Source organism: Acidobacteriota bacterium (genome assembly GCA_020349885.1).
Taxonomy (GTDB): Bacteria; Acidobacteriota.
In genome coordinates this window covers 1,720,189-1,776,042 of sequence record CP070701.1, presented here as the reverse complement: position 1 = coordinate 1,776,042, position 55,854 = coordinate 1,720,189, and the positions used below count along the sequence as shown (strand labels likewise).

At 62.9% G+C, this 55,854-nt stretch carries 55 protein-coding genes and 2 tRNA genes (2 of these 57 cut by a window edge); 37 read left to right on the top strand and 20 right to left on the bottom strand.

What is annotated here, in order from left to right; translation table 11 throughout:
* The 4 genes from JSV08_07660 to JSV08_07645 form a co-directional block, all read left to right on the top strand.
* Window positions 1-233: the 3' portion of a hypothetical protein gene (locus tag JSV08_07660; protein UCF80377.1), read on the top strand. 70 nt of this gene lie to the left of the window's left edge; only the last 233 of its 303 coding nucleotides appear in the window; its start codon lies off the left edge, out of view; it ends in the stop codon at window positions 231-233.
* A 52-nt stretch (window positions 234-285) separates the two neighbouring features.
* Entirely contained in the window at window positions 286-1,338 is a 1,053-nt protein-coding gene (locus JSV08_07655; protein ID UCF80376.1) for an ankyrin repeat domain-containing protein, read from the top strand.
* 144 nt (window positions 1,339-1,482) lie between these two features.
* A complete protein-coding gene (locus tag JSV08_07650) occupies window positions 1,483-2,469 on the top strand; it encodes a hypothetical protein (GenBank protein UCF80375.1) in 987 nt (328 codons plus the stop codon).
* Window positions 2,470-2,697: 228 nt separating this feature from the next.
* Entirely contained in the window at window positions 2,698-3,144 is a 447-nt protein-coding gene (locus JSV08_07645) for a hypothetical protein (GenBank protein ID UCF80374.1), read from the top strand.
* On the opposite strand, the gene JSV08_07640 is transcribed toward JSV08_07645, so the two are convergent.
* The 6 genes from JSV08_07640 to JSV08_07615 all read right to left on the bottom strand — a co-directional run bounded on the left by JSV08_07640 (window position 3,090) and on the right by JSV08_07615 (window position 6,866).
* Window positions 3,090-3,512: a GIY-YIG nuclease family protein gene (locus tag JSV08_07640; GenBank protein UCF80373.1), complete on the bottom strand. Its 423-nt coding sequence runs from the start codon at window positions 3,510-3,512 to the stop codon at window positions 3,090-3,092. The genes JSV08_07645 and JSV08_07640 overlap by 55 nt on opposite strands.
* A gap of 39 nt (window positions 3,513-3,551) precedes the next feature.
* Window positions 3,552-4,163: an ankyrin repeat domain-containing protein gene (locus JSV08_07635; GenBank protein ID UCF80372.1), complete on the bottom strand. Its 612-nt coding sequence runs from the start codon at window positions 4,161-4,163 to the stop codon at window positions 3,552-3,554.
* Complete coding sequence (locus tag JSV08_07630; GenBank protein ID UCF81862.1) at window positions 4,160-4,912, bottom strand: ankyrin repeat domain-containing protein; 753 nt, start codon at window positions 4,910-4,912, stop codon at window positions 4,160-4,162. The genes JSV08_07635 and JSV08_07630 overlap by 4 nt, the downstream gene beginning before the upstream one ends.
* 105 nt (window positions 4,913-5,017) lie before the next feature.
* Window positions 5,018-5,359: an ankyrin repeat domain-containing protein gene (locus JSV08_07625; GenBank protein UCF80371.1), complete on the bottom strand. Its 342-nt coding sequence runs from the start codon at window positions 5,357-5,359 to the stop codon at window positions 5,018-5,020.
* A gap of 183 nt (window positions 5,360-5,542) precedes the next feature.
* Entirely contained in the window at window positions 5,543-5,851 is a 309-nt protein-coding gene (locus JSV08_07620; protein ID UCF80370.1) for an RNA-binding protein, read from the bottom strand.
* A gap of 427 nt (window positions 5,852-6,278) precedes the next feature.
* A complete protein-coding gene (locus JSV08_07615) occupies window positions 6,279-6,866 on the bottom strand; it encodes an NAD(P)H-dependent oxidoreductase (protein ID UCF80369.1) in 588 nt (195 codons plus the stop codon).
* 337 nt (window positions 6,867-7,203) lie between these two features.
* Between JSV08_07615 and JSV08_07610 the strand changes: the two genes are divergently transcribed.
* From JSV08_07610 to JSV08_07590, 5 genes are read left to right on the top strand one after another with little or no spacing between them, the layout of a single operon-like run.
* Window positions 7,204-7,554 carry a winged helix-turn-helix transcriptional regulator gene (locus tag JSV08_07610; protein UCF80368.1) on the top strand — a complete coding sequence of 117 codons (351 nt, stop codon included), beginning with the start codon at window positions 7,204-7,206 and terminating at the stop codon, window positions 7,552-7,554.
* Window positions 7,551-8,891: a TolC family protein gene (locus tag JSV08_07605; protein ID UCF80367.1), complete on the top strand. Its 1,341-nt coding sequence runs from the start codon at window positions 7,551-7,553 to the stop codon at window positions 8,889-8,891. Before JSV08_07610 ends, JSV08_07605 begins: the two co-directional genes overlap by 4 nt.
* Window positions 8,888-9,916 carry an efflux RND transporter periplasmic adaptor subunit gene (locus tag JSV08_07600; protein ID UCF80366.1) on the top strand — a complete coding sequence of 343 codons (1,029 nt, stop codon included), beginning with the start codon at window positions 8,888-8,890 and terminating at the stop codon, window positions 9,914-9,916. Before JSV08_07605 ends, JSV08_07600 begins: the two co-directional genes overlap by 4 nt.
* 5 nt (window positions 9,917-9,921) lie before the next feature.
* Entirely contained in the window at window positions 9,922-13,113 is a 3,192-nt protein-coding gene (locus JSV08_07595) for an efflux RND transporter permease subunit (GenBank protein ID UCF80365.1), read from the top strand.
* Between the two features lie 47 nt (window positions 13,114-13,160).
* Window positions 13,161-13,364 carry a DUF2892 domain-containing protein gene (locus JSV08_07590; GenBank protein UCF80364.1) on the top strand — a complete coding sequence of 68 codons (204 nt, stop codon included), beginning with the start codon at window positions 13,161-13,163 and terminating at the stop codon, window positions 13,362-13,364.
* Window positions 13,365-13,517: 153 nt separating this feature from the next.
* Here JSV08_07590 and JSV08_07585 read toward each other — a convergent pair.
* Window positions 13,518-13,595: transfer RNA gene (locus JSV08_07585), tRNA-Glu, on the bottom strand.
* 168 nt (window positions 13,596-13,763) lie between these two features.
* Between JSV08_07585 and JSV08_07580 the strand changes: the two genes are divergently transcribed.
* From JSV08_07580 to JSV08_07535, 10 genes are all read left to right on the top strand, one after another.
* Window positions 13,764-14,039 carry a hypothetical protein gene (locus JSV08_07580; GenBank protein ID UCF80363.1) on the top strand — a complete coding sequence of 92 codons (276 nt, stop codon included), beginning with the start codon at window positions 13,764-13,766 and terminating at the stop codon, window positions 14,037-14,039.
* Between the two features lie 37 nt (window positions 14,040-14,076).
* The gene (locus JSV08_07575; GenBank protein ID UCF80362.1) at window positions 14,077-14,637 is read left to right on the top strand and encodes a thiamine phosphate synthase; all 561 of its coding nucleotides are present in this window, start codon (window positions 14,077-14,079) and stop codon (window positions 14,635-14,637) included.
* 14 nt (window positions 14,638-14,651) lie between these two features.
* The gene (thiD, locus tag JSV08_07570) at window positions 14,652-15,440 is read left to right on the top strand and encodes a bifunctional hydroxymethylpyrimidine kinase/phosphomethylpyrimidine kinase (GenBank protein ID UCF80361.1); all 789 of its coding nucleotides are present in this window, start codon (window positions 14,652-14,654) and stop codon (window positions 15,438-15,440) included.
* 29 nt (window positions 15,441-15,469) lie between these two features.
* On the top strand, window positions 15,470-15,718 hold the full coding sequence (locus tag JSV08_07565; protein UCF80360.1) for a hypothetical protein: 249 nt from the start codon (window positions 15,470-15,472) through the stop codon (window positions 15,716-15,718).
* A gap of 205 nt (window positions 15,719-15,923) precedes the next feature.
* Entirely contained in the window at window positions 15,924-16,580 is a 657-nt protein-coding gene (locus tag JSV08_07560) for a peptidylprolyl isomerase (GenBank protein UCF81861.1), read from the top strand.
* Window positions 16,581-16,611: 31 nt separating this feature from the next.
* A complete protein-coding gene (locus JSV08_07555; GenBank protein ID UCF80359.1) occupies window positions 16,612-18,006 on the top strand; it encodes a cysteine--tRNA ligase in 1,395 nt (464 codons plus the stop codon).
* A gap of 81 nt (window positions 18,007-18,087) precedes the next feature.
* Window positions 18,088-19,233 carry an FAD-dependent oxidoreductase gene (locus JSV08_07550; GenBank protein UCF80358.1) on the top strand — a complete coding sequence of 382 codons (1,146 nt, stop codon included), beginning with the start codon at window positions 18,088-18,090 and terminating at the stop codon, window positions 19,231-19,233.
* A complete protein-coding gene (gene ybeY, locus JSV08_07545) occupies window positions 19,230-19,718 on the top strand; it encodes an rRNA maturation RNase YbeY (protein UCF80357.1) in 489 nt (162 codons plus the stop codon). The genes JSV08_07550 and ybeY overlap by 4 nt, the downstream gene beginning before the upstream one ends.
* A 130-nt stretch (window positions 19,719-19,848) precedes the next feature.
* Window positions 19,849-20,790, top strand: a complete 942-nt coding sequence (gene era / locus JSV08_07540; GenBank protein UCF80356.1) for a GTPase Era — start codon at window positions 19,849-19,851, stop codon at window positions 20,788-20,790.
* Between the two features lie 17 nt (window positions 20,791-20,807).
* The gene (locus tag JSV08_07535) at window positions 20,808-21,956 is read left to right on the top strand and encodes an FAD-binding oxidoreductase (protein ID UCF80355.1); all 1,149 of its coding nucleotides are present in this window, start codon (window positions 20,808-20,810) and stop codon (window positions 21,954-21,956) included.
* Here JSV08_07535 and JSV08_07530 read toward each other — a convergent pair.
* The 6 genes from JSV08_07530 to JSV08_07505 all read right to left on the bottom strand — a co-directional run bounded on the left by JSV08_07530 (window position 21,953) and on the right by JSV08_07505 (window position 30,887).
* Window positions 21,953-22,426: a PTS sugar transporter subunit IIA gene (locus JSV08_07530; protein UCF80354.1), complete on the bottom strand. Its 474-nt coding sequence runs from the start codon at window positions 22,424-22,426 to the stop codon at window positions 21,953-21,955. The two genes, JSV08_07535 and JSV08_07530, sit on opposite strands and share 4 nt — an antisense overlap.
* A gap of 29 nt (window positions 22,427-22,455) precedes the next feature.
* Window positions 22,456-24,306, bottom strand: a complete 1,851-nt coding sequence (locus JSV08_07525) for a TIGR04442 family protein (protein ID UCF80353.1) — start codon at window positions 24,304-24,306, stop codon at window positions 22,456-22,458.
* A 151-nt stretch (window positions 24,307-24,457) separates the two neighbouring features.
* Complete coding sequence (locus JSV08_07520; protein ID UCF80352.1) at window positions 24,458-25,045, bottom strand: hypothetical protein; 588 nt, start codon at window positions 25,043-25,045, stop codon at window positions 24,458-24,460.
* A 74-nt stretch (window positions 25,046-25,119) separates the two neighbouring features.
* Window positions 25,120-27,657 carry a hypothetical protein gene (locus tag JSV08_07515; protein ID UCF80351.1) on the bottom strand — a complete coding sequence of 846 codons (2,538 nt, stop codon included), beginning with the start codon at window positions 27,655-27,657 and terminating at the stop codon, window positions 25,120-25,122.
* Window positions 27,658-27,732: 75 nt separating this feature from the next.
* Window positions 27,733-29,424, bottom strand: a complete 1,692-nt coding sequence (locus JSV08_07510) for an alkaline phosphatase family protein (protein UCF80350.1) — start codon at window positions 29,422-29,424, stop codon at window positions 27,733-27,735.
* Between the two features lie 14 nt (window positions 29,425-29,438).
* Entirely contained in the window at window positions 29,439-30,887 is a 1,449-nt protein-coding gene (locus tag JSV08_07505) for an adenylosuccinate lyase (GenBank protein ID UCF80349.1), read from the bottom strand.
* A 152-nt stretch (window positions 30,888-31,039) separates the two neighbouring features.
* On the opposite strand from JSV08_07505, the gene JSV08_07500 reads away from it, so the two are divergent.
* The 6 genes from JSV08_07500 (at window position 31,040) to JSV08_07475 (ending at window position 36,598) form a co-directional block, all read left to right on the top strand.
* Complete coding sequence (locus tag JSV08_07500; protein UCF80348.1) at window positions 31,040-32,035, top strand: tetratricopeptide repeat protein; 996 nt, start codon at window positions 31,040-31,042, stop codon at window positions 32,033-32,035.
* A 3-nt stretch (window positions 32,036-32,038) separates the two neighbouring features.
* A complete protein-coding gene (locus tag JSV08_07495) occupies window positions 32,039-32,404 on the top strand; it encodes a hypothetical protein (GenBank protein UCF80347.1) in 366 nt (121 codons plus the stop codon).
* An 8-nt stretch (window positions 32,405-32,412) separates the two neighbouring features.
* Window positions 32,413-33,222, top strand: coding sequence for a hypothetical protein (locus JSV08_07490; GenBank protein ID UCF80346.1), 810 nt, complete (start codon window positions 32,413-32,415; stop codon window positions 33,220-33,222).
* 17 nt (window positions 33,223-33,239) lie between these two features.
* Window positions 33,240-34,355, top strand: a complete 1,116-nt coding sequence (locus JSV08_07485; protein ID UCF80345.1) for an aminopeptidase P family protein — start codon at window positions 33,240-33,242, stop codon at window positions 34,353-34,355.
* Between the two features lie 68 nt (window positions 34,356-34,423).
* Entirely contained in the window at window positions 34,424-36,367 is a 1,944-nt protein-coding gene (locus JSV08_07480; GenBank protein UCF80344.1) for a tetratricopeptide repeat protein, read from the top strand.
* 153 nt (window positions 36,368-36,520) lie between these two features.
* A tRNA-Arg gene (locus JSV08_07475) sits at window positions 36,521-36,598 on the top strand.
* A 74-nt stretch (window positions 36,599-36,672) separates the two neighbouring features.
* On the opposite strand, the gene glmM is transcribed toward JSV08_07475, so the two are convergent.
* Genes glmM through folP form a run of 4 tightly spaced genes read right to left on the bottom strand, consistent with a single transcriptional unit; the run spans window position 36,673 to window position 41,018 of the window.
* Window positions 36,673-38,052, bottom strand: a complete 1,380-nt coding sequence (glmM, locus tag JSV08_07470; protein ID UCF80343.1) for a phosphoglucosamine mutase — start codon at window positions 38,050-38,052, stop codon at window positions 36,673-36,675.
* On the bottom strand, window positions 38,049-39,002 hold the full coding sequence (locus tag JSV08_07465; protein UCF80342.1) for a hypothetical protein: 954 nt from the start codon (window positions 39,000-39,002) through the stop codon (window positions 38,049-38,051). The genes glmM and JSV08_07465 overlap by 4 nt, the downstream gene beginning before the upstream one ends.
* A complete protein-coding gene (gene cdaA / locus JSV08_07460; GenBank protein ID UCF80341.1) occupies window positions 38,999-39,763 on the bottom strand; it encodes a diadenylate cyclase CdaA in 765 nt (254 codons plus the stop codon). The genes JSV08_07465 and cdaA overlap by 4 nt, the downstream gene beginning before the upstream one ends.
* On the bottom strand, window positions 39,753-41,018 hold the full coding sequence (gene folP, locus JSV08_07455; GenBank protein UCF80340.1) for a dihydropteroate synthase: 1,266 nt from the start codon (window positions 41,016-41,018) through the stop codon (window positions 39,753-39,755). The genes cdaA and folP overlap by 11 nt, the downstream gene beginning before the upstream one ends.
* 100 nt (window positions 41,019-41,118) lie before the next feature.
* Here folP and mgtE point away from each other — a divergent pair, with 100 nt between their 5' ends.
* The 7 genes from mgtE to JSV08_07420 all read left to right on the top strand — a co-directional run bounded on the left by mgtE (window position 41,119) and on the right by JSV08_07420 (window position 49,260).
* Complete coding sequence (gene mgtE / locus JSV08_07450; GenBank protein UCF80339.1) at window positions 41,119-42,501, top strand: magnesium transporter; 1,383 nt, start codon at window positions 41,119-41,121, stop codon at window positions 42,499-42,501.
* A gap of 65 nt (window positions 42,502-42,566) precedes the next feature.
* Window positions 42,567-43,601, top strand: a complete 1,035-nt coding sequence (locus JSV08_07445) for a hypothetical protein (protein UCF80338.1) — start codon at window positions 42,567-42,569, stop codon at window positions 43,599-43,601.
* Window positions 43,602-43,720: 119 nt separating this feature from the next.
* Window positions 43,721-45,301, top strand: a complete 1,581-nt coding sequence (locus JSV08_07440; protein UCF80337.1) for a hypothetical protein — start codon at window positions 43,721-43,723, stop codon at window positions 45,299-45,301.
* A complete protein-coding gene (locus tag JSV08_07435; GenBank protein ID UCF80336.1) occupies window positions 45,298-46,497 on the top strand; it encodes a glycosyltransferase family 9 protein in 1,200 nt (399 codons plus the stop codon). The genes JSV08_07440 and JSV08_07435 overlap by 4 nt, the downstream gene beginning before the upstream one ends.
* Window positions 46,498-46,604: 107 nt before the next feature.
* Window positions 46,605-47,390 (top strand): class I SAM-dependent methyltransferase, encoded by a 786-nt coding sequence (locus tag JSV08_07430; GenBank protein ID UCF80335.1) that lies wholly within the window; start codon window positions 46,605-46,607, stop codon window positions 47,388-47,390.
* Window positions 47,391-47,455: 65 nt separating this feature from the next.
* Window positions 47,456-48,529, top strand: a complete 1,074-nt coding sequence (locus tag JSV08_07425; protein ID UCF80334.1) for a PilT/PilU family type 4a pilus ATPase — start codon at window positions 47,456-47,458, stop codon at window positions 48,527-48,529.
* A 77-nt stretch (window positions 48,530-48,606) separates the two neighbouring features.
* A complete protein-coding gene (locus JSV08_07420; protein UCF80333.1) occupies window positions 48,607-49,260 on the top strand; it encodes an endonuclease III in 654 nt (217 codons plus the stop codon).
* Here JSV08_07420 and JSV08_07415 read toward each other — a convergent pair.
* Window positions 49,257-50,633 carry a serpin family protein gene (locus JSV08_07415; GenBank protein UCF80332.1) on the bottom strand — a complete coding sequence of 459 codons (1,377 nt, stop codon included), beginning with the start codon at window positions 50,631-50,633 and terminating at the stop codon, window positions 49,257-49,259. The genes JSV08_07420 and JSV08_07415 overlap by 4 nt on opposite strands.
* Window positions 50,634-50,810: 177 nt before the next feature.
* Here JSV08_07415 and JSV08_07410 point away from each other — a divergent pair, with 177 nt between their 5' ends.
* The 5 genes from JSV08_07410 to JSV08_07390 all read left to right on the top strand — a co-directional run bounded on the left by JSV08_07410 (window position 50,811) and on the right by JSV08_07390 (window position 54,601).
* Window positions 50,811-51,458, top strand: a complete 648-nt coding sequence (locus tag JSV08_07410) for a TonB C-terminal domain-containing protein (protein UCF80331.1) — start codon at window positions 50,811-50,813, stop codon at window positions 51,456-51,458.
* A gap of 233 nt (window positions 51,459-51,691) precedes the next feature.
* Entirely contained in the window at window positions 51,692-52,264 is a 573-nt protein-coding gene (locus tag JSV08_07405) for a DUF177 domain-containing protein (GenBank protein ID UCF80330.1), read from the top strand.
* A 70-nt stretch (window positions 52,265-52,334) separates the two neighbouring features.
* Entirely contained in the window at window positions 52,335-52,517 is a 183-nt protein-coding gene (rpmF, locus tag JSV08_07400) for a 50S ribosomal protein L32 (GenBank protein ID UCF80329.1), read from the top strand.
* Window positions 52,518-52,556: 39 nt separating this feature from the next.
* Window positions 52,557-53,603: a phosphate acyltransferase PlsX gene (gene plsX, locus JSV08_07395; protein ID UCF80328.1), complete on the top strand. Its 1,047-nt coding sequence runs from the start codon at window positions 52,557-52,559 to the stop codon at window positions 53,601-53,603.
* Window positions 53,600-54,601, top strand: a complete 1,002-nt coding sequence (locus tag JSV08_07390; protein ID UCF80327.1) for a ketoacyl-ACP synthase III — start codon at window positions 53,600-53,602, stop codon at window positions 54,599-54,601. Before plsX ends, JSV08_07390 begins: the two co-directional genes overlap by 4 nt.
* 203 nt (window positions 54,602-54,804) lie before the next feature.
* On the opposite strand, the gene JSV08_07385 is transcribed toward JSV08_07390, so the two are convergent.
* Complete coding sequence (locus JSV08_07385) at window positions 54,805-55,659, bottom strand: pantoate--beta-alanine ligase (GenBank protein ID UCF80326.1); 855 nt, start codon at window positions 55,657-55,659, stop codon at window positions 54,805-54,807.
* 12 nt (window positions 55,660-55,671) lie between these two features.
* Window positions 55,672-55,854: the 3' portion of a 3-methyl-2-oxobutanoate hydroxymethyltransferase gene (gene panB, locus JSV08_07380; protein UCF80325.1), read on the bottom strand. It continues 708 nt past the right edge of the window; only the last 183 of its 891 coding nucleotides appear in the window; its start codon lies off the right edge, out of view — the gene reads right to left on this strand; its stop codon occupies window positions 55,672-55,674.

Here is a 55,854-nt window from a genome sequence, read left to right as displayed (position 1 = left end):
CAACGACCTACGCGGACGACTGGCCGGTGTACCTGAAAGACCTCGCCGTCATTACGGGCTGGCTCGTCGCTCTGCACCGGGGCATGCCCGCGCGGGACGCGGCCGGAATCATCGTGGACCCGCAGACGGACAAGACTCTTTCGGACTACTACCGGCAGGGCGAGTGGGGCGAGAGGCACAACCGCGCCTTCGCGGCCCTGCAAACCCAGGTGAGGGAGCATTTCGGACTCTGAAGAACGTAGAACGTCTGGAAAAAACCGCGAAGCTTGATAAGGAGAAAATCGCATGAAACACACGAGCCTTTGTCTTCTTGCCTCCGCCATGATTTTGGCCTGGAACTGCCCGGGCGACTCCGACGGCGCGCTGCTTAGAGCCGTCCGCCGGGACGACGCGGAGCGGGTCAAGCGTCTTCTCGACGGCGGAGCCGACGCGAACGCCGCCGACGGGAAAGGCCGGACGGTGCTCGCAAGAGCGGTGCAGCGGGGAAACAAGGAGATCGTAGAAATCCTTCTCGCCCACGGCGCCCGCGTGGAGCGCAAGTCCGGGAAACCGTCGGAAGCGGAAGTGGCGGTCATGCAGGGGCACCGGGAGATCCTGGAGCGTTTCCTCGACGAAGGCGTGGACGTTCACGAGAAGAATCCTCACGGCCAAACGCTCCTCCACCTTGCCGCGGTGGATGGACGGGTGGAGATCATCAGGATGCTGCTGGCGCGGGGCGCTGATCCCAACGTCCGGGACGACAGCGGCGCCACGCCGCTGTTCCACGCCGCAGGAATGGGCTGGGCGGACGCCGCTCAGGTCCTGCTGGAAGCCGGGGCGGACGCCGACGCCCAGGAAGCCCATGGAAATACGCCCCTGAAGGTCGCGGCGGCGGAAGAGCATATAAACGTGGTGTTGCTGCTCCGCAAACACCTCGGGATCGAAACTCTCCCCACAGTACAAGACTCTTGGTATCGCGAGCCCGAGGAAATCTCTTACATCGAATTCTACGAGCATCCCCTTTCCCGCGAGGCGTTCACCGCCGTCGCGGAGTCCGAGCAGGAGCGCGCCCAAGCGCGCTTGAAGGAATCGGCGTTCACGGAGATTGCGGAGGCCGAGGCGCGTGAATGGGCCGGCGCGGTGCTGCCCATCCAAGCGGAAAAAAGATTTTTCCTGGTGCGCGGGCTTTTCTACAATAAAGATACGGGCGAGTTTGCCCTGTACCGGCGCGCGGGGAAATTGCTGGTGCATCATACGAGCCTGGGGCACGGCATTTTCCCCATGAAGCGCAAGGCCCTCGTCGTGCAGCTGGACCGGCCGCCGCGCGAAGTGTACGTGTCGTGCGACATCAACGAGTAAGAGCGGTGCAGCGGAGCTACAGGCAGGAGACCGGAGCAAGTCCGCCCACTGTCGACCCCCGACCGCTTGTGTGCTACACTCTCCCCTGAGTGAAAGCGCCGCGCCTAAAGCCAATCCATTAACCGGTTCGAAACGGAGGTTTGCATGTATATCTCGACCATGTTCACGAGGAGCCGGCGGAGCGTCGTCCTCGGCGGGATTTCCGCCTTCGCGGTGGCTTGCTGTTTTTCCATCGGCGCCGAGAAAGATTCCTCGAAGAAGTACACGTTCCGCTTCAACCCGCCGGATGGAATCGAATTTTCCCAGACGCTGACCATAACCAAAGTGCAGGAAATGGGGGAGCTGCGCAAGCAGACGGACGTGAACGTCTCGAAGGCGCAAATCGCGATCCGAAAAAAGCCGGCCGGCTACACGGCCACGGCGAAACTTCTCTCCACCGTCATGACGCGTGACGGACAGGCGTTCCGCCACCCCGCCATGTCCGTGATGGAGGGCCTGGAAATAACCCACGAGCTGGACAGGGAAGGCCGCCTCGCCGCCGTCGGGGGGTTCGACGCGCTGAAGAAACGGATCCAAGACAAGTTCGACCCGCAAATGGCCCAGATGCTTTCCGCGCTCCTTACGGAAGAGGCCATAGCCAACATGGCCAACAAGGAAGAAGCGGAATGGAACGGCCGGATCGGAAACTTCATCGGGCGCACCGTCGAACTGGGTGACGTATGGACGGATACCGAAGAGTTTCCGCTTCCGACGGGAAAAACGGTCGTCTTCCATACGGCGACCAAGTTCACGGAAGAGAAAGAGTGCGGCGGCTCGAACTGCCTCCGGGTCGAGTTTTTCTACCATTCCAAACCCGCCGCCCTGGAGAAGCTCGTCGGAAAAACTCTCGGCGATCTTTCCAAGGCCGCCGGGGCCGAAATGGAGGCCGAGGTGTCCGGCATGGAAGTTGCCGGAAGCGGCGAGCGCCTCATCGACCCGGCCACGATGTTGATATACGCGGAGAGAATCGAGCGGACCGTAAAAGCACAGATGGACGTTCCGGAGCACGGATTAGTAACCGCCGTGACGAAAGAGACGCGGGAATACGAATTCGATTACGGAAAGAAGCCGAAGGCGGAAAAAGGCGAGTAGAAAATTACGCAAGCACCCGGCCGTCCATTGCGGCGGATGCCTGTTTTATAATCGCCCTCGCGGGATCACGGAACGCGCGCCGCACCGGAAGCGATGAAGCAAGCGCATCGCGCCTTTAGCCTTTCATTCCTCATGAAAAGTTTACTCTGCTTATTGGCGGTATTCTGCATGTCGTGCTCCCGGGAGAGCGCTGAACCGAATCATGCACCATCCCCAAAAACCATGACGATGAATGCCCATATTCTTTATGAAACAGATCTTCACGAGCTCGACGGAAAATACGGTGGCGCGGGAGTATTCAAGGTCATCGGCGAACTGGAGAAAAACGCGCTCCAGGGGGACGCGAAATCGCTGCACAGGCTCATCGATCTCTTTTCCGTGAGCGACGGTTACGTCTCCGAAGGCTTGTCGGTCGCCCTGGCCGCGATTTTTGAAGCCGACCCCGCCTTCGTGCTGGAAAACGCGTACGGGCTGGACGGGGAAAAGCGGGACCTCTTGTTCAAGGCGATACTCTACGAGAATTATTACGGGGAGCTATTTGAAAACACGTACCCTCCCGATTTCAGCGAGATAAAAGACCTGGGAAAATACTCGGAAAGATTCGTCGGGATGTACGAGTATTATTTAGAGAACCCCGCCCATCTGGAGGACTGGTCGGTCACTCCCCCTGAGTAGAAGACATCGGCAGCCTGTGACTTCAGGCGGAACAGATGCGAAGCGCACCCGCAGTCCGAGCTGCCGAACCCCTCCACCGCCTCCTCCGTCCTCGCCAGCGCGGCCGCCGTTTTGCACTCCTCGTCTTTTCCCGCTTTCAGGTAGAAAATTCTTTCCACCTTGGCGTTCCGGCTCGCTAGCAGGTAATCGACGTGCCAGTGGAGCGTCTTCCGCGCGGACAGGTGCCTCTGTAGTCTCTTCTCGAGGCCGTTCTGGGCCGAGCCGACGTAGATGTATCTTCCGGCGGGGAAACGGAGAATGCCGAGCGCGCCCGTTTTCACCCTCGTGCTTTTCCGGACGCAAATCTGCAGGCAGTAAACGCCCTTCATACATTTGTCACCGAAAGGCCGCTCCGCCGCGGCGCCCCGTCACTCCTTCGCCCCGGCCTGTTTGAGAATCTCCACAATCTCGGTGTGGCCTTTCTCTGCCGCAAGCATAAGAGCAGATTTGCCATTCTTGTCCTTCGCGTTCACGTCCGCGCCCTTACCAATCATAGCCTTCACCGTCTCGGTGCGGCCCAATTCCGCCGCAACCATCAAGGCGGTTCTGCCGATTTTGTTTTCTTTCACGTTCACGTCCGCGCCTTTGTCGAGCAGGGCTTTCGCCATCTCAGTGTGGCCCTCCCATGCTGCCTCCATCAGGACGGTCCAGCCGTCTTCGTCCTTAGCGTTCACGTCGGCACCTGCATTAATCAAGACATTCACCGTCTCAGTGTGATCCCCTCGACGTTTCAGCTCACACGAATCGGCGTGGCCCGCATCCGCCGCCCACATCAGGGCAGCCCTGCCGTCCACTTTTCCCGCGTTCACGTCCGCGCCCTGCTCAAGCAATTTTTCCACTTCGGCGGTATCACCGGCCTCCGCCGCTGCGAGAAGTTTCGAATTGATGTCCCCGCCGCGCCCGACTGGGTAGGCCGCCTGCGCGAAAAGCAGCGGGAGCAGAAATAGAATTGCCTTAAAGGGAAGCCTCGTTATTGTCATTCTTTCGCACCGGCCTGTTTGAGAATCTCCACAATCTCGGTGTGGCCTTTGGATTCCGCAGCCCCCAGGGCAGTCATACCGTCTTCTTGCTTCGCGTTTACGTCCGCGCCCGCGTCAATCAGGGTTTTCACCGTCTCGGTGTGGCCCTTCCATACTGCAAACATCAGGGCGGTTGCGCCAACTTCTCTTTCCACCGCATCTATGTCCGCACCTGCCTCTATCAAGGTCTTCACCATGTCGATGCGGCCCGACTTCGCTGCATACATCAGGGCGGTCTTGCCGCGTTTGTCCTTCGCGTTCGCGTCCGCGCCGGCGTCAATCAGGGTCTTTACCGTCTCGGCGTGGCCTTTCCGTGCTGCAACCGTCAGCGCGGTCCAGCTGTATTGGTTCTTCGCATTCACGTCCGCGCCGGCGTCAATCAGGGTCTTTACTGTCTCGATGTGGCCTTCCCGTGCTGCAACCGTCAGCGCGGTCCGGCCGTATTTGTCTATCGCGTTCACATCCGCGCCTGCATCAATAAGGGCTTTTGCCGTCTCGGCGTGGCCCTCCCATGCTGCTTTCATCAGGGCGGCCTCGCCGTCTTTGTCCTTCGCATTCACGTCCGCGCCGGTGTCAAGCAGGGCTTTTACCGTCTCGGCGTGGCCCTCCCATGCTGCTTTCATTAGGGCGGTCCAGCTGTCCTCGTCCTCCGTGTTCGGGTTCATACCTGATGCCGTGAATGGTAAGAGAAGGGCTATCCAGAGAAACATTTTTACTTGCTTCATAGTTTTCTCCTTATTTTTTGGATTGCGCACTGGGCGGCGCGTTGCCCGGGCGAAGGGCTAGGCTGCCATGAGCAGGGTGCGGGGTCAAGTTTACGGTGCGGGATTTTTTTCGAGCGTCATTTCTTTTGAAAGGAGAAGGAGAGAGATGATTTCCACGTTGCCTTTTGCAAGCCCTAAGGCTGTCCCGCTAAATTTGTTCCTCGCATTCACGTCCGCGCCCTTTCCAAGTAATTGCTCCACTGTTGCAGTGTCGCCGGCCTTTGCCGCTTTGAGGAGTTTTTTGTTGATGCCTCCGTAGGCCGCCTGCGCGAAAAGCAGCGGGAGCAGGAGCAGGAAAGCGAGAGTTCGCAAACAAGGGAACATCACGTCGTGGAAGCCGTTCCCTCCCGGGGAATGGGCTTCAGGGAAATCCTTGGTGACTTTGAAGGCCATGGGAGGACTCTAAGATGGAGCGCAGGGGCGTTGCAAGCGGCTCGATGCTCGCGGAGTTTTCATTTTTAGGGGCCGAAGTGCTCCTCGGCTCCGGCCCCCCTTCTTCTCGCGGCCGCGTCGCCGCCATGAAAAGCGGCCCCGCCTTGACGGGGCCGCCTTTGTCGAGAAAATACGGCTTCGCAGCTACCAGCGGTTGCCTCTGTTTCCGCCGCGATCACCGCCACGACCGCCGCCGCCACGGGCTCCTTCCTCTCGCGGCCGGGCCTCGTTCACCTTAATCTTGCGCCCCAAGACTTCCTTTTCGTTCAGGGCCTTGATGGCAGCCTTGGCCTGCTCGTCGTCGTTCATTTCCACGAACCCGAAGCCCCGCGGCCGGCTCGTGAATTTGTCCGTGATGATGGCCACCGAGGCCACTTCTCCGTGGGGTTCGAATTCCTTTCGAAGCGCGTCCTCCGTTATGTCGAAGGACATGTTTCCTACGTAGAGTTTCATGTTCGTTTTCGTTCCTTTTCGTCTCTTATGGTCCTTTACACGATGGAAAGGTCGTCCCTTCCATCAACTCCCACACAATCGGCGATTGTCCGCTCGCGGCTTCCGCGTGCGGCGTACCTTGAGCCCGCTATTTTCTCACGGGACTCCAACCGCCTCCCAGCGTTTCGAAAGGAAATGGAAAAACGAAAATGAACGTCCGTCCTTAATCCACCCGAATCTACCAGTTGCGTGCAGAATTTGGTTAACCTCCCACCAGAGTGGAAGAATACAGTATACACCGCCCGGAAGCGTTTGTCAAGTGGGTGTATAGGTTCACTACATGGTAAACACCTTGGGAGGGTGTTTGGGGTCTCCAATAGCTTCTACTCGCCGCCGCCCCGTCATTCCCTCGTCCCCGGTTTTATCATGGCGTTCTCCTTTTCCCGGTTTACAGAGCGGGAAATTGTTTATCAAGGTGCTTCTCGAAGCGTTTAAAATCGTTTTTCACATCGGGATCCTCTATCACGTCATAGCATACGAACGTCTCCAGGGGCGTCATGGCAAAGAATCGGAAAGTCATGTGCATGGGCCAGAAGAGATCGTCGACGCTCCCGCCCTGAAAGAGATATTGATCGGGGTCGTCGAAGGCTTCCTTCGGGGCGTTGAAGGTGAGCGACAGCATGTACTTCTTGCCTTCGAGAGAGCCGCCGGTGCCGTACTGCTTGGACGGGTCGCTACGCCCGTCACCGTCGCATAACTCCCCCTCTATTCCCGCCGAGTACACGCAATCCATGTATTTCTTGAAGCTCCAGGGAACGCCCATCCAATAGACCGGCGTCTGCAGGATGACGGCGTCGGCCCACACGTGTTTCTCCACTTCCTCCTCCACGTCGTAGGAATCCTTCATGGTCGTGACCTTGACGTCGTACCCTTTCTTCTCCAGATGGCTCCTGGCCATATCGACCAGCGTCCGGTTCAGCTTTCCTTCTGAAAAGGGGTGGTGCTCGTGAGCGTTGATAATAAACACGTTCTTCATATGTTCCTCGCCTCCAGGGGGTGTCGATGGTCTTTCGGGTAAGGTTATCTTAGGTGGTTGCTGGAGTCAACGAGCATGCTTCTCGTAACATACTCAACGACAACCGGAGAGAGAGCCAATGCCATACAATCGGAAGCGTTTAAGAAAGAACCGCTGCGGATGCCTCGTAGGGGTGCCCCGGACGGCTTCGGCGGGGCCGTGCCGCCGCTTAGTAGCTATCTTCACCCCCCTAGGGGGATTGGAACATAAGGGGGAAAAATAATGAGGATCCTCCTTGACAAGCTCCTTTTTGTGCATGTAGATTGCTATATAACCATATAGCTATAAGGAGATAACAATGAAAGCCCTACCCCCTGAAATGCTGAAACAAGTGAGCACAATCTTCAAGGCGATGGGCGAGCCGAACCGCCTCCTAATCCTTCAGGCACTCTGCCGCGAGCCCATGTGCGTGAAAGAGATAGTTGAGGTGACGGCGATGCGGCAGGCGAACGTCTCGAAGCATCTTTCCATGCTGAGGACGTCGAGACTCGTCGGAGTCGAGCGGAACAACGGCAAGAGCATCTACTCCCTCTCTGATCCGCGCATCCCCAAGATATGCGACATCGTCTGCAGTTCCGTGAGCGATCGGATCAAGGAGTCCGCGCTCGTCGCGCGCTCCATGAAGCGCAGGCAAAGGAGGTCGTCATGAACGTAGCTCGTTTCCTTCCCGCAGCATTCCTGATTGCCACTATCGCCGCCCCGCTGCTGGAGGCGGATGAGCTTTCGCTCAAGGAGGCGATCGATCTCGCTGTTGCGCACAACCCCGCCCTGAAGGCTACCGAGCTGGAAGGCGACGCGGCGGCCCACGGCGTCGAGGCGGCGCGAGCAGCGTGGTTTCCCAGGCTGGACCTGTCGATTACCACGCAGGAGACGACGGTGCCGGGTTATGCCTTCATGGGGAAGATGAGCTACGGCGGTTTCACGATGGCGGATTTCGCGCCCGCCGCGATCAACGATCCGGACCCCGTTTCCGCTTCCCGCTACGGCCTTGAGGTGCGCCAGCCGCTCTACTCCGGTGGGGCCGTTGCGGGAGGCTACGAAGCGGCGCGCGCGGGATCAGATGCCGCGCGGCACGCGTCGCAGCGTCGCAGGGATGCCCTCGTCTTCGAAGTTCGGGAGGCGTATTACGCATGCCTTCTAGCAGACGAGAGGCTCTCGCTCGCTCGGGAGGCCCTTGAGACGTCCGATGCCATGCTTGCACGAACCCGGCAGCTCTTCGAGGACGGTCTCGTTCTCAAGAGCGACCTGCTTCGGTGCCAAGTGCGGCGCGCGACGTACGAGTCGGATCTCAGCCGCGCGGAGCACGATCGTACGACCGCCTACCGGAAACTCGTGAAGCTCATGGGCGTCGACTCGGCCGTGCCCGTGCTGTCGACGAAATTTTCCGAGGTCGCACCGCCGCCCAGGCGCTTAATCGACATGGAAGGCATGCTCGCCGGCCGCGCCGATTACATGGCGGAGCAGGCGAGAAGAAAGATGCTCTCGGGTGCGGAGAAAGCGGCGAGAGCGGCCTTCCTTCCCCGCGCGGTGCTGTTCGCCGGCGGGGAGCGAAATCACGAGGACTTGTGGAACGACGGCCAGGGCGATTACTACTTCGGCGTATCGCTCCAGCTGAACGTCTTCCGCGGGGGAGCCGACCGGGCGAGGCTCGCGTCCGCCCGGCTCGAACGCCGGGCCCAGGAGCTGAGACTAGAGGAGATGAGGCGCGGCATGGCCCTCGACCTCTTCCACGCCGAGGGGGATCTCGACGATGCGCACCGCCAGGCGGAGATCGCGCGCGATGCCGTCGAGCCCGCCGAGGAGGCCTACCGGATCCTCTTCCAGCGCTACGGCGAGGGCATGGTGACCGTGGACGAGCTTCTCGCCGGGGAACTCGCGCTTCACGAGAGCAAGATGCGGTACGCGAGCGCTCTTTATCAACTCGAAATTGCCAGGGCCAACTACGATCTTGTCACAGGAAGCAGAAAGGACACCCCATCATCATGAAGAAACACCGTTTGTATCCGATCATATTCCTGCTCCTCCTTCCGCTCGGTTGCGGCGGAGAAGCCGAACGCCGAGAGGAAGCCGCGGCGCCGATCACGGTGCGGACGCGGGGAATCGACGTGTCGAAGGCCGCGGCGACCTTTGAAGCCATCGGCACGATCGAGGCCAAGGACTCGGCCGCGCTTGGAACCAAGATCATGGGGCGCGTGACGCGTATCCACGCCTCCGAAGGGCAGTCCGTGAAGAAGGGGCAGGTGCTCGTCGAGATCGACGCGGGCGACGTCGCCGCGAAACGTGCGCAGGCGGAAGCCGTGCTCAAGGAGCGCGAGTCCCAGTACCAGCGCATCCAGAGGCTCTTCTCGGAGGGTGCCGCCACGCGGCGCGAGCTCGACATGGCCGAGGCGGCCTACGAGAGCGCGAAGGCGTCCAAGGAGGAGGTGGACAACATCCTCCGCTACAAGGACGTGCACGCCCCGTTCGACGGTGTCGTCACGAAGAAGCTGACCGACGAGGGGGTCGTCGTCGGCCCTGGGCAGCATCTCCTGACGGTTGAGAATCTGGACGAGGTAACGGCCCGCGTCTCGGTTCCCGAGAACCGGATTTCCGGAATCGAAAAAGACGACCGCACCGATGTCTCAGTGGAAGCCGTTGAAAGAATCTTCGAGACGGCGGTGAGCGAGATCGTCCCTTCGGCGAACGGCGGGGGCAGGATGTACGATGTGAAGATCGAGATCCCGAACGAGGACGGCGTCCTGAAGCCCGGAATGACGGCGCGGGCTCGCTTCGATCTTCCCGAGGGAAGCGCACACAGCCTGATTATCCCGCAGGAAGCGGTGGTGTCCTACGAGGCGCTCGACGGCGTGTTCGTCGTGCAGGACGGAAGGGCGCGATTCCAGCTGGTGCGAGTCGGCAAGAGCGAGGGCGGCGAAGTGGAAATCCTCTCCGGTCTCGAGCAGGGTGACGTTATCGTCACCGGCGGCATGGAGGGGCTGAAGGACGGGCAGCCCGTCGTCGCGGAGGAGTAGTAGTCATGGGTCTCGCGGGAAGGATGGCCCGCTTCTTCATCGACTCGAAACTCACGCCGCTCGTGGTGCTCGCGGCGCTTCTCGTCGGGCTCGCGGCGGTCATGGCGACTCCCAAGGAGGAGGAACCCCAAATCGTCGTCCCCATGATGGACGTCATGGTGGGCTGGCCCGGCGCCGACTCGAGGGAGCTCGAGAACCGGATCACTATTCCCATGGAGAAGAAGATCTGGGAAATTCCCGGCGTCGAGTACGTCTACTCCATCACGAACCCCGAGAGCGCGCTGCTCATCGTCCGCTTCTACGTGGGGGAGGACGTCGAAGACAGCCTCGTTAGGCTCTGCAACAAGCTCTATGCGTTCCAGCACGAGCTCCCGGAAGGCTCCTCCCCGCCGATGATTCTCTCGAAGACTATCGACGACGTCCCCGTGCTCGCGCTGACGTTCTGGGGCGAGGCGGACGTGGCCGAGCTGCGTGCGGTCGTCCTCCAGGTGGACGAGGAGATCAAGCAGATACCCGACGTGAGCGAGACGAACCTCCACGGGGGCCTCTCGCGCGAGGTGCGAGTCGAGCTCGACGCCGCGCGGATGGCCGCAAACGGCGTGGATCCCGCGGTGATACACCAGCAGATCACGAACGCGAACACGCTCTGGTCGAGCGGCGATTACACGCGGGGCAATGCCGTGATCGCCGTCGAGACGGGCCGGTTCCTCGAGAGCGCGGAGGAGGTAGGCCGCGTCGTGGTCGGCGTGTCCGGCGGCCGCCCCGTACACCTTGACAGCGTCGCCGAGGTTTCGGACGGAACCGCGGAGCCGAGGGAATACGTCTTCTTCGGCGCGGGCGAGGCGTGGGAGGGGAAGAGCCTGCACGGCTTGGTCGGGGCCGTCACGCTTTCCGCCTCGAAGCGCCCCGGGGCGAACGCCACCGAGCTCACGCACGCCATACTCGAGAAGGTGGACGCGCTGAAGGGGCGGGTCATCCCTTCGGACATAAACGTGACCGTCACGCGGGATTACGGCGAGACGGCAGCCGAGAAATCCCGGGAGCTGATAAAGCACCTTCTCATCGCGACGTTCTCCGTCGTGCTTCTCATAGCGATAGCCCTTGGCTGGCGGGAGTCGATCGTCGTGGGCACGGCGATCCCGGTGACGCTCGCCCTGACGCTGTTCATCTATTACGCCTACGGCTACACGCTGAACCGCGTGACCCTGTTCGCGCTTATCTTCTCGATAGGTATCCTCGTGGACGACGCGATCGTCGTCGTGGAGAACATCCACCGGCATTTCGTCACGCGCCGCGACAAGGGGGAGAGTCTACTTAAGGTCGCCGTGGAGGCGACGGACGAGGTGGGAAACCCCACGATCCTCGCGACGTTCGCCGTGATCGCGGCGATCCTCCCGATGGCGTTCGTGACGGGACTGATGGGGCCGTACATGGAGCCCATTCCGGTCGGGGCGAGCGTGGCGATGCTCTTCTCCCTCCTGATCGCCTTCATGATTTCTCCGTGGGTGTCCTACCGCGTGCTTCGAAACGTCAAGGGCCACGGCGGCGGAAGGGACAAGCGGGAAGACTTCCTTACCGGCGTCTACCGGCGGATCATGGGGCCCCTTCTCGGGAAGGGAGCACTGCGGCTCGCCTTCTTCGGGGGTGTCGTCGTGCTGCTCCTTGCGGCGATGAGCCTGTTCTACTTCGGGTCCGCGCGGGTGAAGATGCTCCCGTTCGACAACAAGAGCGAGTTCCAGGTCGTTATCGATATGCCGGAGGGGACTCCGGCCGAGCGGACACTGCGCGTAGCGCGCGAGATGGCGGACGCCATGGTGGAGCATCTGCCCGAGCTTGCGAACTACCAGATCTACGTGGCGAACAGCGCGCCCTTCAATTTCAACGGCCTCGTGCGCCACTACTTCCTGCGGAGGGAGCCGCACCTCGCCGACATCCAGGTGAACCTCGTCGCGAAGCACGACCGGGACCGCCAGAGCCACGAGATTGCAAAGAGCATGCGCCCCCGCGTCGAGGCCGTGGCCGACCGCCACGGCGCCGCGGTGAAAGTCGTGGAAATCCCGCCGGGGCCGCCCGTGCTCTCGACGCTCGTCGCCGAGATCTACGGCCCTGACGTGAACCGGCAGCGGGAGATTGCGGCGGACGTAAAGAGGATATTCGAGGAAACGCCGGGCGTCGTGGACGTCGACTGGTACGTCGAGTCCCCGCAGGAGAAGATCCGCCTCGAGGTGGACCAGGAGAAGGCCGCGCTCCGCGGCGTCGCGGTCGACCACGCCGCGATGGTCCTCCGCACGGCCCTCGAGGGCATGCCCGCGGGCCTCGTCCACCTCCCCCGCGAGAAAGAGGACGTTCCCGTGATGCTGCGCCTGCCGGAGGCGGAGCGATCGAGCGTCGATGATCTGAAGAACATCCGCCTCGCGGGGAAGGGCGGCTCCATGATCGCGCTCGAGGACATCGTGCGCGAGCGGCCCTCGCTGGTGGACCAGACGCGGTACCGGAAAAACCTGCAGAGGGTCGTGTACGTGATCGGCGACATGGCGGGCGTCCAGGAGAGCCCCGTCTACGGCATCCTCGCCATGAAGGAGAAGCTCAAGGACTACGTCCTCCCCGAGGGCTACACGATGCGGCAGTGGTTCAAGGCGCAGCCGTTCGACACGTCGGAGTATTCCGTGAAGTGGGACGGCGAGTGGCAGATCACGTACGAAGTTTTCCGCGACCTCGGCATCGCCTTCGGCGTCGTGCTCGTCCTGATCTTCATCCTCGTCGTCGCGTGGTTCCAGTCGTTCAAGGTGCCACTCGTGATCATGGCGCCGATCCCCCTCACGCTGGTCGGGATCGTCCCGGGGCACGTGATGTTCGGCGCGTTCTTCACGGCGACCTCGATGATCGGCTTCATCGCGGGGGCGGGGATCATCGTGCGCAACTCGATTATCCTCGTCGACTTCATCCAGCTCAAGCAGAAGGAGGGCATGAGCGTGGAGCAGGCCGTCGTGGAAGCGGGGGCGGTGCGGTTTCGCCCGATGCTCCTGACGGCATCGGCCGTGATCGTCGGGAGCATCGTCATCCTTTTCGACCCGATCTTCCAGGGGCTAGCCATCTCGCTCATGACGGGCGAGATCGCCTCGACGCTCCTGTCGCGGTTCGCCGTGCCGCTCCTGTATTTCGACGCCCATCGCAAGGATAAGGGAATGAGCGCATGAGACGGCCGGTAGTATTAACCTGAAAACATCTTACGGAGAGAAACGCCATGACCGTTAATGAGGGACTTCGACTCGCCGCAGGCACGTTCACGATCGCCTCGGTCGCCCTGGGCTACTACGTGAGCCCGTACTGGTTCCTGTTCACCGTGTTCGTGGGTCTTAACCAGATCCAGAGCGCGTTCACGCACTGGTGCCCCATGATGTGGTTCCTACAGAAACTCGGCCTCAAGCGCGAAACGGTGTGCGGATAGAAGTTGAGTGCGTCCCCGACGGGTCCCGACTGGAAGTCGGGATAAACTCGCCTGAGGCGAGAAATATTTGAACCTTGGCTGCCGCCAAGCAAGCTTTACCCCGACGCACCTTGCGTCGGGGCCGTGCCGCCGCCGAGAATAAGCCGGGTTATTTGGCGTCCCCGACGGGATTTGAACCCGTGTCGCCGCCGTGAAAGGGCGGTGTCCTGGGCCGGGCTAGACGACGGGGACGGCTGTTTCCTCAGGAAGAATAGACGGCGTGCTCCTGCCTGTCAAGGCTTGCGGGCGGCGCCGCCTTCCCCCCCTACCCTCTCCCGCGTAAACCCCAAACGCCCTCCCTGAGCGTTTACTGTATTGAACAGTTGCTCGCCGCCGCCCTCCGTGATAGGATAGTTCGCTATGCCGGAGGCTGCAAAGGCGCCCGAGACTCCGTTTTGGGTGTGGGCCGTGTACGTGGTCTACTGCATCGAGATGAGCGTGATACTCGCGTTGCTTCCGTGGTCGAACTACTGGGAGAACAACTATTTCTTCCGCGCCCATCCGGCGCTCATGGCGGTCGGGGTGAGCGGGTACGCGCGGGGGGCCGTGACGGCGCTCGGGGTCGTGCTGTGCTACATGGGACTGGAAGGCTTGATTCGCAGAACATTGAAGACAAGAGTTCCGGCAAGACCGTGAAATGTTTCGCGTGTATTTCATTACGGACCGACATCTGATGAAAAGGCGCTATATGCAAATCGTGCGCGAGGCGGCGAAGGGAGGGGCGGAAATGATCCAGGTGCGCGAGAAGGACCTGGCCGACGGCGAGCTCCTTGAGCTCACGAGGCGCGTCGTGCGCGCCGCCCGCCCCTATCGCCGGAAGGTGCTCGTGAACGGCCGCTTCGACGTGGCGCGGCTCGCTGGCGCCTCGGGCGTGCACCTGGGGAAAAGCACCGTCCCCGTCGAAGCCGTCCGCCGCGCGATGGGAAAAAATTTTCTGATAGGCTATTCGGCGCACAGCCTGCGCGAGGCGCGCGAGGCCGAGCGGCGGGGCGCGGACTTCGTAACCTACAGCCCGGTCTTCCCCACGCGCGCACCGTGGAAGGGCAGGCCGAAGGGCCCGGCACAGCTCCGCCGCGTCGCGGCGGCGCTTCGCATTCCCGTCTACGCGCTCGGCGGCGCTTCTTCCGCGAACGTGTCGCGGCTCGAGAAAACGGGCATCCGCGGCGTCGCGGCCGTCTCGGCCATCGCCTGCGCGAAATCGCCGAGCGAAGCGGTGCGGGCGCTGCAAAATTAGAAGAGGGCACACGTATGCACAAAACCGTCATGATCATTGCCGGCTCCGACTCGGACGGAGCCGCGGGACTCCAAGGCGACATCAAGACGCTTGCCGCCCTGCGGCTATACTCGACCTGCGTCGTCACGGCCGTGACGGCGCAGAACACCCAAGGCGTGCAGGCCGTATTCCCCGTCCCCGCGACCTTCGTGGGAGCGCAGATCGAGGCGGTCGTGAGCGACATCCCGCCCGACGCGGTCAAGATCGGCATGCTCGCGACGGCCGAGAACGTGGAAGTCGTCGCCACGCTCATCGAGGCCCTTTCCCTCAAGAACATCGTCCTGGACCCCGTCCTGCGCGCCTCGACCGGCGTGGCCCTTCTCGAGGAGAAAGGCATCGAGCCCCTCAAGAAAACGTTGTTCCCGCTCGTCACCGTCATCACGCCCAACGTCGAAGAGGCCTCACGTCTCGCGGGCGTGGACGTGAACGAGACGCGCTCAATGCAGGAGGCGGCGAAAATTCTTCACGACTTCGGCCCCAAGTTCGTCATCATAAAGGGCGGCCATCTCGACACGTCGCGCCCCCTCGACCTTCTCTACGACGGCAAGAAGCACAGCGTCTACGACGCGAACCGCGTCGCCTCGCGCAACACGCACGGCCTGGGCGACGCGTTCGCTTCGGTGGTGGCCGCGCGCCTAGCCGTCGGAGAGCGCGTCGAGGTCGGAATCGATATGGCAAAAAAATACATCGTCAAAGCCATGAACCACCCCTTTGCCATCGGCAAGGGAGAAGCCGGCCCCCTCAACCACGGGGTGCCCATCTAAGAAAACAACGTGCGAAAGGAGAAAAGCCCATGAGTACGACCTTAAAAGTAACTCTCTGCTTCTTGGCGCTTGCCCTCTTCTTGGTCAGTACGGGATGCGCCAAAGGCCAGCCCGAAGCGGAGACGCAAGAGACGGCCGCTGCGACCGAGGAAGTGGCCGAGCCCGTCGAGGCGGAAGCGGCGACGGAGGAGGCGGGCGAGACCGCCGAGAGTCCCGAGGCTGAGGGAGAAACGACTGAGACGGAGGAAACGGCAGTTGCTGAAACGCCGGAACCATGAACCGAAACCTCCGATAAAGTCGAAAAGATCAGCCCCGCACCTTCTGAAAATTAGCCAAACACCGTCCCCTCTTTTCCACGTAAAGGGGGGACGGGTGTTTGGCTAGGCCGGGCAAAAGGAAACTATTAAAAAAGGAGAACGTCAAATGAGAAACACAACGATCCTCTTTGTGATAGCGCTCGCATTTTTCGCCTATGTGGCGGGCATGGGATGCGCGGGAAGCCAGGAGTCCTCCGAGCAGGCGACGAAGGAGCCCGCGCAAAAGACTCAGGAAGTTTCCAAGACCGAGGCGGCGGAAACGCCGCCGAGTCCCGAAGCGGACGAAGGAGAGAAAAAGGTGGAAGAAACAAAGAAAGAAGCGACGGAGAAGGCCGCGGGTCCCGTCATAGACGACAAGGCCCTCCCGCAGGTGACCATCAAGACCTCAAGAGGCGACATCGTGCTCGAAATGTTCGAGGACGACGCCCCCAACACGGTGGCGAATTTCATCAACCTCGCGGAGAAAGGATTTTACAACGGCCTGATCTTCCACCGCGTCATCAAGGATCCGCCTTTCATGATTCAGGGCGGCGACCCGACTGGCACGGGCCGGGGCGGCCCCGGCTACCGCTTCGCCGACGAGTTCAGCAAGCGCAAGCACCTGCGCGGCACGCTCTCGATGGCGAACTCCGGGCCCAACACGAACGGAAGCCAGTTTTTCATCACGCACGTGCCGACACCGCACCTCGACGGCAGGCACACGGTCTTCGGGCAGGTGCTGAAGGGACAGGACGTGGTGGACAGCATCGAGCAGGGAGACAAGATGATCGAGGTGCGCGTGGACCGGAAGCGCAGCCATCCCTACAAGCCGAAGGTGCTCTAGCAGGCAAAAACGCGCCGGGCGCACGCTCTCCATGCGCCTTTACAACACGCTGACGAGGCAGGTCGAGGCGTTCGAGCCCCTCGAAGAGGGGCACGTGCGCATGTACACGTGCGGCCCCACCGTGTACGACTACGCCCACATCGGTAACTACCGCACGTTTCTGTTCGAGGACGTGCTGCGCCGCGCGTTCCGGTACCTCGGCTACCGCGTGACGCAGGTCATGAACCTGACGGACATCGACGACAAGATAATAAAAAACGCCCGCGAGCACGGCCGGCCGGTTTCCGAATTCACGAAAACCTACATCGACGCTTTCTTCGAGGACCTGGACACACTGGGCATGGAACGCGCCGAGGTCTATCCGCGCGCCACGGAGCACATTCCAGAGATGATTGCGCTCGTCGAGAAGCTCCTGGAGCTCGGCGTCGCCTACCCGGCGGAGGGCGGGATCTTCTACCGCATCTCGGAATTTCCGGGCTACGGACGCCTCTCGCGCTTCGATCTGTCGCAGGCGCGGCGCGGCGAGCGCGTCGCAAGCGACGAGTACGGCAAGGAGGACGTGCGCGATTTCGCCCTCTGGAAGCTCGAGGACGACCCGGACGTATCATGGGAGGCGCCCTTCGGCCGGGGCCGTCCCGGCTGGCACATCGAGTGCTCCGCGATGAGCGTGAAGCACCTCGGGGAGACGTTCGACATTCACGCGGGCGGCGTGGACAACATCTTTCCGCACCACGAAAACGAAATCGCTCAAAGCGAGGCGGCGCTGGGGAAGCCGTTCGTACGCTTCTGGCTCCACGCCGAGCACCTTCTGGTGGACGGGCGCAAGATGGCAAAGAGCGAGGGTAATTTCTACACCCTGCGCGACCTGCTCTCGCGCGGCCACCGCGCGGAGGCGATCCGGTACCTCCTCCTTTCGTGCCACTACCGGAAGCAGCTCAACTTCACGCTCGACGGCCTCGCGCAGGCCGAGACGACCGTGGACCGCTACCGCGACTTCATGCACCGCCTCGCCGTCACGTCGTATCCCGAAGGGCGCAACGCGGACCTCGACGCGCGGCTCCGTGAGGCGAAGGAAAAATTTCAAAACGCCCTGCGCGACGACTTGAACGTCTCGGAAGCCCTCGGCGTGATGTTCACACTGATGGGCGAGGTCAACACCGAGGAGGCGAACGGGCGGCTCTTTCGGGAAGACGCCCGAGAGATCGCCGAGGCGTTCCGCGGCTTCGACTCCATCTGGGCGCTCGAAGAAAAAGACGAGGCGCAGGCGCCTGGGGACGCCGAGATCCAGCGCCTGATCGCTGAGCGGGACGCGGCGCGCGCGTCCAGGGACTTCAAGCGCGCGGACGAAATCAGGGACGCGCTCCTCGAGAAGGGAATCGTTCTCGAAGACACGCCCTACGGGACGAGGGGAAAGCGAAAGTCGTGAATCGGGCCGCTTCCGGAAAATTTTCGGCAAGATTTCAGATGATGCGATTCGACACAATGCCCTGAGAAGATAATTCGAGTTATGCGTGGGGACATCGCCGACGTGGTCGTCGTGGGGGGAGGGATAATCGGCTGCTCCGTTGCGCTGGAGCTCGCCTCGAAGCAGCGCTACCCGTCCATTCTTCTGCTGGAGAAAACCCCTTACCTCGGCGACGGCACAAGCACGAGAAACAGCTACGTCATCCACGCCGGAATCTATTACCCGCCCGGCTCGATGAAGGCGCGCTTCTGCGTGGAGGGGAACCGGCTCACCTACGAATTCTGCGAGAAACACAACATAGCCTGCTCGAACACGGGAAAGCTCGTTCTGGCCTCCGCGGAGGAGGAGATACCAAAGCTCGAAGAGCTTCAGAGGAACGGCACGGAGTGCGGTGCTCCCTCTTTAGCCCTCCTGAGCTCCACGGAGGCGCGCAAACTGGAGCCCAACGTCCGCGCGGCCGCGGCACTGCACAGCCCGTCCACCGGAGTGTTCGACGCCGCGCAGTGGTTCCGCGTCGTTGAGGGGTTGCTTTCTGACTGGGGCGTCACGGTGCTCAAGGAAACCAAGCTCATCGACGTGAGCCCCGCCGACGACCACTTCACGGTCGCCACGGACCGCCGGGGCGAGGTCGACGCCCGCTACCTGGTCAACGCCGCCGGCCTGTTCTCCGACGAGATAGCCAACCTCGTAGGCAACAGCTACCGCATCCACCCGTGCCGGGGAGACTATTTCACCGTGGTCGAAGCCAAGAGTCACCTGGTCCGCGGGGCGGTGTACCCCTTGCCCGAGGCGCATGGCCTCGGAATCCACCTCACGAAGCTCACCGACGGAACCATTCTAATCGGGCCGGATTCCCGCCACGTCGCCGACAAGGACGACTACTCCACCCTGCCGGTCTTCGACGACGCCGGCGACCTGCGGTTCGACTCCGAGCACTTCAGAAGATTTTTCGAGAGCGCAAGGGCCATGCTCCCCATGCTCGGCCCAGAAGACATCCGGCTCGCGCACTGCGGGATAAGGCCGAGGCTCCGCCCACCAGAAGACGCGACGTTCCAGGATTTTTCCGTGGAGCGCGACAGCCGCCATCCCCGCATGATTCACTGCCTGGGCATCGAGTCGCCGGGATTGACGGCGGCGCTTCCCATCGCCCGGCACGTGGCGGCGCTTATCCGGGAGATGGACTCTTGAGGAAGAAAACGCCGCGGAAACGGCCCCGCCCTCCCGCCGTTAAGCCTAAGTCCGCCCGGAGCGGATCGCCAAAAATCCACCTCCGCGACGACGGGTTCCTGTCGCCCGAAGAGCGCGCCGGGCTGAAGCGCCTCGCTGCGCGAGTCGTCCGCGAGGAACGGCACCCGGCCACGGAGCTTTCCCTGTGGCTCACGACGGACGAGAAAATTTCAACGCTGAACAAGCGTTTTCTCAAGCGCGACGGCCCCACGGACGTGATTTCCTTTCCCGACGGCGAGCCGCACCCCGACGGGACGCTTCCGCTCGGCGACATCGCCGTCTCCGGCGAGACGGCGCGCCGGAACGCCCGCCGCTACAAGCACGCCTTCTTCGACGAGCTCCGGCGGCTCGTCATACACGGCGTTCTGCACCTTCTGGGCCACGGCCACAAGAAAGATGCCGAGATGCGCCGCCTCGAAAAGCTCTATGCTAAGATGAAAGTGTGAGCCTCGAAAAACCCGTGTCCCTGCCCTTCGTGACGGCCCGTCCCGTTTTCCTGAGGAGCGAAGCGTTTCGAAGGACGGGACGGGCCTCCTCAGGGGCTCGGCTTTTGATTTCTTCAGAGATTCCGAAAGTATGATTTCTTCAAAAGAGCCGCCGTCTCCCGCCGTCGAGGAAGCCCCCGAGGGCTTTCGGTCGGGCTTCGTCCATCTCCTGGGCCGGACCAACGCCGGCAAGAGCACGCTTCTCAACGCCCTCGTGCGCTTTCACGTGGCCGCCGTCGGCGCGGCGGCCCAGACCACGCGCCACCGCATCCTGGCCGTCCGCCATGAGCCCGAGTGCCAGATGGTTTTCGTGGATCTGCCGGGCCTGCACCGCCCGCTCCACCGCATGAACGAGCGGATGCTCGGAATAATTTCGCACTCGCTCGCCGACGAGCCGGACGCCGTTCTGTTCGTCGTCGACGCCTCCGCCCCCTTCGGCGCGGGCGACGAGTTCGCCGCCGAGCAGCTGAAAAGCGTCTCCTCGCCCGCCGTTTTGGTTCTCAACAAGGTGGACCTGGTGGGAAAGCCTTCGCTCCTGCCCCGCATGGAGCTCTACCAGAAGGTCCGCGATTTCAAGGCCCTGGTTCCCGTCTCCGCCCTTCACGGCGACGGCCTCGAAGCTCTCCTTAGGGAGACCCGCGCGCTCCTGCCCGAAGGGCCGAAGTATTTTCCCGACGACTACCTCACGGACCGGCCCGAGCAATTCCTCGTCGAGGAACTGATTCGCGAGGCGGTCATCCGCCCCCTGCGGGAAGAAATTCCGCACAGCACGGCCGTCTCTCTCGAGCGGCAGGAGGAGAAGGAAAACGTCGTCGTGGTGCAGGCGGCCGTCTGGGTCGAAAAAAATTCTCAGAAAGGCATCGTCATCGGCGAGCGCGGGCGCATGATAAAGAAAATTTCAACCGGCGCGCGGCGGATGCTGGAAGACTTTTTCGGCAAGAAGGTTTTTCTGGAACTCCGGGTTTCCGTCAAGGAAGGCTGGCGTGACCGCGACGCGGCGCTCGACGCGCTCGGCATCACGGCGAAAACGTAGCCGCGCCGCCTCCACCCATGAGCAAGCGAGCGGACTGCGTCATCGTCGGAGGCGGCATCATCGGCTGCGGCGCCGCCTATTACCTTTCCAAGCTCGGCGCGAAACGCGTTCTCCTCTTGGAGCGGGAAAAGTTCCTCGCCACCGGCGCCACCGCGAAGAGCGCCGCCGCCGTCCGCCACCTCTTCACGACGCCGATCAACATACGCCTCTCGATGCGCAGCCTCGACGTGTTCGAGCGCTTCGAGGAGGAATTCGACACGGACCCCGCCCTTGTCCAGAACGGCTACATGTTCGTCGCCCCGAACGACGCGCAGTGGGAGATTCTCCAAAAAAACACCGCGATCCAAAAGGCGCAGGGCGTGCGCGTCGAACTCGTCGGGCCGCGGGAAATCCTGAAAATTGTTCCGCAGCTCAACGCGGAGGACGTGCTGGGCGGCTCTTTCGGGCCGCGCGACGGCACCATCGACCCGAACTCCGTCACCATGGGCTACGCGCAGCGCGCCAGGGCGCAGGGCGTAGAATTTCTGATGGAGTGCGAGGCGACGGGTGTCCGCGTCGAGGGCGGCCGCGTGCGCGGCGTTGAAACCGACAAGGGACGCATCGAAGCGCCGTTGCTCATCGACGCCTCCGGACCGCACCTTGCGGTGCTGGCCAAGAAAATCGGCGTCGACGTTCCGGCGCTTCCCTACCGGCGCATGCTTGCGACCACGGAGCGCTTCGACAAAATTACGAAAACGCTTCCCCTCACTATCGACATGGCCTCAGGCTGGTACTGCCGCCGCGAGGCCGACGGCGTCATGATGGGCCGTGCGAACAAAAAAGAAATTTCCTCTTTTGACGAGACGGTGGACTGGAGCTGGATCGAAAAAATGATCGAGGCGGGCGTCCACCGCGTTCCCGTCCTCGAAGAAGCGCAAATCTCCAAGGCTTGGGCGGGCCTCTACACAGTCACGCCCGATCGCCACCCCGTCGTGGGGCCGCTTCCGGGCGTCGAGGGGTTCTACCTGATAGGCGGCTTTTCGGGACGCGGCATCATGCACTCGCCCGCCGCGTGCGAGGCGCTCGCCCAGCGAATTCTTCTCGGAAAATCAGATCTCGACATCGACCCGCTCCGCTTCGAGCGCTTCGCCGAAGGCGACCTGCAGGTCGAAACTGCGGTGATCTAGTCCGCGCCGTGCTTCTTTTCGTACTTCGCCAGCGTGTCGCGTAGCTGCTTCGCCGTTTTGGTTTTCATGAGCTCGTCGCGGAGCTCCCGGTCGCGGAAGAAACGCGCAATCTTGGCCAAAATTTGCAAGTGCGTCCGCTGGTTTTCCTCGGGCCCCAGGAGAAGAAACACGAAGTGCGCAGGCGACTGGTCGATGGAATCGAAGGGAATGCCTTTCTTGATAAACGCCAGGGCCAGAATCGTTTTCTCGATTTTCTTGGACAGCGCGTGCGGCACGGCGAGCGAGCGGCCGATACCCGTGGAGTAGATTTCTTCGCGCTGGCGCAGCAGCTCAAGCGCGTCGTCCGCGTCCTCGAGGAGCTTTTTCTCCTTGAGGAACCGCACCATTTCATCGATGGCCGCGAATTTCTCCTTGGCCTTCAAATTCATGAGGATGTGGCTTTCGGGAAGGTATTCCATCAAGCGGGGCATGGCATTCTCCTTCTTCGGGTCGGAAATTATTAAAGGGCAGCCTCGCGCAGCGAGGCGAGCACCGTTTCGCTCACGTCGGCGGCGCGCAGGTATTCGCTTTCGAGCTCTTCGATGTAGAAGCGGTCGAGGCCGCTGTTGAGGATAAAGTCCTCGCGCAGGGCAGTGTTCTTCCGCTCGATAATCTGGGGCAGGAGTTGCTGGACGTAGAAGGCCTCTTTCCGGATGTCGAGGACGACTTTGTCAAAGAGCGCGACTGGAACGTCCTCCTCGAGGAGGCCGCGCTGGCGGAGCTCCATGGAAACCTCCTGACGGAGCGTTTCGATCGCCTCACGGTTCCGCAGGTCGGAGTAGTAAAAGCTGCGGATGTGCTGCTTGACGGTCTCGTGCACGAGGCGGTAGAGGCGCTCCTCGGATGCGAGCTCCGCGATGGCGTTTGCGAGATCGCCGAGCGAGGCTGCGCCTTCCTCGATGTCCTTGAGGCCGTCCCGCAGGGTCGCGACCTTCCGCCGTCCATAAAGCGGCACGTACTTGTTCTCCACTAGGGGTTTCAGAAAGAGGGCCTCGAAAAGGCCCGGCTCCAGCTCGTCGATAACCTTCTTGTTCCCAAGGAGGCTGCGCACCTTGTCCTCGGGCAGGGTGGCGCCGTCCATAAAGGCGAGCTGGTTGACGTTCGCGAGAGTCGAGTCGAAGCGGTCGAGATAGGTGACCACGTTGCCGAGATTTTCGAGTGGGGCGAGGTCGCCGCTCTCGGCGGCGGCCTCGTCGCATGCGCGGCCCGTGTCGAGAAGCACCTGCTCGAAAAGATTGTTGTGCTCTTCCGTGGCGCGGCGCTTCGCCATCAGGAGTTCCTTGATGTCGTGCGCCGTGATGCCGGTGTGCGGCGCCTGGTCGCCGAGGAAAAGGCTTTCGAGAATCTGGCGCGTGCGCTCGACATAGTCCGCCTCTTCCCCGATGTGGGCGACGCGGGTATCTTCCTCCAGGAGCAGCTCGTCGAGTATGTCGAGAAGGCTGGACGGGACGTTGTGGCGGAGGCTGAGCGTCCGCAGCCGCTGGAGGCGCGCCTGATGCGTTCTCGTGAGGCCCTCCTTCGCGCTCGCGATGAGCACGTCCTTGTAGGTCTCGACGAGCTTCTGATTCTCCTCGTGCTTGTAGATAACGTCCATCCGGATGCGTTGCTGCTGGTAGTGCTCGACGCCGAGCTCTGCCGCGAGGTCTTCCAGCAGGCGCATGTCCTCGTCCTTGGGAAAGGCGTGCGCCTTGTAGACTTCAAGGAAGGAGTTCCGGTAGCGCATGTGGATGAGGTTCACGAGTCGGAAAAGGTACAACACGGTGTCCTGTTCTTCGAGCGCCTCGTGAATCGCGTGGGCGAGGGCGACGTCGTCCTGCCTTCCCACGAGCGGCGTCCGCTTGAGCGTCTTTCCCACTTTGCGGAGGATGTACTCCTGGCGGTGGCGGATCTCCCCCTCGAAGGAACTCGGAATCAAAACGTAGTAATTGGCGACGGCGTTGCCCTCCATGAACACGGTGTGGTAGTTCTCCGAGCCCTTGCTCTGGTTGGAAAAGACGAGCTTGCGCTTGTCCCGGCCGTAGTACGTTCCGAACATTACGAGGCGGTTCAGCACTTCCTTCTTGACCAGATCCCGGACGGGCTGATCGACGCCGAACATATACTCGCCGACGCTTCCGCCGGGACCATTGTAACGCAGCCCCTCGGGCGTGAGGGCAAATTCGAACCCCGAGGAAAAAACCCTAAAGGTCATGCCCGACTCTTTCGCGTGCTGCTCGTAGAAGTAGCGGTCAGCGACGTTGCGGCCCGCAACGACGGCGTAGCACTCGATGTTGGGCGTAATGTGCCCGTGAAGGGTCACATCCTGAATCATGGTTAGTGCGGCATTAGGAACGTATCTTTCCTATAAGATTATCACTTCCCGCCTGGACATTCAAGCTGCCTTCCCCCAAAGCTTGCCCACGTTCCGGTCTGGAGACGCAGCCCCGACGTGCCGGGGGCGGAAATGGTCTCGTTCGGCGCGCCTACCGCCGCCGCTTTTTCCTGGAAAAGGAAAGCGTTTCCCAGGGAAACGCGAGCTTGCGCGAGGTGCGCACCATGTAGTAGTCGGGCGCGTAGCTTATGCCCCGGCGAACGCAGTAGGAGAAGGTGCGCACCTGGGTGAATCTCATTTGGTGAAGCGCCTCGCGGTAGCGCTCAAACGTGTTGCCCGAGTGGGCTACGTCCGTGACGAGCAGGACGTTCGCGGAGGCGGCTTTCGGCGCGAGCGTCGTCAAGGCGAGCTGGAGCGGCGAGCCCTCCTCAATGATGTCCTGCCCCCCCCCATGGCGTCTACGGCTTCGCCGCACCGCGACGATGAACGCCCCCGAGAAGTGCCCCCCGATAAGAGCGGCGATGGTAACCCCTCCTTTTCCCACACCCACAATGAGTGAAGGTTCAAAACCGTCGCTCCGCAGGTCGTTCGAGAAGTCCTGAAGCACGCTCACGAGCCGGTTCCAGCGGACGAATTGAAAGGCGGTCAGGACACGGCCAAGCTGCCACATCACAATCACGGCGGCCGCGATGACCACCGCCACGGCGGCACCTCGAAAAAGCGGGTTTTCAATTCCCATTGGTTTACTTGCTCAAAACAAGGAGGTTATCTTTGTAACGCACGTTGCGGGGGCATGTCAAGTTATCCCAGAACTCAAGGCTCGGCGGGAAAACACCGCCAGCGGACGAAGCGCATGGCGTCGAGGGCGGGTTGGGAAGATTCGCCGGGGGCGGCCAGGTAATCGAAGGCGTAGACAAAATCGCTTTCCGGACACTCGGCAACGCCCACGGCGTGCAGGCGGTCGTGAACCTTTTCCAGCGCCCAAAGGCCGGGCACGTCGCCGAAGACGGCGTTTCCGTTCTCAAGGAGCGAACCTTGGAGTTGCCCGATAAGGTGATGCGAAAGGTCAAGTTCCTGCGGCAGGAGAACGGTCAACCGCCACTCGCCGCCGCCGGGTGCGCGCAGGGCGACAATTTTGACGACCTCGTTGCCTTTCCCCCACTCGATGCCTCTCCTCCACTCGTTGCCTTTCCTCCACTCGAGGCCCTCGAACGAGACGCTCCACCCCCGCGGAAGCTCCACCTCCGCCGCCATCGACGGACAGTTCACGCGGCCGAGCCCTCGGTGGCAATAGCCCTTGAGGGGAATGCGAAAAGGACCTTTGTTTTCATCGCTGAAATACAGCTCGTTTCGGTCCTCGGCGGGACGGCGGAGCGCGAGCCAGGGCACCCCCGCGCCGCACAACGGCCTCACCCCGGCCACAAGCGGGAGAATCGACTCGCGGCCGTCAACCACGTTCTCCAGGATGTTGTAGGGAACGGCCATCCGGTAGTCGGCGAGGCGCCTGTTCAGCGGCGAATCGATGAAGCGCTCCTCCACAAGGCGTTTGTAGCTGAAGGGGCGCGGCGCCAACACGCCCGACATGACTACCTCCGGGTCGGCGAAACTCCAGCTATAGAGGTTCGGAAAAGCGTCCGTGTAGGCCCGGAGGAATTGTCGGAGAGCAGCTCGGCCGAAGAGATCCATTCTCACGGACTGGACAACAAAACCATCTCGGCGCACGGCACCTCGGACATGGAGCAAAAATTCCTCACCCAAAAAAGGATGGTGAGCCGTCATGCCGTTCGCCGGAGGGAGACGCACCACGTCGAACCCCGACTTTGCCGGGGCAAACCCTCCCTGCCGCGCCGCCCAAAGGGCGAAATTTCCCGTTTGCACATCCACGCCCGTTTTCGGATGGGAGAAGGAAAGAATTTCCGAGGCCCCCCGCGTCCACGCCGGGGAAGGAAACACGAGCGCGAGCGCCTCGACGCCGCCGGCCTCAAGCACTCCGGCCGCCGTGAGCGCGTTCCGCGGCCAGATGAGCGCGGCGCGGCGCGCTTCGCCGTGGGCGAGAATCGGGGCGACGCTTGCAAGGTACGTGTTGCCGTAGGGGATGCCGAGATCGCCGTCCACGGCCACATGGCGCTCTCCGCGCCAGTCCACCCACAGCCCGACCGAGTGCTCCGCGTCTTCCCAGGCGCCCGTCACGCTCTGCACGGCACCGGCCGCGTCCATGCCGGAAAAAAAAACGGGCTTGGGAATCGGCGGCCTAGCGAGCCAGACGAGCGCAGCGGCAAACGCAAGTGCGGCGAATACACGCTCCATTCTTATAGAGGAAGAAGCAAATCGCTTCCCGAAAAATGCGGCAAGGAGGGCGACGAGCGCCGGCACCGCCGCCGCGCGCAGCGCTCCCAGCGTCGGAAGAAGGAAAAACAATAACGCGAGCGCCCCCGCCGCGGCGCCTCCGCAGAAGGCGGCGCCGTTTCGCCCCGCAGCGCAGGAGGCCAGCCTGACGCTTACGGCCGCCGTCAGGAAGGCCGCCGCCGGCACTAAGACCAGCGCGGTCATGGCACTGCGGGGCTCTCCAAGCGAAAACGCAAGGCCCCGCCCCGCATAAGCGGCGAGAACGGCAAGGGCGAGCGAAGCCAGGGCGAAGCGCGCCGCGGAACCCGGCAGGCTTTTTTCTTGTTCCAGGACTCGCCCGCGGCTCCAGGCCATTCCCAAAAACGCGCCGGCCCAGAGCGCCGCTCCCGGGTAGGCCCACGAGGAGGAAGCCACCGTGAACAGACGATGGAAGAGGGCGAGGGTCAACCCAGCCGCTACTCCGAAAAACAGGGGCACAATGCGCTGCGCCACTACCTTGCCGCTTGGCAAATCGGAAGATTTTTCCGCCTGAGCGAGCGTCAGGACATGGAAAAGCGTAAGCGCGCCCTGCGCCCAGAGCGCGCCCACCAAGCTGAGCGCGACATGGGCGGCCAACGCGCCCAGCGAGGCGCCAAGGAGCACAGCCTGCGTGGGGGGCCCGCCGGAAGCGAGTGCTCGGGATCCCCACCATGCCCAACAGAGCATGGGCGGCGCCAGAAACGCCGCATGCCACAAGCCGAGGGCCGGCGCGTCCGAAGAAACCAATGGAGCGAGGATTCGAAAAAGCGGGAAGCCTGCCCAGTGGGCGAGCAGGGGAAGCCATCCCAGGAGGGCGAGCGCCGGAAAGCTCCAACCGTGGCCACGTTCGCTCGTCACAGCGACTTTACGGCACAGGCTGTGCGTGAGGGCGTAAAGCACAACGCCCGCAAGGCCCCAGCCCAAGAGGTTGCCGATGACGGGCGCCTGCGCCATCGAGTAAGGCCAGAGCGCATGGAACCACAGCACCGGATAAGCGGCCCAGAGAAATCCACGCCATGGTGTTAAGAATGACCGATGACCAGTCAAGGCATTTTTCATCCGTCATTCTTCATCTGTCATTTTTCCCAAGGCGGCTTTCGCGCGGGCGTGGTCGGGATGAAGCTCAAGGGCCTTCCGTGCGAGCTCGTGCGCCTCGGCTTCCTGCCCAAGCGCGAGAAGAACCTCGGCGAGCGCCGCATAAAGGTCGGGGTTGTACGCGTGGCGCTCGAGGGCGCGCTCCAAAGGCGCGCGGGCCTCCTGGGGGCGCCCAAGGGCGGAGGCGGCCTCCGCCCAGCCCAGCGCAGCCTGCGTGTCGCGCGGCTTCGCACCCAGGATTTTTTCGAACTGCCCGAGCGCCTCCTCGAAGCGCTCCTGGGCGATCAGGCATTCGCCCAGCCGCCTGCGGGTCAGCCAGTCGTTCGGGTTTTCCGAAAGGGCTTCCCTGTAAAGCTCCTCGGCCTTGGCCCATTCGCCGCGGCGCGCGTAGGAGAGGCCGAGGTTGGATGCAGGAGCAATCTGCTCGCCCCCGGCCCCGATGTAGCCCAGACTTTGAAGCTTCTCACGAAGCGCCTGCTCCTCCGATGCTTCACCTGCACCGACGGGGTCTGAGAAAATTTCTCGAAGCGCGCGGCCCGGCAAATCGCTTGCGGGAAGGCCGAGTTGGTCGAGCACCGTCGGGGCGAAATCGTAGATCGTGGCGCCCTCGATGCGGAACCCCGGGCGCACCCCGGGCCCCCGCACGAAAAGGGCACCTTCCTTGCGGTGCCACGCGTCGGCGTAGCCCTCGTCCATGGAGGCCGGCAGGGTCAGGCGGTCGTGGCTGTGGCGAAAGCCGTGGTCTGAAACCACATAGACAGTGGCGTCGGGCGGCAATTTTTCCAAGATCCTCCCCACGACAGCGTCCTGATGGCGGTAGAACGCCTCGATGGCGCCCCCGTAGAGCGCCGCGTCCTCCTCGCTGACATGGGGCAGGCGCGGCGGTAGATACTCCATGCAGAGATGGCTAACCGAATCAATGCCCTGGAAATAGACCGCAAACAGGTTCACGCTCTCGCGCCGGAGCATGCGGAGGGCCACGGCCTCGTAGGTGCGCGTCTGGGCCGCGATGGCGCGCAGGTGGCCCCACGTGGTGGAGTCGTCCGGCGCCCCCCCCAGAGCGAACAGCGAAAGCACCTCCTCGTCTTTCACCGAGGACGGCTCCACGACGAGGGGAAGAATTTCTTGAAACAATTCCGGAGGATGGGTCTTGCCCTTCGGGTTGATATCCGTGGGGGTGCTTCGCAGGAACGAGATGACCGCCGTGCGGTCGGAGACCACGTAGCCCCGGATATTCTCGGCGGGGTACGAGATGAGCCAGCCGATGACGCCCGCGCTCCCGCCGCCCTCCGAGACGCGCACCCAAAGGGGCCTTCCCTTGCGGTCCGAGGTCGTGGCGAACCCGCGGTTGTCCCTCCAGAACGTGAGGATGCCGTGCTCTTCCGGGGGAAGGCCCGTGGCGAGGCTCGTCCACAGGACGGGCGATATCATGGGTTCCATGGACTCGAGAATTCCAGAGGCGCCCTCGCGCTGGAGCCGCGCGAGCGCGGGCATTTTCCCCTCGGCGATGTAGCGCTGCACCAGGTCCCAGTCGGCCCCGTCGATGCCGATGACCGCGGCGCGGCCTTCGAAGGCGGGCTTGTCGGGCGAGCAGGAAGCGAGGAAACCGAGCGCGGCGACGGTGAGAAGAAACACCGGGAAACGGCCTGCACGTCTCATGAAGCCGCTCATTCTCAAACGCTTACGTCGGCCTTCTGTGCCTTCCGCCTGCGATGTTTTCTCAAAATCGGCTCCACCTCCGAGCGCAGGAACTCCGATACCTGCTCGGGTGCGCGCCCCACGAGGTGCCGGGGATGCGTGAGCGCCTCGATTTCCCTGCGGCCCAACGGAAAGGACTCGTCGCTCGCGATGCGCTCGAGCAGGTCCGAAGGCTCGCCTTGTCGCACGCGCATGCGGGCGGCCATGGCGTGGCGGCGCAGCTTCTCGTGGAGCACCTGGCGGCTGCCGCCCTTCTTGACGGCGGCCATCAGAATCCCCTCGGTCGCCATGAAGGGCGCGTCCTCGCGCAGGCGCGCCGCGATGACCTCGCGGTTCGCCGCAAGCCCCGCGACGATGTTCCGCATGAGAACCAGCATGGCGTCGGCGGTGAGGAACAGCTGCGGCAGCACGAGGCGGCGGTTCGCCGAATCGTCGAGCGAGCGCTCGAGCCACTGGCCGGCGGCCGTGTGCGCCGTGTTCTCGGCCAGCACCATCGTGAACCGCGCGAGCGACGAGAGCCGCTCGCTCCGCATCGGGTTGCGCTTGTAGGGCATGGCCGAGGAGCCGACCTGCTCCCGCCCGAACGGCTCCTCGAGCTCGCCGAGCCCCTGGAGAAGGCGTACGTCGTTCGCGAGCTTCGCGGCCGACTGCGCAATGCCCGAAAGCGCCGAGGCCATAATGTAGTCCCACTTCCTCGTATAGGTCTGGCCGGACACGGAAAAAACCTTGGGAAACCCGAACGCCCGCGCCACCTTCGCGTCGAGCGCCTTCACCTTGGCGTGGCTCCCCTTGAACAAGGCGAGGAAACTGGCCTGCGTCCCAGTGGCGGCCTTGACCCCGAGGAACGCCGTCTGCGACGCCAGGTGTTCGAGCGCGCGGAAATCCATCACGAGGTCCTGCAGCCAGAGGCAGGCGCGCTTGCCGACCGTCGTGGGCTGCGCGGGCTGGAAGTGCGTGTAGGCGAGGGCGGGAAGCGAGCGGTGCCTCCGGGCGAAGTCCCGGAGCGCCCGCATCTCGTCGAGGAGGCGCGCCTCGATCAGGCCGAGGGCCTCGCGCGCCTGGATGAGCTCGGCGTTGTCGGTAACGTAGGCGCTCGTCGCGCCCAGGTGCAGAATCCCCTTGGCCCCGGGGGCCTGGTCGCCGAAGGCGTTCAGGTGCGCCATCACGTCGTGCCGGAAACGGTGCTCGTAGCGCGCGGCGGCCCGGTAATCCACGTCCCCGATCCTGCGCCGGAGCGCGGCAATCTGCCGCTTCGAGATAGAGAGCCCCAGCGAGCGCTGCGCCTCGGCGAGGGCCACCCACAGTTTTCTCCACGTCGTGTACTTGAAGTCGTCCGAAACGACGCGAAGCATGGCCTCGCTCGCGTAGCGCGCGACGAGAGGATTTTCCCATGCGGGGCGAGAGGACGGGCTGCGGCGCGCCATGGCGTATTCTACCACAAGGCGCGGACAGCCCTCATTCTTGACACAAGGAAGGGCGCCTCGATACAATGTACATTGTCCCACTGAGGGCGAATCTCTCCTCATAAGCAGTCACGCTTTGGGAAGGGAACGCGGCGGAACAAACGACACACGGCATGCCGAAAGACGAGGAAAAAATACTTGAATCGCTCCGCGCGCGGTGGAAGCAGGACCCCACCTCGCGGGTGTTCGCCCAATTGGCCGAAAGCTGCCGCCGCACGGGGAAATTGGAAGAAGCGGTCGAAGTGTGCCGCGATGGGCTCAAGCACCACCCGCAGTACGCGTCGGCCCACGTGACCTTGGGGCGCGCGCTCCTCGGCCTGGAAAAGCGCGACGAGGCGGGCAAAGCCCTCGAGCAGGCCCTCACCCTCTCGCCCGCGAACCTCGTGGCGAACCGCGCCCTCGGCGACCTCTACCGCGAGCAGGGAAAATTCGGCCTCGCCCTCGAGCGTTACCGCATGGTGAAAGAGTTAAACCCCCTGGACCGCGACATCGAGGCCCTTGCCGCACAGTGCGAGGTGCGGCTGACCGGAGCCGAGGAAACCGCACAAGAAGCCACGACCGATGAGCAGGCGCAAACGGCTGCTTCGGAAACACCGCCGGAGGGCGAAGTCGCCGCGGCGGAGGTCTCCGCGGAAAGCCTTCCGCAGGAAGAATTCCGCGCTGGCGCGCCCTCCGCCGCACCGGAGATGTCGTTTGACGAGCTCTACGACACGGAGGTGGACGAAGCGCTTGAAGCGGGTGCGCCTCCGCCCAGTGCGCCCTCTACGGCGGACACGGGGAAGCTCGAGGGAGAAGAACTGGCGACCGAAACACTCGCGGAGCTTTACGTGGGGCAGGGTCTTCTCGATAAGGCCGCGGGAATCTACGAGCGCCTCCTCCGTGAAGACCCGGCCAATCCCCGCTACCGGGCGCGCCTCGACGCCCTTCTTAAAGAGCGGGAAAGCGAGGAGCCTCCCGCGCCCGAGCCCGTGGCGCTTGAGAGGAATTTCGGAGAGCAGGAAAAACTCCTTGCGGACATCTCCGTCCTGCACGACCCTGACCGCAGCCAAAAAGCCGCGGCTCTCAGACGGTGGCTATCGGTCGTCGAGCGGGAGAAAAAAATGGCGTAGCCCATGCTCATAACCGTTTTGGAAGAACTTTTCGAGCGCACCGACGGCGTCATCATGGTGAGCATCCTCGGGATGGACGGCCTGCCCATCGAGCGCGTCATTCGCCCCAAGGAAGAGTGCCCCGTCTTCGAGGAGGAGCTCCTCTCCGCCGAGTACAGCACGCTCTTCAAGAACGTCGCCTCGACGAACGTGGACATCGGCCTCAAGGACACGCGCGAGGTCATCGTCGCGACCGATGAGGCCATGGTGGTCATCAACCGCATCAACGAGGACTTCCTCGTCGTATCTCTTCTTTCCGCGGAAGGCAACCTGGGCCGCGCCCGCTACGAAAACCGCAAGGCGGCCATCAAACTCCAAGGCCACCTGTAGCCATTTTCTTGCAGGCTTCCCGCCTTAAAACGATACCGTGGGTCGGCGCGCTTCTCTGCGTCCTGCCCTTCTCGTGCGCCGTGGCCGAGGAGATTTCCCGCGCGCACTACGAATCGTTCCAGGGAAAAGAGTACCATTTGAAGCGAAACGTGACGGTGATCCGCGGGAGCAAAACCTTGCTGTTCACATTCAAATTCAAAACGACGCGCGCCAACACGCTGCTTACCGCGGAAGGCGTTTACACGAGGATGCCGAAGGAGTGGCGCCGGATGGGAAAGATCACGGGGTGGTTTCAGAAAACGAAAAAGATCGGAAAGTTCTACGCGCTTCCGGCGGGTGCGTCGCATGTGCAACAGGTCGGAGTTGGACGGCGGGCGGTGCGGGTCGTCGCCGTCGTGAACGACAAAGTGCGGTTCGGAACGTTCGTCCGGCGAAGCGCGACCCGGTTTTCCGTCCGCCTTTTTCCTCAAAATCCCTGCTTCGTGGAAAAAGGGACCTACGTTTCGGTGCACCTCGAAGCCGAAAACAAAGAACAATTCGACGCCGCGTTCGCCCGGCTCTTCAGCGAAGCTCCCCTCGAAGAGACCCACGGCTGGAGCGAAGAGGACAAGGCCCTGGTGCGCGAGCGGAAACTGCGCGTCGGCATGACGCGGCCCATGGTCTGGGCGGCCCTCGGCGAGCCGACCTCGAAAAATCTTCTCGTGACAGAGGACGGCAGCGTCGAGAAACACCGCTACGCTGCCTTTTGCGGCCGCGGCGAATACCTCGTGACTTTCGAGGGCGACACGGTCGCGTCGTACGAGATCCCGATCGAGTAGGGGCGAAGAAACCGGCCATGCGCAAAACGAAAGAACGTCTCTCCCGGCGCGTTCTCCGCGCGCGCCTCAGGCGTCTGCGCGAGGCAGTGTTCAAGCCCGGAGGCGCGGACGCGCTCCTCGTCACGAACCTCAAGAACATCCGCTACCTCTCGGGCTTCTCGGGCACGACGGCGATGATGCTGGTTGCGCAGGATGCAAGCTTTTTCTTCAGCGATTTCCGCTACCGAACGCAGGCGAAGAGCGAGGTCAAGGGAAGCCGCTTCGTCGAGGTCGAGCGCGACTATCTGGAAAGCGTCGTGCAATTCATGCGGAAGCGCCGCCTCCGCTCGGTGGGCGTCGAGGGCGGGCACATGACGCTTTCGACGCTCGCCGCCATGAGAAAACTCGCGCGCGGCGGCCGCCTCCGCTTCCGGACGCTTCGCGGCGCGGTCGAGCGGCTGCGCATGGTCAAGGACGAGGCGGAGGTGGACACGCTGCGCGCCGCGCTACGCATCGCCTGCCGCGCCTTGGAGAAACTTCTTCCGCGGATCCGCCCCGGCGTGCGGGAGAGCGACCTGGCCGCCGAGCTGGAATACCTCATGCGCCGCGGCGGCGGCGAGGGCGTCTCCTTCGACACCATCGTCGCCTCGGGGCCGCGGGGCGCCCTGCCGCACGGCGTCGCCTCGAACAGGAAAATCCGCAGGGGCGAGTTCGTCATCGTGGACTTCGGGACGCTTCTTCACGGATATTGCAGCGACACGACGCGCACCTTCCACGTGGGGCGCCCGACGGCGGAGGCGAAGAAAATTTACCGGACGGTCCTCGACGCCCAGTGCCGCGCCATAGAGGGCGTGCGCCCCGGCATGCCGATGAAGAAGGTGGACGCGCTCGCGCGCGACTACATCAGGAAGTGCGGATACGCGAAAAACTTCGGCCACGGTCTCGGCCACGGCGTGGGCCTCGACATCCACGAGGCGCCCACCGTGTCCACGAAAGGCAAAGAGCGCGTCGAGCCGGGGATGGTCTTCACCGTCGAGCCGGGCATCTATCTCCCCCGCAAGGGCGGCGTCCGGATCGAGGACGTCGTCGCCGTCGGCCCGAAGGGCCGAGTCGAGAATCTGACGCGCTATCCGAAGGAGTTGGTAGTGGTGTAGGGGAACATTCGCCGATTTTTTTCATGTAGTGGTATGCGCTACCATAGAGACAGGATAGAAACTTAAACATGGTGCGGATTAAAGCGTTTTTGGTTTTCCCGGTTATCGGCGCGGCAGCCGTCATATCCGCAATGGCAACGGAGCTTTCCTCCTGCGTTGATACCCGCTTGGGAGAGCTTTCGGCAGCCGTCGTTGAGGTGCGATGCTTCGACGCGGACGGCAATCTTTCGTCGGAGGGTCTCGGCCTGCGGATCGGCCACGAAACCCTGCTCACGGTGCGGAGCCTTCTTGAAAGCGCGGCAAGATGTGAAGCGCACGCACCTGACGACAAGGCATACCCGGTGGAGGGTATCGTTGCAGAAAGCCTCGAAGCGAACGTCGTAGAGCTTCATGCACCGGGCCTGTCCGAGCGCGGCGACTTGGAAGAGTTTCCTTCCTTCGAGGAATTCGAGCACTCCGGCAAGGTGTATCTCGTCTCAACCCGCAACGGCCTAATGCAGATCACGGAAACGGAATGCACGGGCAGCTTCCGCATGAGCGACTCGAGGAAGTTCCTCAAGCTTTTGACTCCCGGCGGGCGCGAACTGACCGAAGGATTCCCGGCAGCCAATGAGCACGGCCTCGCTATCGGCCTTGTCAGCTCGATCGAGGCGGATGGCGAACGCGGCGCGGTCGTGATTCCGGCGGAGACTCTCGCAGAGCGCGCGCGGCTTACGCGCATCCTTCCGCTCTCGGAGTGGATTGAGGGCGCCGACTTCGCATGGCTTTCTGTATCTGAGCGCACGACTTTTGCAGGCATGCTTCTGCTTGATCGAGGCGAGGTCGAAAAGGCCCCATCTCTGTTTAAAAAAAGTCTTGAGGCCGAGCCCGATTCCGCCGAGGCCTTCTGCGGCCTCGGGCGGCTTCATCTTAAACGCAAGGAATGGATATCGGCGGAGGAATCGTTCGAGAAAGCGCTCGTGTCCGAGCCTGATTTTGCCGACGCGCACGTGGGCCTCGGCCTCATCGCCCTGAGGTTCGGTGACCGCAACGCGGCGATCGAGAACTATCGCACGGCCCGCGAACTCGACGAGGAAGCAGCGGGCGAATTGTTCGCGGAGATCCCGATGCGCATCCCTAGGAATCTCGAGGAATGTTTCTTGGAGCTTGACTGGATACTTCCAGAAGAAGAAAAAGAAAATATGCGCGCGGGCGCAGATACGGTTATGTATCACTTTGGCCTTGGCATGTGGATGCGCAACAACTGGGGGCTTTGGGCCGGAGACCGCTTGGCGCAGCACTTTAATGAAATGGGCATCTTTCATCCCGACGATATGTCCGCCATCATCCTGGATGCGTTTCAAGCGCATCTAAAAGGAGAGGATTTCGACCTTCAAGAACAGATCAAATATTATCAACAATATTGGGAACGCTCCCGTTCGCAACACTCTCAATCCGCAAAGGAAGAAGTCAAAGAAGATCCAAAAAGTGCTTGGGCGCACATGAGACTTGGTGCCGAATATGCTTCAGAGAAAAACTGGGAGGAAGCTATTAAAGAATTTGAGCAGTGTATTCTTCTTGACCCTGAGTTTGTTGAATGTTACGAGGATTTGGCTCGAATTCACTTCATCCTGGATCAGTGGGGGGACGGCGTTAAAGTGTGCCGGCGCGGCATAGAAGCTAATCCGGATGCAGGCTACTTGCGCACGTTCTTGGCGGACCACTACGCCGAGAAAGGCCAGTGGGAGAACGTTGTTCGTGAAATGGAAGCTTTAACAGGCTCTGAACAGTCGAAACTTTCTCCTTTGGGGCAAGCTTTCTTCCACCTAGGCCGATGGGACGAAGCCGTTGAGACTCTCAAGAAATCGCTGGAGAGCTACTCGAACGACCCGGAAGCTCTTTATTTCTTAGGTGCCTCTTACGCGCGTATAGACGACCAAGATTCGGCTGACGAAGTGTGCACGCGCCTCTCCATGCTTGACGAGGAAAAGGCGGAAGAGCTATGCGGGTTGATCCAGGGAATTGATCCTTGATAGCGGTAAGGTTCGTCCACTGCATATTGCCCTGAGAGAGATGGGGATTTAAATTACTCCCATGAAACTTCTCGACTCCCTCATCCAAATGGACACCAAGGCCAAAATCGGGTAGGATAAGATTGTTCCGCAAGCCCTCGTCAACGAGCGCGCGCGCCCATAGCTCAGCCCGGATAGAGCGCTGCCCTGCGGAGGCAGAGGTCAGAGGTTCAAATCCTCTTGGGCGCGCCATTCAAGGAGCCGGGGGCCAGTAGCCAGCGGCCAGTTATTAGTTGGGGTTTTTTCTCTTTACTAATCCCTAACGGCTAATCCCTTACCCCTATTCCCTCTCGGTGGAACGCCTGCGCGATGTCCTCCGCTACGCGCTCGAGGAGCGCGGCGTCGGGCCCCTCGGCCATGATGCGTACCTTGTTCTCCGTGCCGGAATAGCGCACGAGGACGCGCCCCGAGGCGCCGAGTGCGGTCTCGGCGCGCGCCGTGGCTTCCGAGACGCGGGGAAGACTCTCGAGGGGCGGCTTCGAGGAGACGCGGAGGTTTCTGAGAAGCTGCGGGCATTTCTCGAGCGGGGCGAGCAGGTCTTCCAGAGAGGCGTTCTCCCCGGCGAGAACGCCGGCCACCTGAAGGGCGGTCAGGAGGCCGTCGCCCGTGGTGGCGAGGTCCAGGAAAATCACGTGCCCCGAAGGCTCGCCCCCGAGGACGGCGCCGGTGCGCTGCATTTCCTCCAGGACGTTCCGGTCTCCGACCGGGGCGCGGCGCAGCGTGATGCCCTCCCGGCGGAATTTTTCCTCGAGCGCCACGTTGGTCATCACCGTGCCGACGACTGTGCGGCCGGGGAGCGCCCCGGCGCGGTCGCGGCGGGCGGCGGCGAGGTACAGGACGTCGTCGCCGTCGAATACGCGCCCCGAGGCGCCCGCGAAGACGGCGCGGTCGGCGTCCCCGTCGAAGGCCACGCCGAGGCGCGCCTTCTTTTCGACGACGGCGCGGGCGAGCCCTTCGGGATGGAGCGCGCCGCACGAGTCGTTGATGTTCCGCCCGTCGGGGTTATTTGCGATCGCGTGGACCTCGAAGCCCAGGTCGGAGAACACGCGCGGCGCCACCGCGCCGGCCGCCCCGTGGGCGCAGTCGAGCACCACGGAAAGCGCGCGCGGAGTTTTTTCGGAAAACGTCGAGGCCAGGAACGACGCGTACGCCTCGACGAACGCGGGAGATTCCGGCCCCGGGTCCCCGGCGGCCGCCCGCGGCGCCCGGTCCTCGCCCTTCGATTCGGTCCCGGAGGCCGCCAGGGCGCGCTCGATCTCCGCTTCCGCGTCCTCGGAAAGCTTGAAGCCGTCGGAGGAGAAAATTTTTACGCCGTTGTCCTCGAAGGGGTTGTGCGAGGCGGATATGACGATGCCGGCGTCGAATCCCTTGGCGCGCGCGAGGTAGGCCACGCCCGGCGTCGGAATCACGCCGGCCCGCTCCGCCGCGCCCCCCGCCGAGACGATGCCTTCGAGGAGTCGGGCCTCGATCCAGGGCCCCGATTCGCGGGTGTCCCGGCCCAGAACGACGCGTCCCCGGCCGCCCCTGGCGCGGAAAAATTCGACCAGGGAAGAACCCAGGCGGCGCAGCGTGCCCGAGTCGAGCGGGAAGACGCGGGGCGTGCCCCGGATGCCGTCCGTTCCGAAGAGGGATTCTTTCCGGCTCACGGACTTGTGCGCCCCGGCGTGCCTATCAGGACGCGCACGGACTCGGGCGAGAAAGCGACTTGAAGTTTCTCGATGGGCGGCGCGGGCTCGCCCTGGAGCACGGGAGAAAGCGTGTGCTCTCCGGCGCTCAGCCCGGATAAATCGACGGAAGCCCGGAGTGATTCCTCGGAAAGCGCCTTCACCACGGAGCGAGGGCCCTCCACCGCGGCAGAGACGGTCTCGGGCTGAAAGCGAACGGAAAGTTCTTCCTCCAGACCGGCGGCGCGGACGGGAAGGCGGCGAAAGGTGCGGGAAATTTTTTCCTCTTCCACCTGCAGGTGCAGGGCCACGCGCCTCGACGTGGGGTCGAGGCGCACGACCGGACTCGGCACCGTGACTCCGATGTCACTCTCCACGCTGTCCCGGCGGCCGTCGAGAAAGATGGGATCGGTGTAGAGCTCCGCGACTTCCTGGAGTCGGCTCTTGGGTCCTATTACCATCACGACCGAGGGATGCAGCTCCCATTTGACCATGTTGTATCCCTCCGGAAGATGGCCGACGAAGCGGGGGCGCACGGGCACCACTTTCTGGAGCGTCTCCTCCAATTCGATTGGGAGCATGGTGGGAACGATTTTAACAATGCGGGTGCCGAAGGGAAGGCGCGCGCTGCTTGCGTCCACTGGCACTTGATGGAGTCCCGGCCCGAGCCTCGAAAGGTCCACCCGGAGGTCGATGTCCTGCTCGCTGAGCTGGCGCAGCGTGGAAACGGGCCCCTCCACCTGCACCGAGACCGTGGTGGGATGCTCCCCCACGTTTTCCAGGTACAGGGGAATGTTTTGAAGCCGCAAAGACACGGCGGAGTATTCGACGACGGCCTCCTCGTCCACGGCGAAGTGAAACCAGACGACCACCGCAAGGCACAGGGCAGCCGCCTTGACGGGCCAGTTGTCAACGAGGCGGCTGCGCGTCATGAGGTCTTTTCCTCTCCCAGCAGGCGCCGCAGATGGTTGCGGAGCTTCTCGGCGTCGAGGTTTTCCGAAATTTCTCCCGAGAACGCAAGCGAGACCGTCCCGCTCTCCTCGGACACCACGATGGCGATGGCGTCGGTTTCCTCCGTGATGCCGATGGCGGCGCGGTGCCGGGTGCCGAACTTGCGGCTCAGGGTGGGGTTGAGCGTCAGGGGCAGATAGCACGAAGCGGCCGCGACCTTGTCCTCCTGAATGACGATGGCGCCGTCATGGAGCGGGGTGTCGGGTGCAAAGATGTTCACGAGAAGGTCGTACGAGAGGCGCGCATCGAGCTGGATCCCCGTTTCCATGTAGGTGCGCAGCCCCTGCCCCTGCTCGATGACGAAAAAAGCGCCCAGCCGGCGCGCCGCGAGCGTCATGACCGCCAGAACAATCTCGTCCACCTTCGTCGAGGGCGTGGTCTGCAGCAGGGCGCGCAGCGGGTTGACGCCCACCGCCGCAAGCGCCCGCCGGATGGTGCTCTGGAAGATGACGACGATGGCAAAAGGTAAGATGGGGAGAAGATATTTCAGAATGCGGCTGGTGGCCAGAAATCCAAGCTGCTCCGCGCCTACGTAAAGGAGCGCCAGCACGACGATGCCCCAGAGCATCGGGAGCGCCCGCGTGCCGCGCGCGAAGCGGTACACCTGGTAAAGGATGAACGCCACGAGCAGGATGTCGAACGCATCGATCAGGGTGAAGGTTCGGAGGGCGTCAGCAAACATGGAGGGCCTGGGCCTCTCCCTCGTCCTCGCCCGGGACAAGTCCCGTGGGGGCGGCCCCTGCGACGGCTTGCAGGGCGTCGAGAACGCGCCGCGCCGCACGCACGTCGTGGGTGCGGAAGATGCGCACCCCCTTGAGGTACGCGAGCGCCTGGGCCGCGAGCCCGCCTTCGAGCCGCTTCTCGACGGGAAGTTTCAAAATTTTTCCCAGGAACGATTTCCGTGACACGCCCACCATGAGCGGCCGCCCCAGCGAGCGGAACGCCTGCGCGTGGTTGAGAAGAACGAGGTTGTGCTCGACGGTCTTTCCGAAACCGATTCCCGGGTCCAACACGACGCGCTCGCGCGCCACGCCGGCCCGCTCGGCGGCCTCGATGCGCTCGCGGAAAAACTCCGCGACGTCGAAGAGCACGTCATCGTAAGAGGGATTCTCCTGCATCGTCTCGGGCGTCCCCTGCATGTGCATCAGGATGACGGGGGCCTTTGCCCCGGCGGCGAGCGGAAGCATCTCCCCGTCGGACCGGCCGGCGCTCACGTCGTTCAGGACGTCGGCCCCGCCCTCGATCGCCGCGCGCGCCACGGCGGCCTTTCGCGTGTCCACCGAAAGAAGGACGGGAGAGCGCTTGCGGACCGCTTCGACGACGGGCACGACGCGGCGCAGCTCTTCGTCCTCGGGTACAGCCGAAGCGCCGGGCCGCGTCGACTCGCCCCCCACGTCAATCATGTCCGCGCCCTCTTCGGCCATCTCGAGCGCCCGCTCCACGGCGGCCTCGACGTTTGGGAGGCGCCCGCCGTCCGAAAACGAGTCGGGCGTGACGTTCAGGACACCCGCGACGAGGGGGCGGTCGCCGAGGGGAACCTTGCGACCGTCGGCGAGGGGAAGGTGCGGCGCAGAGCGTGAAAAATTCTCCAGGGCCTCGCGCACCTGCCTGCCGACCGCGGGCAGCCCGAACGGCTGCTCCTGCAATTTCTCCGCCAGGGCCTCGACGGCGCGGCGGGTCGCGCCGAACACCACGTCCCCCCGGCCTTCCCGAAACAGGCTCACGTCCATCGAGACGGCGGCGTCGTGCCCCAGCGAGAGAAGCTCCTGCTTGAGCACGTTGGCCGCGCGGTGTTCGAGGTTTCTGATCTTGACGAGGAAAAACGAGAACTTGGGCACCATGTACTCGAAGCCGCCGGCGTGCACCTTGGCCGCCTTCATGAGCGCCACCACGTCGCGGGCGGCACCGGCCGAATCGAGAATGAGCACAGAGGGCATCGAGGCTCCTTGGCTTCCATTATAGGGAGGGAGCCGGACGGGTGTCAATGCGCGGCCTGACGAGCCGGGCGGGGGAACTTGCGGTATAATGCGCGAAGCCATGGCCTATTCTGAGGAGAAGAAAAAAACTCTTACCCTCGACGCGGTGCGGCACATCCTGGGGCGCACGCCGTCCAGCCCTTTGGCGGGATGGCCGAAGAAGGCCCTTCGCGTCGCGGACGTGGCGGTGCTTTTCGGCCGTCTCACGGACGAGGAGCGGCTTCGGATTTTTTCCCTCGTCTGCGAAAGCGACACAGAGCTTGCGGCCGAGCTCCTGAGCTACCTGAGCCGCGAGGTTGAGCGCGACCTGCTGGAAAACATCCCCCCGGAAAAAATCGCGGTGCTCGTGGACGCCCTCTCGGACGACGACGCCGCGTCCCTTTTTTCCATCCTTCCGGAAGAGCGATCGCGCGAGATTTTTTTGCTTCTCTCGCTCGCGCAGGCCCGGCGCATCAAGCGCCTCCTGCGCTATCCGCCCGATTCGGCGGGGCGGCGCATGATTTCCGAGTTCGTCGTCCTTCCCCCCGAAACGCTCGCCCGCAACGCCATCGAGCACCTGCGCGGCCTCAAGGAGGAGGAAGAGATGGTGTACTACCTCTACGTCGCCGACGAGAACCGCCGGCTCCGGGGCGTGCTCTCGATGCGGGGGCTTCTGCTTGCGGACCCGAACGCCCGCCTCGGAGACATCATGTCCGCGGACGTCATCAAGGTCGGCGCGCACGATGACCAGGAGAAGGCGGCGCAGCTCGTCACCCAGTACGGCCTCATGGCGATTCCCGTCGTGGACCGCGAAGACACGCTGCTCGGCGTCATCACCGGGGACGACATCATGGACGTCGTGGAGGAGGAGGCTACCGAGGACATCATGCGCATGGCCGGCACGTCGGAGGACGTGCTCCTCACGAGCTCCACGGCCGCGAGCCTCCGCCACCGGCTGCCGTGGCTCATGGCGACGTTCGCGGGAGGGATTGTGGTTTCCTTTCTGATAGGCCGCTTCGAGAGCGTCATCGAGCAAGTCGCCATCGCCGCCGCCTTCATCCCGATTATCGCAGGCATGGGCGGCAGCGTGGGCATGCAGTCGGCCACCATCGTGGTGCGCGGCCTCGCGCTCGGCCATGTTTCGGCCGTGCGCCTGGGGCGCGTCCTCTGGCGCGAGCTGCGCGTGACCGGCGTCATGGGAGTCCTCTACGGCGCGCTTCTTGGAGCGTTCACCTATTTCTTCCAGTCACCGCACTCGCTTTTGGGCGCCGTGGTGGGGGCGGCGCTCTGCGTTTCCGTGCTCCTCGCCGGCCTCCTGGGAGCGGCTTTCCCCCTGCTGTTCCACCGCCTCGGCGCGGACCCCGCCGTCGCAACGGGACCTTTTGTGATGACGGTGGTGGATTTTTCGAGCATCGCGGCCTATTTCGTGCTCCTGGGTGCATTTCTCATCTCACCCATCGCATAGGGGCTGTTTTCTGCGCAATTCCTATACCTTCGCCGCCCGCGGCGATGTGTTATGATGAGTTCGGCATGCTCCTTCGCTCCCCCCGGCTTACCTTTGCGCTGATCGTGGCAATCGCGGCCCTCGTCGGCGTGGCACTCTACGTGGGACGGCCGCGCCTTCCCGACGTGCCCGAGCACCCGTATCTCGATGCTGTCCCGCAGGACGTGGGCGAGGTGAAGCTCGAGGGGCCGCTCGAAAACCACACCGACCGCGCCGTCCTGCATGTGGCGATGCCCGTGCCCCATGAGCTCGAAATCATCGAGCCGCTCGATGAATGCCCGCGCAAAGAGCTGTGGCTTTTCTGGAAGCGGCGGCGCTTGGGCGTCGGACTTCGGCTGGAAGAGACGCTCAGCTACGAGACGTTCGACGCGGCGCTCGCGGCCGTGCCCGCCGCAACGCCGCCCACGCGCAAAGAACTCGCTCTCTTGATCCTCAAGGCCATGTGCCTTCCCCGCACCGGCGACTCGCTCACCATTCGGCGTTTCTCGCTCTATGGGTTGAAGGGGTTTCAACTCGAGCCCGACGACCCCATCGAGTCCCGCAGGGGCCGCACCACGACGTACTATCTCTTTCCCGAAGGGCCCGACCCGGCACTTCAGGTAGACGTGGTGGAGCGGCGGCGCACCCTCGAGCGGACCGAAGAAAGCCTCCACGCCGTGGTCGCGGGCATGTCGTACCCCGCCGTCGGGGGAGATGAGACCTCGCGCTTAAGGCACGCCATCTATGCCAGCGAGCACGGCCAGCGCGACGTCGCCATGTTCGAAGCGGTGGCCCTCACGTGCGGCGTCCACCGCCGCGAAGGGCTGTCTCTCACGGCGCGCATGGCCATCACCCTTCACAAGTTTGAAATCGGACGCGAGGCCATCCGCGCCATGATGCGCCTTTATCCGGGAAGCCCCGAGGCCGATAACCTTATGGGCTCCCTCCACGACTTGGAGCAGGAAGTCACGGAAAAGCGCGCGCGCGGCGGGGAACCCGAACCGACCCCAAAGAAGCCATCGCCGTCCCTCCCCTGGGTTTTCGACACGGAGAAGCCTCGCGAAGAAAATCCCGAGCCTTAGCGCATACCCTTTGGAGCAATATGGCGACGGGCGTCGGAAAACATCTTCGTAGCTGGGTGAGGAGCTCGAAGTGCCCCGCCGCGCTGGCCCTGGTTATATTAACAGCGTTCGCCTGGACCATGTTCTGGAAAGCCGACAACCCGCTTCGCACGTACGGTGATCCCTATTCGGACTGGAGCATTCTCCAAGCCGGCACGTTCTTCGCAAAGGAGGGCTTCGTCGAAAACTATTTCCTGCCGAAGCGAAACTCGATTCCTCCCGTCTACTACACACATTATCCGCCTCTGCCCGATTTGCTCAACGGCGTCGTGCAGCGACTGGGTTTCGACCGCATGCGCCACTTCCGGTTTCTCCCCATCATGGCCTCCCTGCTGGGCCTTGCATTTTGGTGGGTGTTCCTTGCGCGCGCCATCTCTGCGTGGATCGCCACGATTTCGCTCTTTGCCATGGCGTTTTCGCCCATGTTCTACCGGTTCGCCGATTCCCTTCATGAGCATTCTTACAGCATATTCTTTCTCTTTGCCTCTTTTTACTTTTGGAGAGAATTCTGCGAGAGCCGAGGAAGAGATGCTTTCTTTTACGGCTTGCTGGCCTGGAGCATGGCGTTCCTGCAAAGCCTTGCCTCCTTTGAATACATTCTCCTTACGCATGTTTTCTTTTTTGGTTATGCTTGGCTTATCTCGGGAGAGCGCATAGGCCGCTGGCCGTGGATTATGGTTTCTGCGCCGACGGCGGGATTTGCCCTGCACGTTCTTCAAAACGCATGGCAGATGGGCGGCCTGCAGGCCGCTGTGTGGGACTTGACCGACGCATTTCTTTACAGAACCTTTAGCATAGGCTCTCAGTCCGCTCTTCCGCTTCCGTCCCTGGCAGCCTACCTCGAGGTCACGAACCAGCGGCTGGAAAGTGTCCTGCCGGACCCGGTGCGGGTGCTTGGATTGCTGGCGCTGGGACTGCTGTGGTTTTACGGGGAACGCTTTCAAAAATTTCCTGAATCGGCCATGGCGCGCACGAGCTTACGCATGGTGCTGGTGTTGGGAGCAGGGGGAATATCCTGGTGGATAACCTTTCCCCAGCATACGTGGATTCATGCCGCGGTCGCTCGCCACATCGCACCGGCGGTGGTCTTGCTGCTGGCCTCGGGAATCGTGGTCGCAGTACGGGTCGCCTGGAGGATTCGGCGGATGAACCGCGCCGTGGCGCTAACCCTCTGGGTATTTTCGGCTGGGATGGCCGGCTTCATGGTTTATCCAACGACGCTTTCCCTTCGCTTATGGAATCCCAATTCCCACTTCCACCATGCGCAGGCTTGCTCGCTCGACCGGCTGCTTCCGAAGAAGGCTGCGATCATCACCCCGCAGTTCCCGCAGGGGTTGGCCACTCCGCCTATTATGTATTACACCAATCGCCCCTACATAATGATCGCGCCGACGACGTCGCTGGAAATTATGGGAGCTGTGTGCGCCGTGCAGGCCGTGGATTCGACCCGGCCCTGCTTCTATATGCATATCGTGAAACTGGAAGACTCGCCGCTCTGCCGCTTCCTTATGCAATACGGGGTTGAAACATACCATTATGAGGAAAACAAGATTGTGATTGAGGTGTACGAGTTGAATGTGCCGGCCATTCTGGAGCTTCTGGAGCGTCAATCGGCCGGACGAGCTTCTGCGGCACCCAAGAGCAAGGGAGAACTCCCATGACCATCCGCCTCATGAAGGCGCTCGACCATGCCCTCGGCCTTCCGCTTTGCACCGCCTTGGCGGTGGTCGCAACGGTTGAGAAAAGGCTTCGCAGGGCGCCTCTGCCTGGAAGTGGCTGGGCGCCACGGCGCGTCGTGGTCCAGAAGTTCTTCGGCCTGGGTTCCCTTGCGCTCATGATGCCCCTCCTGCGCGCCCTCCGGGAACGCTACCCTGAATGCGAGATCGAGCTGGTCACGTTCGAATCGAACGTGCCGCTGCTTCGGCGCTTCGAGATAACCAAGACCACCGGCATTTCCCCCGACCGCCCCGCTCGGTTCGTCGCCCAGACCCTCTGCTGCCTTCTCCGAAGAATCATGCGCCCTGCGGACGTTGTCGTGGACCTTGAATTCTTAAGCAAGTACTCGACCATGATGGCCTTCTTCGCCTCCCGGAAGAGGCGAATCGGCTTCGACCTTGCGTCGTTCTGGCGGCGGGGCATTCTGACGGACATCATCTACTTTAACTGCGCTAGGCACATTCAGGATATCTACGGCATGGTGGCCTCCTCGCTCGACGCCCAGGCGTTTTACCGTCCCGACGAGTCTCCCGCAGCGTCTCCCCGCCGGGAGGCGCACGAAAGGGTTCGTGCGATGTTCGAGGAATGGAGCGGGGGAGACGGCGAAGCCCGCTGGCTTGCCGTGAATGTTCACGCGGGCGAAATGGTGCTTGCACGGAGATGGTCCCTGGAAAAATTTGCGCGGGTGGTCGAGCGGGCGGTGCGGGAGTTGGGAGCATATATCGTATTTACCGGCTCGGCTCAGGAGCGCCCTCGCTCCGAGCGGTGCATCGCCATGCTTGCTCCGGACGTCCGCACCCAAGCCTTTAACGCCGCCGGTGCCACCACGCTGGACGAACTCCTCGAGTTGCTGCGATGCGTGCGGGTTCTCCTTACGAACGACAGCGGACCCCTTCACCTGGCCGCCGTAATAGGAACGCCCACGGTATCTATTTGGGGCCCGGTAAATCCCGGCCTGTACGCTCCCCGCGGGCCCGAGCATCACACGGTCTATCTCCACTATCCCTGTTCTCCCTGCATGTACATTTACCGTACGGAGGCGGGTCGCTACTGCAACTTCGAGCATCCGTGCATGGAAACCCTGGGCGAGGACATCGTCTTTGAAGCCCTGCAGCGGGCATGGCAAGGGGCAGACGCTTAATGGAATGCCCCGTCTGCTCCTTTCCCGGTGTGGGGGCGCGGAGACAGGTTCGGCCTTGGGCGCGGGTGGGGCGCGCGCCCTACGGACGCTGCGGTGCCTGCGGCCTTGTGTTTAGAGAAACCCTCCGCGAGGAAACGTCCCTCTATCCTGACTCTTACCACGCCGAACGCGGCCACGTCCTTCATCCGGCTATCGAGCGTTGCAAACGGCTCGGCTTTGCAAAATTCTACGAACAACTCCCCCGGCCGTCGCGTTCCTCGCCGCGCCTTCTGGAGGTAGGGTGCGGAACGGGGCTCGGGCTTGAGGCAGCCGCAGCGCTGGGCTGGCGCGTAGAGGGCATCGAGCCCGTGGCCCCGGCCGCCCGGGAAGCGCAGCGAAGGGTTCCGGAAGCCCGGGTCTGGCATGCCGGGTGGGGCGAGGAAGAAGCGCCGCCCGAGGCGGCGTTCGACGCCATCGCGCTTTTCGATGTTTTGGAGCACTTTCCCCGCCCGCACGAGGCGATGAGCCTTTTGGCGGAGCGTCTCCGCCCCTCGGGCTGCCTGCTCATCGTCACGCCGAACGCGGCTTCCCTCTCCTGCCGTTTGCTTCGCGGGCGGTGGCCCCATCTGCTCCTCGAGCATGCCTGCCTCTATACGCCGCGCGCCCTCCGAAAGCTTTGCGCCGCCCACGGCCTCCGGCTTGTTTCAAGACGTTTCGCCTGGAAGCACGTGTGCCTCGACATGCTGCTTCGGCACTGGGAAATTTATCCCCACGTGGTCGGAGGGGCGTGGCTCAGGCCCATAGCGGAACGAGCACCGGCCCGGCTGCGCAGCCGGCCCTTTCGATGGAACATCGGAGAAATGTTGTGCCTTGCGCAAAAGAACGAGGCCCAAACCGAAGCCACCGGGGTGTGAACGCGCCTCCACAGTATTTCACCGGATTTGCAGGAGCGGAGCTTTTTGTGGTATAAGAGGTTTTTATGAACCAAGAGACCTTCCACAAGATCCTCAGCGCGATGATGGAGCGCAACGTCTCGGACGTTCATCTCCAGGTAGGCTACCCGCCGCTCTTCCGTCTGCACGGCGAGCTGGTGGAGGTCAAATACAAGGCGCTCGAGCCCAAGGAGACCATCGAGATTGCCACGCTCATCGTGGCGCAGCGGAACCTCGAAGTGGATTTCGCCAAGTTCGAGGAAATCGACACCTCCTACGGGGCGCCCGAGATCGGCCGCTTCCGCGCCAACATCTTCAAGCAGCGCGGCACCGTGAGCATCGTGATGCGCGCCATCCCCATCAAGATTCGCAGCTTCGACGAGCTCAACCTGCCGTCCGTGCTCAAGAGCATCTCGAACCTGCGGCGCGGCCTGGTCCTCGTCACCGGCGCCACGGGCATGGGCAAGTCCACCACGCTCGCGGCCGTCATCGACCACATCAACAAGCACCGCCGCGCCCACGTCCTCACCATCGAGGACCCCATCGAATTTCTCTTCCAGCACGAGATGAGCGTCATCTCGCAGCGCGAGATCGGCTACGACACCAAGGACTTCAGCGTGGCCGTGCGCGCCTCGCTCCGCCAGGATCCCGACGTCGTCATGGTGGGCGAGATGCGCGACTCCACGACGGCCGACACCGTCTTGAGGGCGGCCGAGACGGGGCACCTGGTGCTGAGCACGCTCCACACGCCCGACGTGATGAAGAGCATTAATCGCTTCCTTGGCTTCTTTCCCATGGAGGAGCGGGAAGGCGTCCGCGTTCGCCTCGCGGACAACCTGATGGCCGTGGTCTCGCTCCGGCTTTTGATGGCGAAGAGCGGCACGGGGCTCATTCCCGCGGTCGAGGTTCTGCGCACCAACAAAACCGTGCAGGAGCATCTCAAGGACTCCGAGAAAATGAAAACCCTTCACGAATACATGGCCAAGAGCACGGAACTCGGCATGCAGACCTTCGACCAGCACCTTTTGCAGCTCTACAAGGAGGACAAGGTGGCGCTTCCCATCGCCAAGGCCCACGCGACGAGCCCCGAGCAGTTCGAGCGCATGGTGATGGTGGAGTAGGGCGTCCTCCGCTCCCGCGCAGTTTTTCCGAAGGAGCTTCCCCCTTGCCCCCTCCGTGTGTCGCGCACGAGGTATGAATGCCGCGTAGCGTCTCAAGGAATTCGATAATTTCCGTCCTGCGCGCCCTAGGGCGCACGTACGATTGGACGGCGCTCGACCGGCTGAGCGAGGAAGAGCGCAACCCGTTCCACGCGCTCATTGGCACCATCCTTTCGCAGCGCACGCGCGACGAGATTACCGACGAGGCGGCGCGGCGGCTCTTCGCCCGGTTCCGTACGCCCGAAGAGCTGGCGCGGGCCCGGAAATCGGAAATTCTTCCGCTCATCCGGGCGTGCGGTTTCTATCGCGTCAAGACCGACACCATCCGCAGGGTGGCGCGCCTGCTGATCGAGCGCCACGGAGGGCGCGTGCCGGAGACGATGGATGAGCTCACGGCGCTTCCAGGCGTCGGACGCAAGACGGCAGGATGCGTGCTGGTGTACGGCTTCGCGAAGGACGCCATCCCCGTAGACACCCACGTGCACCGCATCTCGAACCGCCTCGGCTGGGTGCGCACGAAAACGCCCGAGGAGACGGAAATCGCGCTCCAGAAAATCGTGCCCCGACGCTACTGGCGGCGCGTGAACGACCTCCTCGTAAGTCACGGACGCACGGTGTGCCGGCCCATCGGCCCGCGCTGCGGCTCGTGCTCCGCCGAGCGCTGGTGCGCGAAGGCGGGCGTCGGCAACTAGCTGCCTTCCGCTGAGGCCTTCGGATCGACGACGCGCCCCATGAAGAGAATCGCGTTCGTTCCGTTGTCCCGGATGAAGAACAGGAACGGATGGTCGGCGCGAAACACGGGGGTGGACGGTTTGAAGGTACCCCCAACCACCCTTGCCATGACGACCGCCGTCGCCGCGGCGGCCTCCGTGCCCTCCTCGTTCACGTCCACGAACGCCTTGTGAATGACTTCCGAGATGGCTAATTTCTCCTCCGTTGTGATGCCGGAAAAATCCGCCCTGCTCGGCTCGACGGTCTGAAACGCATACGTCATTCCCATCTCCTGAAGAATCTTACCCAGGAGGAATCGTTCCGTGAGTTTGAACTTCGGCAGGTAAACTTTAACCTTTTCGTTTCGCAGCCGGTTGATCCACCTTTCGAGCTTCTCCGCGTTGACGGAGTCCTCAAGCGCGCCGAGGCTGCTCTCGTCTTTCGGAAGCACCACCAGCATCGAGAGGCGTTCCGGACTCCGCTCGGAGGCGGCGCCGGAATCCGGCGTCCCGTAGGGCATCTCAAGCACCTGAACGGCTCCATCTTCCGTGTACCCAAACCGGCCGGTCTGGTGCATCATGGGAACCTCGCGCTCCCCGGTGGGGCTGTGGAAGGGGGCGGGGCGGGTGGAGGCCTCATCGAAGGTGCGGGCCCATTTGCCCTTGAAGTAGATTGCGTTCGTCAGCACGAGGCGCGTGAGCTTCTTCAATATGCCGCGAGGGATGAGATTTTTGATTTTTTCGAAAGTTTTTTCCTCAACCCACGCGTTGATCGTCCTTCGCGCCCCTTCGGTGTCCTTCTTGAAATCGAGCTCGCGGAGGTCCCCATCATAAGACGTTTTTATTAGCTCGAGGTATTCCGGTCGAAAGCCCAGCCCCCGCTGGCCCCACAAGGCGTTTGCGACGTGGAGGGCGCAGTCGGTCTCCTCGCCGCGGGCGTGAAGCTCCGAGACCAGCGCCCCCAGTTTCGAGTGGACGCCCTCGTCGGCCGGCGGAAGCCGAAGCACGGCGGCCATCTGGGCGGCGGTGTCGCCCCGCGCGCCGGCGTAGGTCATGGCGAGCGCGCTCGAGATGCTGAAAGGAGAGAAGAAAAGATTTCCCTCCTCGGCACGCAGTTCGGCGTGAAGATCGAACGCAAACCCGTTCAACCGGGCTGCGACGCCTTCTTTCGAGACAGGCTCGGGCTTTCCCGTGCGACTCTCCGGAGCGGCCGTCCGGTTTTCCGAAACGGGGCCTTTCTCATGGTGTTCTTCTCCGGACACGTATCCCGGGAGCCCCATCAAAATCCCGATCGCCGCTGCGCCCGTGATGATGCCCGCCCACTGCGACTTCGTTACAACGTTACGTCGTTCCATAGCGTTCTCCTTAAAGAAAGGGGTTCTCACGATTGTACACCCTTGTTACGCCTGAGGGGAGGAAGCGTTTACGGGAAATTGTCGGAAGCGGACCCTGACGGCGCAAGCGGCACTCCGCAGCCTCGGCGCTTCACCTTTCCGTGATGCCGTGCGGCCGCCATGTGCTATGCTGTCCCGATGCTCGGGAATCCTCTCCATCGGGCGCTCGGGGTCTCCTTCGCCGCGCACGCGGTGCTCGTGGCGGCGCTTTCTTTCACGTGGGAGAAGCCGCGCCCCAAACTGCTTCCCCCCATCCGCGCCTACCGCATCAGCCTGGCGTCCCTTCGCGGCCCTTCGGATTTGCCGGCTGCGATCCCTCGAAAGAGCGTGTCGGTCAAAAAGAAAATTCCTCCGAAGGCCGCGCCGGAGAAAAAAGCGGAGAAAAAACAGGAAAAACCCAAGCCCGCCGTCCGCGAACCGAAGAAGGCGCCTTCCCCGAAGCTCGGCATCCAGGGCGCGGGCGCGGGGCCGGGCGGGGGCGTGAGCCGGCTCGACGCGAAGGATTTCACCTACCTCTGGTACCTGGACACCATCCAGCGAAAGATTGCGCAGACCTGGTACAAGCCGGGGACGGCCGGCGTCTCGGCCGACGCCGTCGTCTACTTTCGAATCGGGCGCGGCGGGCGCATCACGGGCGTGGAGCTCGCGCAGTCGAGCGGCTCGACGGCCTACGACCACGCGGCGCTCCGCGCCGTGCTGGGCGCCTCCCCCATGCCGCCCCTTCCCAAGCGCTTCCCGGGAGAGTCCCTGGGCGTCCATTTTACGTTCCTGAGGGAAGCGAAGTAGGAAAATTCCCCCGCGGGCACCCCACCCTGCCCTACCGGAGAGTGTTGGGATGGCTTAATAATAAATTTACACAATTTCCCCTACGCTGCCCGGCTTGACCGGCAGCTTGCGTTCTTGATTTGCTTGAGGTAGACTCGCTGAAGATAATTACTGCTTGTATTCACTTTGCTTTCCGTTTCAGCGTGTTCCGGCGTTTCGGAATTCGGGAAGCGGGAATAAAAAGGTAGAATCCTATGCAGAAAAAAAGCATGTATATTCTGTCGCTCCATGCCGCGAAGCAAAGCGGGAGTTTCTCGGAGCGCCTGCGCGTGCCGCACGAGGACCTTTCCAAAGAAGGACAGGCGGTCGTTGCCAAGGGTCTCGACGCGGACTACACCGTGCGCCACGTGGGCGGCGAGCGCTTTTACCTCGAAGGCGAGCTTCGAGGGAAAACCCGTAGCGCATGCGCACGATGCCTGGCGGCCATGGAGCATGAGGTGGCGCATCGGCTCGGGACGCTCCTTCTCCCCGACTGCCCGGGCGAGGATCCAGGTGAAACGGAAAGGAATCCCGAGGAGGACATTGCCCTGCGCTACGATTCCAACATGGAGGTGGCCCTCCTGCCGTTCTTGGAAGAGGAAATTTTTTTGCATTATCCCCTGAAACCCCTGTGTCGGGAAGACTGCCGCGGCCTTTGTCCGCGGTGCGGTGCGAATCGAAACGAGACGCGCTGCGCGCATGAGGGGGAAGAGGACGCCCCGTTCGACCCGCGCCTTCTGCCCCTGCGCATGCTCCGCCCGCGTCTGGCTCGGAAACACTCGCCGTGAAGCTCCATGACGAGGGGACGCGCCGCCAGTCTTTCCACCCGGCTCCTTAATCCGGAAATTCTCTAATCCCATGGCAAATCCCCGTCGGAAATTTTCTAAACAGCGCAAGCGAAAACGCCAGGGTCAGCAGCGTCTTGTGGCTCCGCGCCTGACGGCGTGCCCGCAGTGCATGGAGCCGAAGCTTCCGCATCGCGTGTGTCCGAAGTGCGGTTACTACGCTGGGACGTCGGTTCTGCCCTCCAAGGAAGAGTAAATTCTTGGCTCGATTGATTTGCTTGGGAAGAGGAGCGCCATGATTCGCGTAGCCCTTGATGCGGTGGGCGGAGACCGCGGCGTAGAGCCCAACGTGAGGGGTGCGTCGCATGCGCTCCGGGAGTGGCCGGACCTCGCGGTGCTCTTCGTGGGGCCGCGAAGCGAAGTCGAGCGGGCGCTTTCCCGCGCGGAGACGGACCGGAATCGAATCGAATTGGTGGAGGCGTCCGAGGTTGTTTCGATGGCCGACCCGGCCACGGCTCCCCTGCGCCAGAAGCCCAACTCCTCGATTCGCGTGGCCGCGAACCTCGTGCGCGAAGGCAAGGCCGACGCCCTCGTGAGCGCGGGGAACACGGGCGCCGCGATGGCGGCGGCCAAGGTGGTCATGGGGACCATCGAAGGCGTGGACCGGCCCGCCCTCGCCTGGTCTCTTCCGACACGCTCGGGGCTGACCGTCCTGACGGACGTGGGCGCTAACGTGGACTGCAAGGCGCACCACCTGCTGCAGTTTGCGGTCATGGGCTCCCTCTACGCCCGCATCTTGGGAAGCGACAACCCCCGAATCGCGCTCCTGAGCATCGGGGAAGAGGAGAGCAAGGGGGACGACCTGATTCGCACCGTTCACAAGGTGCTCAAGGGAACCAGCCTCAACTTCGTGGGCAACATCGACGGAAAAGATCTTTTCAGCGGCAAGGCCGACGTCATCGTCTGCGACGGCGTTCTGGGAAACGTCGTCTTGAAGACGTGCGAAAGCCTGGTCGAGACGTTGGAGGGCATCATGCGCTCCGAATTCTCCGCGAGCCTGTGGACGCGATTGGGATATCTCCTGTCCCGCCCCGTACTTTCACGGATACGCAAGCGCCTGGATTACACCGAGTACGGCGGCGTTCCGCTCCTGGGAATCCGGGGCACGACGGTCGTCTGCCACGGCCGCTCGAACGCCCGCGCCATCCAGAGCGCCCTCGGGGCCGCCATCGAGTGCGAGCGCCGCAAGGTAAACGACCGCATCCTCGCCGAAGTCGCCCGACTCGCGGAAACGGAAGCGGACTATTTCCCGACGCCGGTAAAAAAGGCCATCCAGCCATGACGCGGCGCCGCGCGGGAATCGTGGGGACAGGTTCCGCCCTGCCCCCGACCGTTCTGACGAACGCCTATTTCGAAAGCCTGCCCGAGCTGCGCACGAGCGATCAATGGATTATCGAGCACACGGGCATACGCGAGCGCCGCAAGGCAGCCCCGGGGGAGGGACTCTCCCTTTACGCCACGGAGGCCGCAAAGCGGGCGCTTGAGATGGCGAACCTTGCCGCCGAAGAGCTTGACCTCATCATCTGCGGCACGTTCACGCCGGATGTGCCCATTCCGGGAAGCTCCAACCTTATCCAGGCCAACCTCGCCGCCAAGCGCGCCGCGGCCTTCGACCTTCAGGCCGCGTGCTCGGGTTTCGTCTATGCGGCCGTCGTGGCGCAGCAGTTCATCGAGACGGGAAAGTACCGAAGAGTGCTGGCGGTGGGGGCCGACCTGCTCTCGCGCGTGACCGATTTCACGGACCGCACGACGTGCATCCTTTTCGGCGACGGCGCGGGCGCCGTCGTCATGCGGGACGTGGAGCCGGAGTTCGGCATTCTGGCGTCAAACATTCATAGCGACGGCGCACAGGGCCAATTTTTAACCGTTCCCGCGGGCGGCTCGCTCCTCCCTGCCTCGCACGAGACCGTCGAGCAGCGTCTGCATTTCGTCCGGATGGAGGGGAAGGCGACTTTCAAGATCGCCGTGCGCAGCATGGAGCGTTCCGCCGAGGATGCGCTCAGGCAAGCCGGCTACGGGGTCGAGGACGTTAAGCTCTTCATCGCCCACCAGGCCAACAAGCGCATCTCGGATGCCGTGGTCGATCGCCTGGGCCTTTCTCCCGACCGGGTCTACGAAAACATAGAGCGAGTCGGGAACACCTCGGCCGGCTCCATTCCCATCGCGCTCGACGAGGCCGTGCGCCAAGGCCGCGTCCGGCAGGGCGACCTGGTGCTCTTGACGGCCTTCGGGGGCGGCCTCACGTGGGGCTCCGTCCTCCTGCGCTGGGCGATTAAATAAAGGGGGGGGCCAGCCGAAGACGCGGCCCTCGGAGTGCAGAAGCTTGTCCTGGCAGACAGGCCAGGGGTACGGAAGGTTCGGAAGGTGCCGACAGCACGTCACGCACTTCCCGCACCTTCTGCACCTCCCGCACTTTCTGCACGTTCGTCGAATGCGGCAGCCTCAAAACTATTTTGCGCTCCGATTAGTACGGTGAAACGGCACTAGACATCGGGCGTTTTCAGGAAAAGATTGTCGATGAGACGCGTCGAGCCCACGAAGGCCGCCACGCTCGCGAGCGCCTCGTGGTCGACGTGCTCGAGGGCCTCGAGCGTCCGAGGGTGGGAGATTTCGGCGTAGTCTACGCGCGTGTGCAGCGCGGCTTCCATGACCTCGCGCATCTTGTCCCGCAGCACCGATGCCTCCCGCTCGCCCTCATGGAAAAGCTCCTCGGCGGCCTGAAGGGCGCGGTAGAGCGATGTGGCGCTCTGGCGCTCCTCCTTCGAGAGATGCGTGTTCCGGGAGCCCATGGCGAGGCCGTCGGCCTCGCGCACGGTGGGGCAGACGACCATCTCGACGTCCATGTTGAGATCCCGCACCATGGTCTCGATGAGGACGGACTGCTGGGCGTCCTTGAACCCGAAGAACGCGAAGTGCGGCGCCACGATATGAAGAAACTTCATGACCACCGTCGCCACGCCGCGGAAGTGACCCGCGCGGTGCGCGCCGCAAAGCACCTTCGAGAGGCTGCTTACGTTGACGTAAGCGTAAAAAGGCTGCGGGTACATTTCTTCCACCTCGGGCACAAAGAGGTAATCCACCCCCTCCTGCGAGGCGAGCTCTGCGTCGCGGACGATGTCGCGGGGATATTTCTCATAATCCTCGTCAGAGCCGAACTGGGTGGGATTGACGAGGATGCTCACGACCGTCACGTCGGCCATTTCGCGGCTCCTGCGCATGAGCGATAAATGCCCTTCATGAAAGCACCCCATGGTGGGCACGAGGCCGATGGTCTTTCCCTCGCGCCGCCCCTGGCGGGCGAGGCTTCGCATGCGGTTCAGCTTTCGGACGATTTCCATCGGCTCACCTTCCTATCTCTTCGTCTCCCGCCTGGCGGGAAAGCGCAGGGGGGCACCTTTTGGCGAGTGGTACGATTCGTCGTCCGAGGGAAACTTTCCCGCGCGCACGTCCTCGGCGTAGCGCTCGAGCGCCTCCTTCATCACGGAAAAACCTTTCAGGTAACGGCGGGCGAACTTGGGAGAATTCCCTTCGCA

What these genes read in the sequence shown, in the direction of transcription:
- JSV08_07655 (UCF80376.1), top strand. Translation starts at nt 286, where the DNA reads ATGAAACACACGAGCCTTTGTCTTCTTGCCTCCGCCATGATTTTGGCC.
- JSV08_07650 (UCF80375.1), top strand. Translation starts at nt 1,483, where the DNA reads ATGTATATCTCGACCATGTTCACGAGGAGCCGGCGGAGCGTCGTCCTC.
- JSV08_07645 (UCF80374.1), top strand. Translation starts at nt 2,698, where the DNA reads ATGAATGCCCATATTCTTTATGAAACAGATCTTCACGAGCTCGACGGA.
- JSV08_07640 (UCF80373.1), bottom strand. Translation starts at nt 3,512, where the DNA reads ATGAAGGGCGTTTACTGCCTGCAGATTTGCGTCCGGAAAAGCACGAGG.
- JSV08_07635 (UCF80372.1), bottom strand. Translation starts at nt 4,163, where the DNA reads ATGACAATAACGAGGCTTCCCTTTAAGGCAATTCTATTTCTGCTCCCG.
- JSV08_07630 (UCF81862.1), bottom strand. Translation starts at nt 4,912, where the DNA reads ATGTTTCTCTGGATAGCCCTTCTCTTACCATTCACGGCATCAGGTATG.
- JSV08_07625 (UCF80371.1), bottom strand. Translation starts at nt 5,359, where the DNA reads ATGGCCTTCAAAGTCACCAAGGATTTCCCTGAAGCCCATTCCCCGGGA.
- JSV08_07620 (UCF80370.1), bottom strand. Translation starts at nt 5,851, where the DNA reads ATGAAACTCTACGTAGGAAACATGTCCTTCGACATAACGGAGGACGCG.
- JSV08_07615 (UCF80369.1), bottom strand. Translation starts at nt 6,866, where the DNA reads ATGAAGAACGTGTTTATTATCAACGCTCACGAGCACCACCCCTTTTCA.
- JSV08_07610 (UCF80368.1), top strand. Translation starts at nt 7,204, where the DNA reads ATGAAAGCCCTACCCCCTGAAATGCTGAAACAAGTGAGCACAATCTTC.
- JSV08_07605 (UCF80367.1), top strand. Translation starts at nt 7,551, where the DNA reads ATGAACGTAGCTCGTTTCCTTCCCGCAGCATTCCTGATTGCCACTATC.
- JSV08_07600 (UCF80366.1), top strand. Translation starts at nt 8,888, where the DNA reads ATGAAGAAACACCGTTTGTATCCGATCATATTCCTGCTCCTCCTTCCG.
- JSV08_07595 (UCF80365.1), top strand. Translation starts at nt 9,922, where the DNA reads ATGGGTCTCGCGGGAAGGATGGCCCGCTTCTTCATCGACTCGAAACTC.
- JSV08_07590 (UCF80364.1), top strand. Translation starts at nt 13,161, where the DNA reads ATGACCGTTAATGAGGGACTTCGACTCGCCGCAGGCACGTTCACGATC.
- JSV08_07580 (UCF80363.1), top strand. Translation starts at nt 13,764, where the DNA reads ATGCCGGAGGCTGCAAAGGCGCCCGAGACTCCGTTTTGGGTGTGGGCC.
- JSV08_07575 (UCF80362.1), top strand. Translation starts at nt 14,077, where the DNA reads ATGAAAAGGCGCTATATGCAAATCGTGCGCGAGGCGGCGAAGGGAGGG.
- thiD (UCF80361.1), top strand. Translation starts at nt 14,652, where the DNA reads ATGCACAAAACCGTCATGATCATTGCCGGCTCCGACTCGGACGGAGCC.
- JSV08_07565 (UCF80360.1), top strand. Translation starts at nt 15,470, where the DNA reads ATGAGTACGACCTTAAAAGTAACTCTCTGCTTCTTGGCGCTTGCCCTC.
- JSV08_07560 (UCF81861.1), top strand. Translation starts at nt 15,924, where the DNA reads ATGGGATGCGCGGGAAGCCAGGAGTCCTCCGAGCAGGCGACGAAGGAG.
- JSV08_07555 (UCF80359.1), top strand. Translation starts at nt 16,612, where the DNA reads ATGCGCCTTTACAACACGCTGACGAGGCAGGTCGAGGCGTTCGAGCCC.
- JSV08_07550 (UCF80358.1), top strand. Translation starts at nt 18,088, where the DNA reads ATGCGTGGGGACATCGCCGACGTGGTCGTCGTGGGGGGAGGGATAATC.
- era (UCF80356.1), top strand. Translation starts at nt 19,849, where the DNA reads ATGATTTCTTCAAAAGAGCCGCCGTCTCCCGCCGTCGAGGAAGCCCCC.
- JSV08_07535 (UCF80355.1), top strand. Translation starts at nt 20,808, where the DNA reads ATGAGCAAGCGAGCGGACTGCGTCATCGTCGGAGGCGGCATCATCGGC.
- JSV08_07530 (UCF80354.1), bottom strand. Translation starts at nt 22,426, where the DNA reads ATGCCCCGCTTGATGGAATACCTTCCCGAAAGCCACATCCTCATGAAT.
- JSV08_07525 (UCF80353.1), bottom strand. Translation starts at nt 24,306, where the DNA reads ATGATTCAGGATGTGACCCTTCACGGGCACATTACGCCCAACATCGAG.
- JSV08_07520 (UCF80352.1), bottom strand. Translation starts at nt 25,045, where the DNA reads ATGGGAATTGAAAACCCGCTTTTTCGAGGTGCCGCCGTGGCGGTGGTC.
- JSV08_07510 (UCF80350.1), bottom strand. Translation starts at nt 29,424, where the DNA reads ATGAGACGTGCAGGCCGTTTCCCGGTGTTTCTTCTCACCGTCGCCGCG.
- JSV08_07505 (UCF80349.1), bottom strand. Translation starts at nt 30,887, where the DNA reads ATGGCGCGCCGCAGCCCGTCCTCTCGCCCCGCATGGGAAAATCCTCTC.
- JSV08_07500 (UCF80348.1), top strand. Translation starts at nt 31,040, where the DNA reads ATGCCGAAAGACGAGGAAAAAATACTTGAATCGCTCCGCGCGCGGTGG.
- JSV08_07495 (UCF80347.1), top strand. Translation starts at nt 32,039, where the DNA reads ATGCTCATAACCGTTTTGGAAGAACTTTTCGAGCGCACCGACGGCGTC.
- JSV08_07485 (UCF80345.1), top strand. Translation starts at nt 33,240, where the DNA reads ATGCGCAAAACGAAAGAACGTCTCTCCCGGCGCGTTCTCCGCGCGCGC.
- JSV08_07480 (UCF80344.1), top strand. Translation starts at nt 34,424, where the DNA reads ATGGTGCGGATTAAAGCGTTTTTGGTTTTCCCGGTTATCGGCGCGGCA.
- JSV08_07465 (UCF80342.1), bottom strand. Translation starts at nt 39,002, where the DNA reads ATGACGCGCAGCCGCCTCGTTGACAACTGGCCCGTCAAGGCGGCTGCC.
- cdaA (UCF80341.1), bottom strand. Translation starts at nt 39,763, where the DNA reads ATGTTTGCTGACGCCCTCCGAACCTTCACCCTGATCGATGCGTTCGAC.
- folP (UCF80340.1), bottom strand. Translation starts at nt 41,018, where the DNA reads ATGCCCTCTGTGCTCATTCTCGATTCGGCCGGTGCCGCCCGCGACGTG.
- mgtE (UCF80339.1), top strand. Translation starts at nt 41,119, where the DNA reads ATGGCCTATTCTGAGGAGAAGAAAAAAACTCTTACCCTCGACGCGGTG.
- JSV08_07445 (UCF80338.1), top strand. Translation starts at nt 42,567, where the DNA reads ATGCTCCTTCGCTCCCCCCGGCTTACCTTTGCGCTGATCGTGGCAATC.
- JSV08_07440 (UCF80337.1), top strand. Translation starts at nt 43,721, where the DNA reads ATGTTCTGGAAAGCCGACAACCCGCTTCGCACGTACGGTGATCCCTAT.
- JSV08_07435 (UCF80336.1), top strand. Translation starts at nt 45,298, where the DNA reads ATGACCATCCGCCTCATGAAGGCGCTCGACCATGCCCTCGGCCTTCCG.
- JSV08_07425 (UCF80334.1), top strand. Translation starts at nt 47,456, where the DNA reads ATGAACCAAGAGACCTTCCACAAGATCCTCAGCGCGATGATGGAGCGC.
- JSV08_07420 (UCF80333.1), top strand. Translation starts at nt 48,607, where the DNA reads ATGCCGCGTAGCGTCTCAAGGAATTCGATAATTTCCGTCCTGCGCGCC.
- JSV08_07415 (UCF80332.1), bottom strand. Translation starts at nt 50,633, where the DNA reads ATGGAACGACGTAACGTTGTAACGAAGTCGCAGTGGGCGGGCATCATC.
- JSV08_07410 (UCF80331.1), top strand. Translation starts at nt 50,811, where the DNA reads ATGCTCGGGAATCCTCTCCATCGGGCGCTCGGGGTCTCCTTCGCCGCG.
- JSV08_07405 (UCF80330.1), top strand. Translation starts at nt 51,692, where the DNA reads ATGCAGAAAAAAAGCATGTATATTCTGTCGCTCCATGCCGCGAAGCAA.
- rpmF (UCF80329.1), top strand. Translation starts at nt 52,335, where the DNA reads ATGGCAAATCCCCGTCGGAAATTTTCTAAACAGCGCAAGCGAAAACGC.
- plsX (UCF80328.1), top strand. Translation starts at nt 52,557, where the DNA reads ATGATTCGCGTAGCCCTTGATGCGGTGGGCGGAGACCGCGGCGTAGAG.
- JSV08_07390 (UCF80327.1), top strand. Translation starts at nt 53,600, where the DNA reads ATGACGCGGCGCCGCGCGGGAATCGTGGGGACAGGTTCCGCCCTGCCC.
- JSV08_07385 (UCF80326.1), bottom strand. Translation starts at nt 55,659, where the DNA reads ATGGAAATCGTCCGAAAGCTGAACCGCATGCGAAGCCTCGCCCGCCAG.